Source organism: Paenarthrobacter sp. CAP02 (genome assembly GCF_040137855.1).
GTDB lineage: Bacteria > Actinomycetota > Actinomycetes > Actinomycetales > Micrococcaceae > Arthrobacter.
In genome coordinates this window covers 276,802-323,362 of record NZ_JBEEII010000006.1, presented here as the reverse complement: position 1 = coordinate 323,362, position 46,561 = coordinate 276,802, and the positions used below count along the sequence as shown (strand labels likewise).

40 protein-coding genes (1 of these 40 cut by a window edge) are annotated in these 46,561 nt (G+C 63.1%); 12 read left to right on the top strand and 28 right to left on the bottom strand.

Annotated features, from left to right (window positions below):
• Window positions 1–41: 41 nt before the first annotated feature.
• The 15 genes from chvE to ABHM97_RS13095 form a co-directional block, all read right to left on the bottom strand.
• Entirely contained in the window at window positions 42–1,190 is a 1,149-nt protein-coding gene (gene chvE, locus ABHM97_RS13165; RefSeq protein ID WP_502921284.1) for a multiple monosaccharide ABC transporter substrate-binding protein, read from the bottom strand.
• A 334-nt stretch (window positions 1,191–1,524) separates the two neighbouring features.
• A complete protein-coding gene (locus ABHM97_RS13160; RefSeq protein ID WP_349471072.1) occupies window positions 1,525–3,789 on the bottom strand; it encodes a gluconokinase, GntK/IdnK-type in 2,265 nt (754 codons plus the stop codon).
• The gene (manD, locus tag ABHM97_RS13155) at window positions 3,779–5,008 is read right to left on the bottom strand and encodes a D-mannonate dehydratase ManD (protein WP_235521359.1); all 1,230 of its coding nucleotides are present in this window, start codon (window positions 5,006–5,008) and stop codon (window positions 3,779–3,781) included. The genes ABHM97_RS13160 and manD overlap by 11 nt, the downstream gene beginning before the upstream one ends.
• Before the next feature lie 133 nt (window positions 5,009–5,141).
• Window positions 5,142–6,563: a glucuronide transporter gene (gene uidB / locus ABHM97_RS13150; protein ID WP_349471070.1), complete on the bottom strand. Its 1,422-nt coding sequence runs from the start codon at window positions 6,561–6,563 to the stop codon at window positions 5,142–5,144.
• 262 nt (window positions 6,564–6,825) lie between these two features.
• Window positions 6,826–8,196, bottom strand: coding sequence for a mannitol dehydrogenase family protein (locus tag ABHM97_RS13145; RefSeq protein ID WP_349471068.1), 1,371 nt, complete (start codon window positions 8,194–8,196; stop codon window positions 6,826–6,828).
• A complete protein-coding gene (gene uxaC, locus ABHM97_RS13140) occupies window positions 8,193–9,599 on the bottom strand; it encodes a glucuronate isomerase (protein WP_349471066.1) in 1,407 nt (468 codons plus the stop codon). The genes ABHM97_RS13145 and uxaC overlap by 4 nt, the downstream gene beginning before the upstream one ends.
• A gap of 92 nt (window positions 9,600–9,691) precedes the next feature.
• Window positions 9,692–10,738 (bottom strand): LacI family DNA-binding transcriptional regulator, encoded by a 1,047-nt coding sequence (locus ABHM97_RS13135; RefSeq protein WP_235521363.1) that lies wholly within the window; start codon window positions 10,736–10,738, stop codon window positions 9,692–9,694.
• A 78-nt stretch (window positions 10,739–10,816) separates the two neighbouring features.
• Window positions 10,817–11,983 (bottom strand): Gfo/Idh/MocA family protein, encoded by a 1,167-nt coding sequence (locus ABHM97_RS13130; protein ID WP_349471064.1) that lies wholly within the window; start codon window positions 11,981–11,983, stop codon window positions 10,817–10,819.
• Between the two features lie 25 nt (window positions 11,984–12,008).
• Entirely contained in the window at window positions 12,009–12,845 is an 837-nt protein-coding gene (locus ABHM97_RS13125) for a sugar phosphate isomerase/epimerase family protein (RefSeq protein WP_309996817.1), read from the bottom strand.
• An 88-nt stretch (window positions 12,846–12,933) separates the two neighbouring features.
• A complete protein-coding gene (locus ABHM97_RS13120; RefSeq protein WP_309996814.1) occupies window positions 12,934–13,821 on the bottom strand; it encodes an ATP-binding cassette domain-containing protein in 888 nt (295 codons plus the stop codon).
• The gene (locus ABHM97_RS13115) at window positions 13,818–15,689 is read right to left on the bottom strand and encodes a dipeptide/oligopeptide/nickel ABC transporter permease/ATP-binding protein (RefSeq protein ID WP_235521367.1); all 1,872 of its coding nucleotides are present in this window, start codon (window positions 15,687–15,689) and stop codon (window positions 13,818–13,820) included. The genes ABHM97_RS13120 and ABHM97_RS13115 overlap by 4 nt, the downstream gene beginning before the upstream one ends.
• Window positions 15,686–16,627, bottom strand: a complete 942-nt coding sequence (locus ABHM97_RS13110; protein WP_235521368.1) for an ABC transporter permease — start codon at window positions 16,625–16,627, stop codon at window positions 15,686–15,688. The genes ABHM97_RS13115 and ABHM97_RS13110 overlap by 4 nt, the downstream gene beginning before the upstream one ends.
• A gap of 5 nt (window positions 16,628–16,632) precedes the next feature.
• The gene (locus tag ABHM97_RS13105; RefSeq protein ID WP_349471060.1) at window positions 16,633–18,171 is read right to left on the bottom strand and encodes an ABC transporter substrate-binding protein; all 1,539 of its coding nucleotides are present in this window, start codon (window positions 18,169–18,171) and stop codon (window positions 16,633–16,635) included.
• A gap of 246 nt (window positions 18,172–18,417) precedes the next feature.
• Window positions 18,418–19,425 carry a Gfo/Idh/MocA family protein gene (locus ABHM97_RS13100; RefSeq protein WP_349471058.1) on the bottom strand — a complete coding sequence of 336 codons (1,008 nt, stop codon included), beginning with the start codon at window positions 19,423–19,425 and terminating at the stop codon, window positions 18,418–18,420.
• 33 nt (window positions 19,426–19,458) lie between these two features.
• Complete coding sequence (locus ABHM97_RS13095; RefSeq protein ID WP_349471056.1) at window positions 19,459–20,304, bottom strand: sugar phosphate isomerase/epimerase family protein; 846 nt, start codon at window positions 20,302–20,304, stop codon at window positions 19,459–19,461.
• Between the two features lie 200 nt (window positions 20,305–20,504).
• On the opposite strand from ABHM97_RS13095, the gene ABHM97_RS13090 reads away from it, so the two are divergent.
• The 5 genes from ABHM97_RS13090 (at window position 20,505) to ABHM97_RS13070 (ending at window position 24,780) form a co-directional block, all read left to right on the top strand.
• On the top strand, window positions 20,505–21,524 hold the full coding sequence (locus ABHM97_RS13090) for a LacI family DNA-binding transcriptional regulator (RefSeq protein WP_349471054.1): 1,020 nt from the start codon (window positions 20,505–20,507) through the stop codon (window positions 21,522–21,524).
• Between the two features lie 59 nt (window positions 21,525–21,583).
• Entirely contained in the window at window positions 21,584–22,405 is an 822-nt protein-coding gene (gene nadE / locus ABHM97_RS13085) for an NAD(+) synthase (protein ID WP_349471052.1), read from the top strand.
• A gap of 250 nt (window positions 22,406–22,655) precedes the next feature.
• Window positions 22,656–23,309, top strand: coding sequence for a PadR family transcriptional regulator (locus tag ABHM97_RS13080; RefSeq protein ID WP_257370086.1), 654 nt, complete (start codon window positions 22,656–22,658; stop codon window positions 23,307–23,309).
• A gap of 77 nt (window positions 23,310–23,386) precedes the next feature.
• Window positions 23,387–24,145 carry a MerR family transcriptional regulator gene (locus ABHM97_RS13075; protein WP_349471050.1) on the top strand — a complete coding sequence of 253 codons (759 nt, stop codon included), beginning with the start codon at window positions 23,387–23,389 and terminating at the stop codon, window positions 24,143–24,145.
• A gap of 44 nt (window positions 24,146–24,189) precedes the next feature.
• Window positions 24,190–24,780 carry a TetR/AcrR family transcriptional regulator gene (locus tag ABHM97_RS13070; protein WP_235521376.1) on the top strand — a complete coding sequence of 197 codons (591 nt, stop codon included), beginning with the start codon at window positions 24,190–24,192 and terminating at the stop codon, window positions 24,778–24,780.
• Window positions 24,781–24,786: 6 nt separating this feature from the next.
• Here the strand turns inward: ABHM97_RS13070 and ABHM97_RS13065 are convergent, their stop codons facing one another.
• The 3 genes from ABHM97_RS13065 to ABHM97_RS13055 all read right to left on the bottom strand — a co-directional run bounded on the left by ABHM97_RS13065 (window position 24,787) and on the right by ABHM97_RS13055 (window position 27,127).
• Entirely contained in the window at window positions 24,787–25,077 is a 291-nt protein-coding gene (locus tag ABHM97_RS13065; RefSeq protein ID WP_349471047.1) for a winged helix-turn-helix transcriptional regulator, read from the bottom strand.
• Window positions 25,074–25,478 (bottom strand): VOC family protein, encoded by a 405-nt coding sequence (locus ABHM97_RS13060; protein WP_349471045.1) that lies wholly within the window; start codon window positions 25,476–25,478, stop codon window positions 25,074–25,076. Before ABHM97_RS13060 ends, ABHM97_RS13065 begins: the two co-directional genes overlap by 4 nt.
• A 62-nt stretch (window positions 25,479–25,540) precedes the next feature.
• The gene (locus ABHM97_RS13055) at window positions 25,541–27,127 is read right to left on the bottom strand and encodes a molybdopterin-dependent oxidoreductase (protein ID WP_349471043.1); all 1,587 of its coding nucleotides are present in this window, start codon (window positions 27,125–27,127) and stop codon (window positions 25,541–25,543) included.
• 121 nt (window positions 27,128–27,248) lie between these two features.
• On the opposite strand from ABHM97_RS13055, the gene ABHM97_RS13050 reads away from it, so the two are divergent.
• The 4 genes from ABHM97_RS13050 to ABHM97_RS13035 all read left to right on the top strand — a co-directional run bounded on the left by ABHM97_RS13050 (window position 27,249) and on the right by ABHM97_RS13035 (window position 32,999).
• Entirely contained in the window at window positions 27,249–28,004 is a 756-nt protein-coding gene (locus ABHM97_RS13050) for a hypothetical protein (protein ID WP_349471041.1), read from the top strand.
• Window positions 28,005–28,072: 68 nt separating this feature from the next.
• Window positions 28,073–29,584: an aldehyde dehydrogenase family protein gene (locus ABHM97_RS13045; protein ID WP_349471039.1), complete on the top strand. Its 1,512-nt coding sequence runs from the start codon at window positions 28,073–28,075 to the stop codon at window positions 29,582–29,584.
• Window positions 29,585–31,240, top strand: a complete 1,656-nt coding sequence (locus tag ABHM97_RS13040; protein ID WP_349471038.1) for a GMC family oxidoreductase — start codon at window positions 29,585–29,587, stop codon at window positions 31,238–31,240.
• A 145-nt stretch (window positions 31,241–31,385) separates the two neighbouring features.
• The gene (locus tag ABHM97_RS13035) at window positions 31,386–32,999 is read left to right on the top strand and encodes an APC family permease (RefSeq protein WP_349471036.1); all 1,614 of its coding nucleotides are present in this window, start codon (window positions 31,386–31,388) and stop codon (window positions 32,997–32,999) included.
• A 9-nt stretch (window positions 33,000–33,008) separates the two neighbouring features.
• Here the strand turns inward: ABHM97_RS13035 and ABHM97_RS13030 are convergent, their stop codons facing one another.
• Window positions 33,009–34,226 (bottom strand): acyl-CoA dehydrogenase family protein, encoded by a 1,218-nt coding sequence (locus ABHM97_RS13030; protein ID WP_349471034.1) that lies wholly within the window; start codon window positions 34,224–34,226, stop codon window positions 33,009–33,011.
• A 133-nt stretch (window positions 34,227–34,359) separates the two neighbouring features.
• On the opposite strand from ABHM97_RS13030, the gene ABHM97_RS13025 reads away from it, so the two are divergent.
• Complete coding sequence (locus tag ABHM97_RS13025; protein WP_349471032.1) at window positions 34,360–36,078, top strand: AMP-binding protein; 1,719 nt, start codon at window positions 34,360–34,362, stop codon at window positions 36,076–36,078.
• 25 nt (window positions 36,079–36,103) lie between these two features.
• Window positions 36,104–36,613: a MarR family winged helix-turn-helix transcriptional regulator gene (locus ABHM97_RS13020; RefSeq protein ID WP_349471030.1), complete on the top strand. Its 510-nt coding sequence runs from the start codon at window positions 36,104–36,106 to the stop codon at window positions 36,611–36,613.
• A gap of 86 nt (window positions 36,614–36,699) precedes the next feature.
• On the opposite strand, the gene ABHM97_RS13015 is transcribed toward ABHM97_RS13020, so the two are convergent.
• The 9 genes from ABHM97_RS13015 to ABHM97_RS12975 all read right to left on the bottom strand — a co-directional run bounded on the left by ABHM97_RS13015 (window position 36,700) and on the right by ABHM97_RS12975 (window position 46,374).
• Window positions 36,700–36,996, bottom strand: a complete 297-nt coding sequence (locus tag ABHM97_RS13015) for a DUF4190 domain-containing protein (RefSeq protein ID WP_349471028.1) — start codon at window positions 36,994–36,996, stop codon at window positions 36,700–36,702.
• A 150-nt stretch (window positions 36,997–37,146) separates the two neighbouring features.
• Complete coding sequence (locus tag ABHM97_RS13010) at window positions 37,147–37,926, bottom strand: enoyl-CoA hydratase (RefSeq protein ID WP_349471087.1); 780 nt, start codon at window positions 37,924–37,926, stop codon at window positions 37,147–37,149.
• A gap of 36 nt (window positions 37,927–37,962) precedes the next feature.
• A complete protein-coding gene (gene mmsB / locus ABHM97_RS13005; protein ID WP_349471026.1) occupies window positions 37,963–38,886 on the bottom strand; it encodes a 3-hydroxyisobutyrate dehydrogenase in 924 nt (307 codons plus the stop codon).
• 47 nt (window positions 38,887–38,933) lie between these two features.
• A complete protein-coding gene (locus ABHM97_RS13000) occupies window positions 38,934–39,998 on the bottom strand; it encodes an enoyl-CoA hydratase/isomerase family protein (protein ID WP_349471024.1) in 1,065 nt (354 codons plus the stop codon).
• Window positions 39,998–41,497, bottom strand: a complete 1,500-nt coding sequence (locus tag ABHM97_RS12995; protein WP_257370104.1) for a CoA-acylating methylmalonate-semialdehyde dehydrogenase — start codon at window positions 41,495–41,497, stop codon at window positions 39,998–40,000. The genes ABHM97_RS13000 and ABHM97_RS12995 overlap by 1 nt, the downstream gene beginning before the upstream one ends.
• 160 nt (window positions 41,498–41,657) lie before the next feature.
• Window positions 41,658–43,049, bottom strand: coding sequence for a cryptochrome/photolyase family protein (locus ABHM97_RS12990; RefSeq protein ID WP_349471022.1), 1,392 nt, complete (start codon window positions 43,047–43,049; stop codon window positions 41,658–41,660).
• Between the two features lie 93 nt (window positions 43,050–43,142).
• On the bottom strand, window positions 43,143–43,484 hold the full coding sequence (locus ABHM97_RS12985) for a hypothetical protein (RefSeq protein ID WP_349471020.1): 342 nt from the start codon (window positions 43,482–43,484) through the stop codon (window positions 43,143–43,145).
• Between the two features lie 167 nt (window positions 43,485–43,651).
• Window positions 43,652–45,073: a ferredoxin reductase gene (locus ABHM97_RS12980; protein WP_349471018.1), complete on the bottom strand. Its 1,422-nt coding sequence runs from the start codon at window positions 45,071–45,073 to the stop codon at window positions 43,652–43,654.
• Window positions 45,070–46,374: an aromatic ring-hydroxylating oxygenase subunit alpha gene (locus ABHM97_RS12975; RefSeq protein WP_235521399.1), complete on the bottom strand. Its 1,305-nt coding sequence runs from the start codon at window positions 46,372–46,374 to the stop codon at window positions 45,070–45,072. Before ABHM97_RS12975 ends, ABHM97_RS12980 begins: the two co-directional genes overlap by 4 nt.
• A 168-nt stretch (window positions 46,375–46,542) precedes the next feature.
• On the opposite strand from ABHM97_RS12975, the gene ABHM97_RS12970 reads away from it, so the two are divergent.
• Window positions 46,543–46,561, top strand: the beginning of a protein-coding gene (locus ABHM97_RS12970) for a LysR family transcriptional regulator (RefSeq protein WP_349471016.1). The gene runs 914 nt beyond the window's last position; 19 of the gene's 933 nt are visible here — the first part of the coding sequence; its start codon is at window positions 46,543–46,545; its stop codon lies beyond the right edge, outside the window.

The window sequence follows — 46,561 nt, the reverse complement described above, 5'->3', positions numbered from 1 at the left end:
TGGCTCCGCCGTGCTGCTGGACGGCGGAGCCACGCAGGGTGCTACTTGACGTCAGATTCCTTGTAGTAACCCGAGTCGATGAGTTCCTTCTGGAAGTTGTCCTTGGTGATGATGACGGACTTCAGGAGGAAGGCCGGGACAACCTTGACCTTGTTGTTGTAGGTCTTGGTGTCGTTGGTTTCCGGCTCGGTTCCCTTGAGGACCGCGTCAACCATCTTCACGGCCTGCGCGCCGAGCTGGCGGGTGTCCTTGAAGATCGTGGAGTACTGCTCACCGGCGATGATGGACTTCACTGAGCCCTTCTCGGCGTCCTGGCCCGTCACTACCGGCAGGCTTCCGGTGGAGTAACCGCCGGTGCTGGTCAGTGCGGAGATGATGCCGATGGACAGACCGTCATACGGGGACAGAACACCGTTGAGCTTGGTGCCTGAGCTGTAGGCGGAGGTGAGGATGTCTTCCATGCGCTTCTGGGCTACGGGTGCCTGCCAGCGAAGGATGGCTGCCTGTTCGAACTTGGTCTGGCCACTGGGAACCTTCAGCGTGCCTGCGTCCAGGTAGGGCTTGAGGGTGTCCATGGCGCCGGTCCAGAAGAAGTTGGCGTTGTTGTCGTCAGGGCTGCCGGCGAAGAGCTCAACGTTGAACGGGCCCTTGCCGTCTACTTTCTTGCCGCTTGCGTCAAGAAGACCCAGGCCGGTCAGCAGGGAGGTAGCCTGCTGGACGCCAACGGTGTAGTTGTCGAAGGTGGTGTAGTAGTCGACGTTGGGCGTTCCGTTGATGAGGCGGTCATAAGCGATGACCTTGACGTTCTGCTCTTTGGCCTTGGCCAGGACATCGGTCAGGGTGGTGCCATCGATCGCGGCGATGATGAGGGCCTTGGCACCCTTCGTCAGCATGTTCTCGATCTGGGAAACCTGGGTGGGAATGTCATCGTTGGCGAACTGAAGGTCGGTCTTGTAGCCGAGGTCCTTCAAGGACTTCTCAACGTTGGCGCCGTCAGCAATCCAGCGTTCGGACGTCTGCGTCGGCATCGAAATACCCACCAGTGAATCGGCAGGTTTCGCGGCGCTGCTGGCCTCGGCACCGCCTCCACGGCTGCCGCAGCCCGTGGCTCCGACGGTCAAGGTAAGGACAACCGCTACGGCGCCCAGGAGTTTCTTCAATCTCACGTTGCTCTCCTTCCGCGGCAGCATTGCCGCGAACTCTGATGCAGCCGGAGCATCTGCGCGTCCGGCACGGTAACGCTTTGGTGGGCCTGTGGGCTTGGGGGCGGCACATGCCACTTCAAGGTGGTGCGACTGCCATTGTGAACGCTAACAATACCGTCGGTCAAGTGCTGTAGATCACGAAATGGTTGCGGACGGGCAGCACTCCCCAAAGTCTTGACTTGAAACGTTGTTAGCGCTCACAATTAGCGTCCGATTCTTCGCGGAACGCCAAAAACCCGGCACCCCCTTGTGGGCGGTACCGGGTTCAGGCGTTCCTCCGTGATGGCACGAGGAACTCTCCCCTGCTGGGAACAGGGAATCAGAGGCGGGTGTCGAACGAATCGCAGAAGACGTTCTGGTTGAACGTACCTTGGAAATCGGACTTTCCCTGGATCTTCTGGATGGTTGCCCGGATGGCTTCGAGCGAATCCGCGTGCGCATGGATTGCGGTCTTGACCATGGGAACGTCGATCAGATGGTTCGGCTGGTTCAAGGAGACGAACACCGTGGGGACCTCGGTGGCGTACCAAGGAATTTCAGCAGCCATGGGCGAAGACCACTGGATGCGGATAGCCGCCTCCTGGGCAAAGCCCTTGACGTTGGCGAACACGAAAGCGGCGTCGAACCGCTCCGCGTAGTCGCCTGTGGCTTCCTCGGAAAGGACCCGCATGAAGTTCATGCCGGATTCCCCCGCTGCTTCGCGCTGCTCAGCGGTCTTGAATACGCTGACCTCAAAGCCTGCAGCTTCAAGCTCTTCCCGGACCGTGTCCAGATAGCCCAACGGATCGGCGCGGGTAAAGTCCGCGCCACCCGAGACGCCGTAGAGCCGGATACGCTTGTGGGTTTCGGGAGTGAGGGGCAGGTTGCGGTCCGTGTCCTTCACCAGGGTGACGGTCTTGTCAGCCACCTCGGCGGCGACTGCACGATGAGCTTCACTGCCGATGACGGAGAGGGCATCCGCGGAAGGAACCAACGATTCCCGGGAAGCGAGGTGCAGTCCCAGGCTCGCCTTCAGGCCCAGAATCCGCCAAAGTGCATCCTGGAGGCGGGACTCGGAGATCACGCCGGACTTGTAGCCGTCCAGCATGTACTGGAAGTCTTCCTCGGGGTTGCGGAAGAACAGGAACATGTCACAGCCGGCTGCGATGGTTGCAGGCACTAAATCGCGCCGCTTCATGGCCTGCGTGAGGCCGACCATCAAGGAGGCGTCCGTAAGGACCAGCCCGTTGAATCCAAGCTCGCCGCGCAGCAGATCCTGCAGCAGCTCCGGAGCCAGCGTCGCGGGCAGAACCTCAGCGTCAGTCAACCCAGGCCGGAAATGCCTGGACACCTCAGGCGCGCCAATGTGGCCCACCATGATGGACTGCACGCCGTGGCCAATCATTTCGCGGTAGACGTGCCCGTACGTCTTGTTCCACTCGTCGTAGGCGAGCGTGTTGTAGGACGTGACCACGTGCTGGTCGCGCTCATCGATGCCGTCGCCCGGGAAGTGCTTCATGGCGCAGGCAGTGGGTGATTCGCTGATGCCGTCGAAGTACTCCTTGGCCCGCTCCACCACAATCTCCGGGGTGTTCCCGAAGGAACGCGTGGAGATCACGGTGTTTCGCCAGTTGTAGTGGATATCCACGATTGGCGCGAATGCCCAGTTGCAGCCCAAGGCAGCAGTTTCGACGCCGGCAACCTGGCCCATGCGGCGCGCGATCGACCTGTCCGGGTGGGACCCTGCTTGCAGGTGCGTGGACACGAAGGTGCCGTCGTCGCAGCTGCCCGCGCCACCCATTTCCGGGTTGGAGGCTATGAGCAGCGGGATCCGGGTCTTGGATTGCGCGTAGCGGATATGTTCCTGAACGGCTGAGGACGGACCTGGCCGGTACCGCATGCCGCCCACATGGAAGTTCTCCAGCACGCCGTCGAGGTACTCCGGGGAGTAATCGTTGTTGTGGTTGATGAACAGCTGGCCGATCTTCTCTTCCAGCGTCATGGAGCCGATAGTGCTCTCCACCCAGGCAACGGCGTCGTCGTCGAGATTGTAGGGGGCGGCCTTCAGGTCCACCAGGAACGGACCGGAACCTTCCTTCAGCCAGGTGCTGATCTGATCCACCATGTCCTCCACGGGTTGGGCGATGTCCACGACTATTCCAGCCTCGTCGGACTGCAGCGGCTCCAGGGCTGCCAGCTGCGAATCGAGCAGCGAGGCCGGCATGAAGTGTCCGGGTCGGGCGTTCATGCGCTGGTTCAGCAGGTCGCGCGTGCCTTGCAGGTGTACGAACACCACCGACGGGTCCGCACTGCGGATGATGTTCCGGTAAGAACGCTTGAGCGCGCTGCACGCGATGATCAGAGAAGAGTCCGACGCCGGGAATCGCCTGCCGATTTCCGCCAGCCAAGGTGCTCGGTCGTCGTCGTTCAGCGGAGTACCCGAAGCCATCTTGTCGATGTTCGCCTGGGGGTGCAGGGAATCGCCGTCGAGAAATTCAGCACCGATCCGCTCGGCGAGGGCGGCACCAATGGTGCTCTTGCCACAGCCGGCTACTCCCATCACCACAATGTGGTGGCGAGCGCCGGAGCCCGGTTTACCAATCATGAACCGTACCGTCCACGAGGCGGTTGTAGGGCAGGTAGGCCTGCTGGTACGGGAACGCTGCTGCTGCTTCCTCGTTGAATTCGACGCCGATGCCCGGCTCGTCGCCGGGGTGCAGGTAGCCGTCCTTGAAGGTCATGGACTGCTGGAAGACCTCGTTGGTCTTGTCCGAGTGCTGCATGTATTCCTGGATGCCGTAGTTGTGGATGGCCAGGCCGACGTGCAGCTGGGCAGCAAAGCCGACCGGCGAAATGTCGGTGGGCCCGTGGAACCCGGACTTGATCTGGTATTGGGCAGCGAAGTCCATGACCTTCTTCAGCGGGGAGATTCCGCCGAAGTGGGTGGAGGCGGCGCGGACGTAGTCGATCAGCTGTTCCTTGATGATGGTCTGGTAGTCATACACGGTGTTGAAGATTTCGCCGATAGCCAGTGGCGTGGTGGTGTGCTGGCGGACCAAGCGCAAGGCTTCCTGGTTTTCAGCCGGAGTGCAATCCTCCAGCCAGAAGAGGTCGTATGGTTCCAGCGCCTTGCCGAGCTTGGCCGCCTGGATGGGAGTCATGCGGTGGTGGCCGTCGTGCAGCAGCGGGATTTCAGGGCCGAACTCATTGCGTACGGCTTCGAACACGGTGGGCAGGTGGCGGAGGTAAGCGCGGGTGTCCCAGTCTTCTTCCTGCGGGAACGCGCCTCGTCCGGCGGGCTCGTAGTCGTAACGTTCGCCTGAGGCCTGGGCCTGCGCGGCAACACCGTACACGGCCTTGATGCCGGGAATGGCGGTCTGGATGCGGATGGACTTGTAGCCCAGTTCCAGGTGCTCACGAACGGAATCAAACAGCGACGGGATGTCCGCCCCGGAGGCGTGGCCGTAGGCACGGAGCCCGTTGCGCGATGCGCCGCCCAGCAGCTGGTAGACCGGCATCCCCGCCAACTTGCCCTTGATGTCCCACAACGCCATGTCGACGGCGGCAATGGCCGCCATTGTGACCGGGCCCCGGCGCCAGTAGGAGCTGCGGTAGAGGAACTGCCAGGTGTCCTCGATCCGGTGCGGATCCTTGCCGATGAGCAGCTGCGCTACGTGTTCTTTGAGGTACGCGGCGACGGCGAGTTCGCGGCCATTGAGGGTGGCGTCGCCGATGCCCGTCACTCCGTCCTCGGTGGTGATCCGGAGGGTAACGAAGTTTCGGGACGGGCTGGTCACGAAGACTTCAGCGGCAATGATTTTCACAGCTTTTCCTTTCGGGATTCTGCTGGGTGAAGCGTTGCACTCGCATCGACGCGATGTGCGCTTCAGAGATTAAGTAGGATTTTAGTTTGGATTGCAGGTAATGGCAACCGGTTGCCGTTGGTTTTTGATAGATTTAGAGCCTCGACGTTTTGCCCAGCGGGGCTGGGTCAGAAGTGCCGGCGCCGGGTTCATCCGAAGCATGGGCCGCCGGCTCCCCGTGCTGCTCCAGCGAGCGGCGCGCCCGGATCTCCCCCACGATCTGCGCGTGCAGAACATCCGTGAGCTTGTACCTGGACATCACTGCAATGGCCAGAATCGTCATGATGGCTGGGAGCGCACCGGCGGCAAACTGGATGCCCAAGACGGCTTCGGCACTCTGCGCCGCGCCGGACTTGTAGCCTCCGAAGGCGAGGCAATAAGCGGCGAGGGCGCCGCCAACAGCCTGGCCGGTTTTCCTGGTGAAGGAGAACAGCGCGTAGGTGATTCCTTCGGTGCGGACGCCCGTTTTCCACTCGCCATATTCAACGGTGTCCGCTTCCAGTGCCCACACCACAATGTTGACGGCCATGACACCCATCAGGCTGATGACCAGTCCCGAGAATCCCACCCAAGTCATGAATGCGGGCGCGAAGAAGACGATGATGCCGCCGACCATGGAGAGGATGCCCGCGGTGATGTACACGTTCTTCTTACCCAGTTTCCGGACTAACCTCGGCATCATCGGCGCCATTGCCAGCGTCATGACAAGTTGGACAATTGCCAGCACCGGGTACAGATCCAAGCGGCCCAGGACGTCGCGCAGATAGTAGAGCTGCACGGACGACAGGGCCATGTAACCGGTCAGGAAGAGGAACGAACTCATGCACAGCATGAGCAGCGGACGGTTGGTCTTCAGGGTGTCCATACTCTGCTTGAAGGAAACATTCGGCACCGGGCGGTGGACGCGCTCCTTGGCCGTGAGCACCGTGAAGAAGTACAGCGCAGCGCCGACCATCACGAAAATCAGGGTGATAGTGGTGAACATTGACTGAAGGTCGGCACCCGGCTTGATCAACGGAGCCACGAAGATTCCCAGCGCAGAACCCACCAACAGTGCGCCCACCGCACGGGCCGAGCCAAGCTTGGCGCGATCCCCCGGGTCCTGCGTCATGGCGCCGGCCAGGGAGCCGTACGGAATATTGACCAGCGAATACGCCAGGCCCAGCGCCGCGTAGGTTACGTACGCGTAGAGCAGCGTCCCCGTCTCGCCCAGTTGGGGCACGGAGAACGTGGCCACGCTGAGGAGCAGGAGTGGGATGGACCCAAACATGATGAAGGGCCGGAACTTGCCGAACTTCTTACTGTAACTGCGGTCAACCAGGCGTCCGGCGAAAACGTCGGCGAAGGCGTCGAAGACCCTGACCACCAGGAGCAGCGTGCCTGCTGCGGCAGCCGAAATTCCTGCGACGTCAGTGTAGTAAACGAGGAGGAACATGGTGGCGGTAGTGAAGGCCAGGTTGTTGGCGGCGTCGCCTGCACCATAGCCGGCGATGCTGAGTTTGCTGAGCTCTTTCAATGCGGGCTCCTTTACCCTTCGCGTCATTGCGGTCCGAGTCGACTCGACATGGGCAAGGGCCAACGGAATCGGGGGTTCGGCTTATGCAGCTGTTGTAATTCTAATCACTTTGGCAAGCCCTTGGCAATCGGTTGCCGCAAATTTCCTTGAAAGTTTTACCAAGGGCTTGCAGCTGGCCAACGCTTGCAGAGGGTAAAACAACCAGCGGCCCAGACCCCGTGAAATACCAGGGCTGAGCCGCTTCGTCATGTGTAGCCAGAGCTTAGGCCGCCGTCTCCGAGACCCCGGCGTTGGAGGCGGGAACAAAGGCAACGCTGAGCCTATGGACAAGCTCAACGACGGCGGGATCACCGGCAAGTTCCGGGTCCAGCAGCGCCAACAACGCGGAAGTCCGGGCTTCACCGGAGAGCTGGTTCGCGTCAGCCACGGACTCGGACTGCGGGTCCTGCAAACCGGGGCTGGTTGCCACGAACGCCGCCCAGACGGCAATCATCCTCGCAGCCGCAGCCCCTTCCCGCCCTGCAGTTCTCTCCGCGCGCAGCACAGGAATCGCGCGCATCCGCAGCTTAGTGGTTGCGTCCATGGCGATCTGCGCCAAATGGTGCGCGATCCGCGAGTTACCAAAGCGCTCCAGCAACGCGGCCCGGTAGCCGGGTACCCCCAGCTCATCACCGGGAAGGTGGCGGGACGCCTCGTCCCAGAACTCCTCCACCGCCTTGCGGCACACTGAGTCGTTCAACGCCTCGGCCACTGTCGTGTGACCCCGCAACTGCCCGGCATACGCCAGGATCGAATGCGCGCCGTTCAGGAGCCACAGCTTGCGGTTCTCGTACGGTTCGATGTCATCCACGAAGACCGCGCCAGCGTCCTCCCACCGCGGTCGGCCAGCAGGAAAGTCACCGCTGAGAACCCAGTTATGGAACGGCTCGGTGACCACAGGGGCTTCGTCCCGGTACCCGCACGAGGCCGCTACGGCGTCGAGGTCCGCCTCGGTGGTGCGCGGCGTAATCCGGTCCACGGAGGTGCTGACGAAACTGGCGTTTTCCTCAATCCAGGCGGCAAGTCCGGCGTCGAAGGCCCCGGCGATGCCCAGCACCCCATTCCGGGCGACGTTGCCGTTGTCGGAGAGGTTGTCGCAAGAGACCACGGCGAGCGGTCCGGCGTCGGCGTCCCTGCGTGCGGCGAGGCCAAGGACCAAGCGGCCCAACGGCGTCGTGGGCTTTTCACCGGCAAGCAGCAGCGGAACGTCGTCGTCACCGAGCCCGTAGGCTGCCTCCGTGATGGTCAGCGTGACCACCGCAGTCCGCGGCGCGGCGAGCAGTTCCACAAGGCGGTCCATGTTGGCGCCATCGGCGGCTTCTACGATGCTGCCAACAACCTCAAAGGCATCACCGGAATCTGCGCGTTCAACAAGGGTGAACAACCCTTCCTGCGCAGCCAGGACCCGGGCGGCGTCGGGGCGGCGTCCGGTGAAGGAAGCGATGCCCCACTCCCCCGAATCGCCGGCGTGCTGCGTGTACCAGGCCTGGTGGGAGCGGTGGAACGCACCCAGGCCGAGGTGCACTATACGAACGGGTGCTTTGTCGGCAGGCGAAACGCCCCGGCTAAGGCGGGGCAGGTTACCGGCGGTCACAGCTTGAACACCCTGCGCGGCGAGGAATCGACGACGTCGAGGATCAGCTCGTGCGCGCGGTCTTCCGTCACGCGGTGCTCGGCGACAAGGCGTGCCAGGAACGATGCTTCAATCCTGCGGGAAGCGTCGTGCCGGGCAGGGATGGAGCAAAACGCGCGGGTGTCATCGATGAAGCCTGATGACCGCGAGAATCCGGCGGTTTCCGTGACTGCTGAGCGGAACCGCAGCATGGCGTCCGGTGCGTCAAGGAACCACCACGGCGCCCCGATGTACACGGAGGGGTAGAAACCGGCCAGCGGCGCCAGTTCGCGGGAAAAAACGGTCTCGTCCAGCGTGAAGAGCACCAGGTGGAAGTCCTTGGCCGTGCCGAAGTCCTGCAGCAGCGGACGGATGGCCTCGGTGTAGTTCACCGCGAACGGAATGTCATGGCCAGTGTCGGCCCCGAATTCATTGAAGGTGGGCTGATGGTGGTTGCGGTAAGACCCCGGGTGGATGGTCATGACCAGCCCGTCCTGCACGGACATCCGGGCCATCTGGTACATCATGTGCGCCTCGAACGCATCCCGGTCCTGTGCCGTGGCCTGACCTGCACGCGCCTTCTCGAAGAGCGCCCCGGCCTCAGCTGCGTCCAGTTTGAGCGTGGCAGGAGTGCGGACGCCGTGGTCCGCGGACACCGCGCCATGCTCCACGAAATAACGACGGCGGTTTTCCAGGGCTGCGATGTAGCCGGCGTAGCCGCTTGCGCCCTCACCGGCGGTTTCGATCAACGCGTCAACGTTGGCGCTCCAGCTGGGGTGGGCCACGTTGAGGTAGGCATCCGGGCGGAAAGTGGGCAGAACGCGGCCGTTGAAACTGGGGTCCTCGGTGAGGGCCCGGTGGCTCGCCAGGTTATCCAAGGGATCGTCCGTGGTGGCCAGGACCTCAATGTTGAAGTCCTTGAAGAGCTGCCGCGGACGGAAGTCCGGCTCCACCAGCTTTGCCGCGATCGCGTCGTAGCTCGCATCGGCCGTCATGTCGCTGAGGTCGGCTCCGAGCTTGAATACGTCGTCGAATTGGGTGCGCAGCCAATAGCCGGAGGCGGTGCCCTCAAAGAGCGGCCAGGCGTCTACGAACTGCCGCCAGATTTCGCGTGATTCCGGCGCGGAGGCAGTGCCAGTCAGCAACTGGCCCATCGGAACACCATTGGCGTGGATCAGGCGGGTGACGTAGTGGTCGGGGCTGACCAGCAGGGCGGCGGGATCGGGGAACGGCGTGTTCTGCTCGATGACAGCGGCGTCAACGTGGCCGTGCGGGGAGATGATGGGCAGGTCCTGAACGCGCTCCAGCAAGGAGCGCGCAATGCTGCGGGTCCCGGGATCTGCGGGCAGGAGCCTGTCAGGGTGTGCGGCAATGGACTGTGACATAGGTCAATCTTGCGACTCGCTTGCCATCCTTGTCAACCGGTTGCCAAAAATTGCCAACTAGTTGTTACGAGGTACTTCCTGAGCGGGGTTGCCTAGGTGAGCAGCCTGCCGCTGGAGCCGCGCACCACGAGTTCGGTTTCCACGCTCACTGCCTCTTCTGGAGCATCGTGGCCCTGGAGGACGTCCAGCAGGATAGTCACGGCGCGGGTGCCGCACTCCCCCAATGGTGAACGCACCGTGGTCAGTGCAGGGGTGGTGAAGTCCGCGCCAAAGATGTCATCGAAGCCAACAATGCTGATCTGGTCGGGAACGCGCATGCCTCCGGCCTGCAGCTCCTGCATCAAACCGATGGCAAGGAGATCGTTGTAGGTGATGACCGCCGTCGCCCCGCTTTCCAGGACTTCGCGCGCAACCTGCCTGCCGCCGTCGACCGTTGGCTTGGACGATTCAAGGCGCGCGGCGCTGAGCTTGGACCATTCCGCAGCGGCTTTGACACCTTCCCAACGGCGCCCCGTCATCCACGATTGCGCCGGACCGGCAACATACGCGAGCTTCTGGTGGCCATTGGCTGCAAGGCTCCGGACGGCCTCGCTGATGCCCTTGTTGACGTCCGGAACCACGCACGGCACGCCTTCGATTTCGCGGTTGATGACCACCACCGGCTTGTCCGCTGACAATGCGCGGATATGGTCGTCGTCCATGCGTGGACTCGCCAGGATGAGGCCGTCTACCGTGCTCAGGAGGCGTCGGGCAGCGGTAACTTCGGTCTCCGGTGACTCTGCGGATTCAGCCAGGACCAGCGTGTAATCGCGGGCTGATCCGGTGGTTTCCGCGCCACGGATGATGTCAAAGAAGGTGGGATTGGTGATGTCCGCGACGATCAGCCCGATGGTCTGGGTGCGCCCCGTCGGCAACGCGCGGGCGAACGGGTTCACCTGGTAGTTCAATTGCTCAGCCGCGTCCTCGATGATTTTCTGTGTCTTCGCGCTGACCCTGCCCGGCTTGCTCAAGGCGCGCGACACCGTCGATGGGTTCACCCCTGCGAGCTTTGCGATGTCATAGATGGTGGCCGAGGACTTTTCCCCTCGGCCACGCTTGGTGGGGGCGGTTGCTGCTCCGGGGCTCGTCAGGTCGGTCACCGCTCCATCGTAGACCTCGTGGCAACAAAACAGGCCGGTTGCCAAAAGAATGTTGACAACCAGCCCGCTTCGAATGGGCTAGGAACGCTCGGGGAACTTGCCTTCTTCAGCGATGCGCTTGTTCAGCTCCTGCAGGAACTCGTCCTCGTCGAAGTCCAGGGCGACTTCCTTGCCGGTCCAGCTGGAGAGGTGGATGGCGTTGGCCAGGCGGACACCGTTGATGCCGTCGGAACCCGGGGCAAGCAACGGCGTGCCGTCGAGGATGTTGGCAGCGAAGTTCTCCAAAACACCTGCGTGTTGACCGCCCCAGACCGACTCAAACTCAATCACTTCAGTGCTGTACAACTCTTCGCGGTTCAACTGGCCCATGAAGAGCTTCCGAACATCGTCCATGCCCATGGAGTCGCTGATCTCACGTTCAGGTTTTACCAGGCGGGTGACAGTGGCAACCTTGCTGTCCTCCACGACGATCTTGCCCTGGTCGCCAAGGATTTCGAACCTGTCGGTTCCCACAATGTCGTGGGTCGCCGTGACGAAAACGCCAGTGGCGCCGTCGCCATAATCCACTACCGCGGTAACTTCATCCTCGACGGCGATGTCCCGCCGGAAGCCGAACGCCACCTTGGAATACACGGACTTGGGGACCCCGCAGATCCACTGCCACAGGTCCAGCTGGTGCGGGGCCTGGTTGACCAGGACGCCGCCGCCTTCGCCGCCCCACGTGGCGCGCCATTCGCTGGAGTTGTAGTAACCCTGCGGACGCCACCAGTTGGTGATGATCCAGTTGGTGCGGCGAATGCTGCCGATCTCGCCGTTGTCGACGATTTCCTTGAGCTTCTTGTAGAGGGGGTTGTTGCGCTGGTTGAACATGATCCCGAAGGACAGCTCTGGTTTGGAAGCAGCGAACTCATTCAGTTCCTTGACCTGCTTGGTGTAAACGCCGGCGGGCTTCTCGACAAGGGCGTGAACGTTGCGCTTGAGGGTTTCAATGCCCATCTCGGGGTGCAGGAAATGCGGCACGCAGGTGACGATAGCGTCTACGGAACCACTGTCCAGCATCGCGATGTAGTCGTCGTAGAACGGAACCTCAGGGTACTGGGACTCGGCGAGTTCCTTCTTGGCAGGGTCAACGTCGCAGATGGCACCGATCTCCATGTTCGGTACGAGTCCGTCTTTGATGAACCTGGCGTACGCGCCACCCTGCTGGCCCAGGCCGATAATGCCAAGGCGTACTTTCTTGCTCATGAGTGTTTCTCCTGTGTTGGAAGGTCTAGAAAAGGTCGCCGTGGCCCATGGCCACCAGGTTGTCGTACGAGGTTTGGAGCGCGTCCCAAACGGTGCGGCCGTACAGCTCGTCCTGTTCCACGAGCAGGTACTGGGCGCCTGCAGCCACAGCGGCGGGCACGATCGATGGGAAGTCCAGGTTGCCCTCGCCCACTTCGGCGAACTGGACAACATTCTTGAACTCGGCCATGAAGGCCGGGAAGTCGCCCTTCTCCAGGAGCCCGAACGCGGCCTCCGGCATTTGTCCGATCCGGTAGTCCTTAAGGTGCACCATGGCCGTGTTGCCCGCGTACTTTTCCAGTGTGCGGACCGGATCCAGGCCTCCCCGTTGGACCCAGTGGACATCGATTTCCATCCCCATCGCCGGGGAGTTGTCCGCGATGATGTCCAGCATGTATTTACCGTCAAACTTCGCGAACTCGATGTGGTGGTTGTGGTAGTAAAGACCGATCCCGTGTTCCTGCAACCGCTCGGCGTACCCGTTGGCCTGCTTGGCGAACTCCACCACGGCGTCCAGGGACTTCATGGCCGGGAACGGCAGCATACCGATACGCAGCAGCGAGGTGTCCAGCCGCTTCGCATCGTCCACAATCTTGTCGAAATTCTCTGCCAGGGATTCCACCGGCATTCCCTTGCGGCCTTCCACGTTGACCGAGAGCGCGGCGATGTCCATGCCCAGCTCCGAGCGTGAGCGGCCGAGTTCTTCAACGTTTTCCGGGGTCATGGGGATCTGGGAGATCTCCACTGCGTTGTATCCGATTGCGTTGACTTTCCGCAGGGTTTCGAAAGCTCCGACTTCGGCGAAGCTATCCTTCAACATCATCGCCTGTACGCCTATTTTTGCCACTGTGTTCCTCCGTGGTGTTGTGGGCCCGCGAGGACCCTTTGGTATCCGCTGGCTGTCGTTGCCCTCAGGCCACGGCACCCGCTTGTTCGTTTTGACGTTGTTGGTTGGCCAGAAGCCTGTGCCTGTCTGCCCGGCGTTGTTCCTGCCGGTCGGGGTCGGGCACGGGTGAGGCGAGCAGGAGCCGCTGCGTATAGGGGTGTTCGGGATCCCGGGTGACAACCTCCGCCGGGCCCTGCTCCACGATTTCGCCGTGGTACATGACGGCAACCCGGTGGCTGATGTGCCGTACGACGTCGAGGTCGTGGGACACGAACAGGTAGGAAACGCCGGTGTCCCTCTGGATCTGCAGGAACAGGTCCAGGACACGGGCCTGGGTGGAAAGGTCCAGTGCGCTGACGGGTTCGTCGCACACGATCAGCTTGGGAGAGAGCGCCAACGCCCGGGCAATGGCGACGCGCTGCCGCTGACCGCCGCTGAATTCACGGGGGAGGCGGTGGATCGCGTCCGATGGCAACCCCACCTGGTCCAGCAGCTCCCTGACCCGCTTCTTGGCTGCCGCCGGCTCCATGCCCTGAACGGCCAGCGGTTCGGCGAGGATGTCGCCGATTTCCAGCGCCGGGTTCAGCGAGGTGTAGGGGTCCTGGAAGACCACCTGCAGGTCGCGGCTGAGGGTACGGCGTTCTTTGCGCGAAGCGTTGCTGATGTCGTTGCCTTCGAAGACGACCTTACCGGCGGTCACCGGTGCAAGGCCCAGGACAGCGCGGCCAAGGGTGGTCTTCCCGGAACCTGACTCCCCCACCAGCCCCAGGGTCTCTCCTTGGCCAATAGTGATGTTGATGTCGGTCAGCGCGCGGAATGGCTTGGCCCGGAATCGCTTGCTTGGGTACTCGACCACCAGGTTTTCCACTGACAACAGTGGCGCATTTTTCGGTGCTTCAACAGAGGTACTCATGCCACCGGCTCCTTCTGTGGGGTGACAAGCATGGTCATGGGGGTCTTTCCTTCAAGCATGGATCCCAGGAGTGTCTGCGTGTACTGCTCTTTCGGGTTGCGGAGAATGTCCCGGACTGTGCCTTCTTCCACCAACCTGCCGTTCTGCATCACGGCCACGCGGTCGCAGAGGTCGGCGACTACACCGAAGTTGTGGGTCACCAGGATGACGCCGATGTTGAGCCGCTGCTGCAGCTCGCGAAGGAGGTCCAACACATCCGCCTGGACAGTGACGTCCAGCGCGGTGGTCGGTTCGTCCGCTATCACCAGGTCCGGTTCGCAGCTGATGGCGCCGGCAATGAGCACACGCTGTGCCATACCGCCGGAGACCTCGTGCGGGTAGGCATCGAAGGTGCGTTCCGGGTTGGCGATTCCGACGTCGGTGAGCAGCTTGAGTGCCCGGGTCCGGGCCTCGGCTTTGGTGATCCCAAGGACGCGCACCATCGGGGTGACCAGTTGATAGCCGATGGTGAAAGCGGGATCCAGGTTGCTCATGGGTTCCTGCGGAATATAGGAGATCCGCTTACCGCGCAGCTTGGACAGCCGCTCCTGGTTGACGCGGTCATCGCCGGGAGCCACCGTGTAGTTGCCGTCGAACTGGATGGAGCCACCCACAATCCGGGCGTTGTCCGGCAGCAGGCCAAGGATGGAGAACGCGGTTTGGGACTTGCCCGAGCCCGACTCGCCAACGATGCCCAGGATCTCGCCACGGTCCACGTGGAACGAGACATCGTCCACAACCTTCTTGACCGAACCGTCCGCCTGCGGATAGCCGACGCCGAGGTTGGTCACCTTGATCAGGTGGTGCTCGGTTCCAAGCTCGACGGCGGCCACGGACTTCCGTGACTGGCGTGCCTTGGCGGGTTCCGCTGTCGTGCCTTCAGCTGTTGCAACCGACCGCTTCTTGCGGTGCTTGATCTTTTCGCCGTCTTCCAGTGCGTCACGGATGGCGTTGCCTAAGAGGACGAGTCCACCGATGGTGAGTGCCATGGCCAGGGCCGGCCAAAGCAGCAAGGTGGGAGTGAGGTAGACGTTCTTGAAGCCTTCGGAGAGCATGACGCCCCACGTGGCCTTGGTGGGATCGCCCAGGCCAAGGAACTCAAGGCCGGACTGGATGGCGATGGCCACACCGGCGATCGCCGCGGTCTGGATGATGATGGGGGCGCGGACCACGGAGAAGATGTGCCGGGCGATGATGCTCAGGTCCGAGAGCCCGGAGACCCTGGCTGCGTCGACGTAGAGCTCGTTGCGGACCGACTGGACCGCGGTACGGGTCAGGCGGAAGTACGACGGACTGATCAGGACACCGAAGGCGATCATCGAAATCCATACCGAGGGCCCGAAGGCAGCACGAATGGTGAGCAGGACAATCAGGCCGGGCAGGCTCATGAGGATGCTGACCACCCAGTTGGAGACGGCCTCGAACTTTCCGGCGTAGTAGCCGGCGATCAGGCCGGCCGGCAGGCCGATGGCGATAGCGACACCGGCACAAAGCAGCGCGGACAGCAGCGTGAGTTGGGCACCGAAGAGCAGGCGGCTCCAGGTGTCCCGGCCGGCGCTGTCTGTGCCCAGGATGTTTACGGAGTCTGCAGGGGCAAGGGTTTTGGAGATGTTCGCGAAGTTCTCCTCGAACGGCGCAAGGACCGGAGCGAAGATGGCCAGGATGGCGATGGTCCCCAGGATGACCAGCGAGGCTATACCCAGCGGGTTCCTGATCAGGCGGCGCATCACGGTGGAGCGGACCACTGTGCCGCTCTGGCCGGTTCCTGGCTTCGCCGCAAGGCCTGCGGCGTCCGCGGTTACTGCTGATGAATCTATGGAGTCGCTCATGAGACACGTACTTTCGGGTTGAGCCAACCATTGAGGATGTCCACCAGGAGATTGACGACGATGACCACCACCACGGTGTACATCACCACCCCCATGACGACGGGAAGGTCGGACTGGCCGGTCGCTGCTACCGCGAGGGGGCCCATTCCGGGGAGGGCGAAGATCTGTTCGATGATCACCACGCCGCCCAGCATGCCGATCAACTGCAGGCTCAACACCGTCAGGCCTGCCGGAGCAGCGCTGCGCAGCACGTGCTTGAAGAGGATTTCCCGCTCGCCGATACCGCGGCTGCGCAGCGTCCGGACGTAGTCACGTTCGAGCTGCTTGATCACGGCGCTGCGGATTTGCTGCGCTCCGCCGGTGACCCCGTTGATGAGCAAGGCAATGACGGGAAGCGTCATGGACACCACCCACGCTTCGGGTCCCACTTCCGGAGAGATGGTGCTGGTGGCCGGGAAGAGGCCCAGCTGGATGGCCAGGATGGTCACCAGGAAGACGCCGATGACATACCCCGGGATGGAGTCGCCAACGATTGCGCCGATCTGGACCACCCTGTCCACCCAGCCGCGCTTCACGGCTGCGGCAACGCCGATAAGCGCTGCGCAAAGGGCGATCAGGATCATTGCGGTGAAGACCATGGTCATGGTCACGGGGATCCGGGTGGCCAGGGAGTTGGCCACAGGCTCGGACGTGAACCACGAGGCTCCAAGGTTTCCTGTCAGGGCATCACCCAACCAGGCGAAGTAACGGGTCACAAGCGGCTGGTCGAGCCCCAGTTCCTGTTCCTTCAGGGCAACTTGTTCCGGGGTGGCTTGGTCGCCAAGGATGTTCTGGGCGATGCTACCGCTGGAGATGTAGAGCAGCGTGAAGGTGAGCGCCGAGACGACGAACAGCACCACCAGACCGCTTCCCAGCCTTTTCGCAATGAACTTGATCATGGGTCCTACTTGGCAGGCGAGTAGTTGTAGATGGAGGGAACGGCTTGCTGGGCCTGCGGCGTGACGTTCACTTTGTCGTTGTGGTAGTACATCTGGTTCACGCGGAACAGAGGAGCGAACCATGCCTGTTCAACCACGTACTTGTTGACTTCCTGCGCCAGCTTGCCGGCATCTGCCCCACCGGTGCGCACAGCCTGGATCTTGGCCTCGAGCTCGGGGCTGGTGGTCTTGAACGGGTTGTAGAGGGCCTTGGTGGAGACGATCTGGTCGATCGCTACCGTGGGCTCGCCCTGGAAGAGGTTGAAGTACATCGCGTTGTACTTCTGCGCTGCGACATCTGCGGTGAACGTGTTGGTAATGGCGGCGCCGGGGTTCAGGGTGATTCCGACATCCGCCAGCTGCTGCTTGAGCACGGAGATCAAGGTTTCGGCGCCGGGCAGGGTGGGAACATCGATGCTGACCTTGCCCTCAAAGCCGGATTCCTTCAGGAGCTCCTTGGCCTTGGCGGGATCGTAGGTGTAGTAGTTCTCCAGTTCCTCGGTCCAGGCGCCGCTGTCCTTGCCAAAGGGCTGGGACGTGGGGGTACCTTGGCCCAGCATGACCTGGTCGAGGATGGTTTTGCGGTCGAAAGCGTAGTTGATGGCCTGGCGGACCTTCACGTTGCCCAGGGCCGGGTTCTTGGTGCCATCGCGGTCCAGGAGAAGCAAGCCTGCCCAGTCAACCTGGTTGGCTTCGAGCTTCATCTTGGCGCCCTCAGCCTGCTTGCCGTTCTTCGGGTCCAGCAGCGTGGCGTCGATCTGGCCGGATACCAGCGCGTTGGTGCGGGCTGTGGGATCCAGGAGGACCTTGAGGGTGAGCTTCTTGTATTTCTGGAGGTCCTTGTTCCAGTAGCCTTCCCGGGCGGTGAAGACAGTCTGGGAATCCTTCACAGAAGCTGCCTTGTCCATGACGTAGGGGCCGGAACCCACGGGCACGGTCTTGATGGCGTCGGTACCCAGTGCGGCGGGGCTTCCCATGAGGCCGGCCGCCTGGCTGAGGAAGAATTCCAGTGCCGGCTCGGGAGCGCTGAGGTTGATGTCGATCGTGTCGGCGTCCACCACGGCGACGTCGGAGACTGAGCTCAACTGTGCCATCTGCGGGCCGTTGGCCTTCTTGAAGTGATCCAGGTTGGCTTTGGCCGCGGTGGCGTCGAACTTGGCGCCGTCGCTGAAGGTGACATCCGCGCGGAGGTCCACTGTGAGCTTGGTGTTGGTGTCGTTGTACTTCCACGCGGTTGCCAGCATGGGGCTGAGCTTGCCGTCCGGTTCGCGCAGGATCAGGGAGTCGTAGGCAGCCTGGTACGGCTGAAGTGCGTGGCCGACGTGGGCCTGGGCCGGATCCCACGAAGTGAGGTCTCGGAGGGTGCCCAGCGTCAGCGCGGTGATGGTTTTTCCGCCGCCGGCGTTCGAACCAGCTCCGGCCGCGCCGCCGCCACCGCATGCGGTGAGCGCCAGGGAGGCACTGAGTACGATGGCGGCTGCTGCCGCCTTGGGACCTAACTTCATTGTCGGCTCCTACTATGTTCTTGCCTGATGCGAGTCAGAGCATTTGGGTGTGGTCTGCACCACATATTTCCGGGTGTGGGATTTACAGTACGGACTTATTGGGGGCTTGGCAACCGATTGTCAAAAGTTTCTTAACTTGTTGCCAAGCCGCTGATGAAAGTGAGACAAGATCGCGCAGGTGGGCACGAAAATGGCCGGAACCCCCAACGGTTTCCGGCCCCAATCGCCAAACGGTTGCACTGGATCTCAGGCCACACGCCCGGGCATGTCCGGGTAGCTTTGCGCGTAGATGTCCTTAATGATCGCCAGTGATTTTCCGGCCTCAGCCGGGTTGATCCAGAAGGGTCCAGGCTCTCCAAGGCGTGCATAGAAATCGGTAATGAGTAGCTCATGCGAGACACCCCAGTAGGCGCGGCCGCCTGATTCTGCCACCCGCTCACGAACAACCTCCACGGTCCCGTCAGCGTAAGTAATGGTCAGGTCGCCGCGCAGGCTGAGCGCCGCCTTCTCCGTCACGATGTCCAGCGTCACCGGAGCGTTAACCGCGTTGGCCAGCGTCGCGTAGAAGACGCTCCGGGCCCCGCCAACGTGCTCGGCCACGAATTCGGCAGTGTCCTCCACCTCAATGACACCACTCAACGACCGGGTCGATGCACGACCCTCCACCTTGGCAACATCGCCCACCAACCACTGCAGCAGGTCCACGGTATGGATCGCCTGGTTCATCATCAGGCCACCCCCACCCTCGGCCCAGGTTCCACGCCACGGCCGGCTCCGGTAATAGTCGCCGTTCCGGTGCCACATGACGGTGGCGGACGCGCCGATCACTTGACCCAACCCGCCGTCGTCGAGCATTTTACGCATAGCCTGCGACGTCGCGTTGTAGCGGTTCTGGAAGCAAACGGCGATTTTCGCCGGACTGCGCTCGGCCACCTCGATTAGCCGCTTGCCCTCAGCCAGCGTGTGCGCGAGCGGCTTCTCGACGATCACATTGACGCCGCGCTCAAGGCAGTCGGCGGCCACTGAAGCGTGAAGATAGTGCGGCGTACAGATATGCACGACGTCGGGCCGCACCTTTTCGAGCATCTCCAGGTAGGCCGCGTACCCAGGTACGTCGTGGGCGGCTGCCGCCGCCTCCAGCCGCGCCGGGTCCGTGTCGCACACCGCCACGAGTTGGACGTCGTCCATTGTGGCGATCGCTGCAAAGTGGACGGTTGAGATGTCACCGCAACCAATGATTGCCGCTGTAGTCATTCCTGCTCCTTCGAAGGATGATGCTTGAGTGGGTCAGGCGAGGGTGACGCCGTTCGTTGCTGCGAGTCCAGCGAAAGCCCGGGCCGCGACGCCAAAGGCGACCGGGCCGGAGTAGCCGCCCAGCTCGTGGGCACTGGCAAGGTGCGGTTCCAGCGAAGCGAAGCCCGCGTACCCGTCAGCTGCGAGTGCGGCAATGGTTGCATCCAGTTCCCCGTCGCCCTCACCGGACGGAACCACTTCACCGGTGGCAGCGATCGCATCCTTGACCTGGAGGTATTCAAGGTACGGGCGCAGCATGGCGTAGCCCTCGGTGTACGGCTTGACTCCCACCTGGACAAAGTTCGCGTTGTCCCAGGCAACCCGAAGCGCCGGCGAGTTGACCGTTTCCATGATGTCCAGGACGCGGTCCGGCGTATCACCGAAGATGCCCTTTTCATTCTCGTGAAGAAGGACGACGCCGGCCGTCGCTGCTACCTCTGCCAGCGCAGACATCCGCTCCATGACTGCATCGCGGATGTCTTCCTGGCTCTGGCCCTCAGCGCGATAGAAGGAGAAAATCCGAATGTACTTGGTCTCCAGCGCTTGGGCGACCGAAATGATCTGCCGGAGCCGGGCCACCTCGTGTTCCACCGGCAGGGTGACATCCACCTTGCCGATCGGACTGGCGACGGCGGAGACTTTGAGGCCCTTTTCATCGAGGATGGCCTTGAGCCGTTCGACGTCGGCCGGCGCAAGTTCGGAGACGTTGGTGCCCCAGGCGCTACGAACCTCGATGTGGCTGGCACCGAGGGCCAGCAGCACGGCGGCCTGGATTGTGGGATCGGGATCTACTTCGTCGCCGAAACCGGACAGGTTCCACACGGCATGGGCTTGAGTCACGAAATCTCCTAAATAGTCCTGTGGCAGCTCCGGCGGGGCCCGGTGACGCAGTTCACAGGCAAGTCATGTTCCCCACGAGTTTAGCCACCTTGGCACGGCCTTGACAACCGATTGCCATTCGCTGCCAAGTTGTGGCACTCTTGATCAACGGTGTGGCACTTGTCACAGCCGCATGATCTGACGTTCAGAGAGGAACGCCCATGGCGACGCAGCCCGTGGCTGCAGGCAGGCCTGCAACCATCCATGACATTGCCGCCCTATGCGGCGTGGCGGCATCCACAGTGTCCAGGGCCCTCGCCAATCCGGACCGCGTCAACATCCGCACCCGTGAGCGTATCCAGGCAGCCGCAGCCGAGCTCAATTACACCCCCAACTCCCAAGCGAAAGCGCTGAGCTCAGGCCGGACCGGAGCCGTGGGGGTCCTTGTACCGGACATCACCAACCCGTTCTACTTCGACCTCATCCGGGGAACGCAGCTCCAACTCAAGGCAGCCGGGTACACGCAGCTGCTGGTGGATACCGAAGAATCTGACGAAGTCGAGGCAAGCACGCTGGAGCAGCTGCGCAAGAGCGCTGATGGCGTGATCGTTGCTGCGTCACGCCTCGACGACGAAGCCCTCGCCGACGCGGCGGCCCGGATGCCCATGGTCACCGTCAACCGCGACGTCGACGGCGTTCCGGCAGTCCTCATCGACACTCCCTCGGCCATGCCCCAGGCCCTGGACCATCTCATTTCACTCGGCCACACGTCCGTTGCCTACGTGGGCGGGCCGGCTGTCTCGCAGTCCAGTGCCCGACGCTGGAGTGCCCTGTCCGCGGCCGCGGAAAGCCGCGGCGTCGAGGTCCGCAGCCTCGGTCCTTTCGCCCCCAAAACCCAGTCCGGCGCCGCCGCCGCTGACGCCGCCGTACACAGCGGCGTCACGGCGTGCATCGTGTTCAACGACCTCATTGCCATTGGCATGCTGCAGAGACTCCGCGAACGGGGGCTGCGGGTGCCGGAGGACATGAGCATCGTGGGATGCGATGACATCTTCGGCGCGGACTTCTGCAATCCACCTCTAACCACCATGAGCTCGCCCATCGAACAGGCGGGGCGTGTGGCGGTCTCCATGCTCCTGGCCCAGCTGAACCCGCTGGCGGGTGGCGGAAACCGCAGCCGGTCCGTCATGCCCACCCACCTCACCGTCCGCGGCTCCACCGGCCCGGCGCCCGCCAAATAAGCCGAATCACGGCGCAATATGGTTGAGCCTTTGTGACCGGGCTGACTAGTGTGGAACACATGCGCGAACTCCAGGCCAAGATCATTGAGGAAATGGGCGTCCAGCCCCGGATCGATCCTGCGGAGGAGATCCGCAAGAGGGTCGCCTTCCTGAAGGATTACCTGAAAGCCACCGGCACCAAAGGGTTCGTGTTGGGCATCTCCGGGGGCATCGACTCTTCGCTTGCCGGCCGCCTCGCCCAGTTGGCCGTTGAGGAACTGGAAGCAGAGGGCATAGAGGCGAACTTCGTCGCGGTCCGTCTCCCCTACGGCATCCAGCACGATGAAGACGACGCCCAGGCGGCTTTGGATTTCATCAAGGCAAAGACCGAGTGGACCTACAACATCTCCCAAGCCGTGGATGGTTTCGAGGAAGAGTTCGAAAAGACCACCGGTGCGCCCATCTCGGACTTCCACAAGGGCAACACCAAGGCCCGCGCCCGCATGATCGCCCAGTATGCGCTGGCCGGCGAGCACAACTACCTGGTCATCGGCACGGACCACGGCGCTGAGTCCGTGACGGGCTTTTTCACCAAATTCGGCGACGGCGGTGCGGACATCCTGCCGCTGTTCGGCCTCAACAAGCGCCAAAACCGTGCACTCCTGGCCGAACTCGGGGCCCCTTCCCGAGTGTGGGAAAAGGTGCCCACGGCGGACCTCCTGGACGACAAGCCCGGCCGGACCGATGAGGACGAGCTCGGCATCACCTATGACCAGATCGACGATTACCTCGAGGGCCGGGACATTCCGGAGGACGTCGCTGCGAACCTGGAGCAGAAGTACCTGCGCACGCGCCACAAGCGCACGGTTCCGGTGACCATCTTCGACACCTGGTGGAAGTAACCACCACCCCAACCAGAACTGCCTAAACCACGACGGCGGGTGCGGACTTTGCGACAAGTCCGCATCCGCCGTCGTGCTTTAACAACCCTCGCTCACATCCCACCCGCTTCCCCCAAACGCTCGCTCACATCCCACCCCCTTCCCCCAAACGCTCACTCACAAACCCTTGACGTCGCGATAGATACCGATATATCGTTAACTATCGCCGATACTCCTTCGGCGAAACAACAACCGAAAGGACGATGCTGCTATGAAAGGCATCAACGAACACGACAACAATTTCCCGGATCACGGACATGGCCACCCTGAGCACGAACACGGCCGAGGCCGCTTCAATCGCGGCAAGGGTCGTCGCGGCCCCGGCGGCCACGGCGGAGGTGGATTTGGTCCCGGCGGTTTCGGCCCAGGGTTCGGCCCTGGCGGTTTCGGACCAGGCTTCGGCCCAAGGGGTTTCGGCCCCGGCGGCTCCCGGCGAGCCAACCGCGGCGATGTTCGCGCGGCTATCCTCTCCCTGCTGGCCGAGGCGCCGTCCAACGGATATGGGCTGATCAAGACCATCGCCGAGAAGACGTCCGGAGCCTGGCGCCCCAGCCCGGGCTCGGTCTACCCGACACTGCAGCAGCTGGTCGATGAAGAACTGATCGTCGCTGTCGGCGAGGGACGCCGCACCGAATTCACACTTACTGAAGACGGCAAGGCCTACATCGCCGAGCACGAAGAAGAGCTTGCCAACGCCTGGAACACCGAGGCAGACGGCACCGGCGCCGCATTCCACCAGAGCGTCGGAAAGCTCATGGGCGTCATCCACCAGTTCCGGGCGGCGGCCACTGACGAACAGCGCCAGGCTGCCATTGAAAAGCTGGACGAGACCCGTCGGGCGCTCTACCTGATCCTGGCCGACTAATGCCTGCTGACGCCCCCTTGACCTTGACGTAACGTCAACCTCTACTGTCGAAAGTACAAGCACAGGACGGGGGACGGATGGACTGGTCAATCCAGGAAATCGCGAAAATGGCAGGAACCACCAGCCGCACGCTGCGTCATTACGACGACATCGGGTTGCTGAAACCAAGCCGGACCGGGCATAACGGCTACCGCTACTATGACGGTCCGGCGCTGGTTCAGCTGCAGCGCATCCTCCTGCTCAGGGAACTCGGTCTCGGCCTGCCGGCCATCGCCGAGGTACTCAACCGCGAGACAGACACTGTCAAAGCATTGAGCGGCCACCTGGAATGGCTCGCCCGCGAGCAGGACCGGCTGACCCGGCAGATCGCCTCCGTCCGGCAAACCATCGACACATTGAAAGGGGATGGAAAGTACATGGCACAGGACATGTTCGACGGCTTCGACCACACTCAGTACAAGGATGAGGTGGAGGAGCGTTGGGGTAAGGACGCCTACGCCACCAGTGATTCGTGGTGGCGCAGCATGAGCCCCGACGAGAAGCAGCAGTGGAAGGATCGCCTGCAGAAGTTGAGCGCCGACTGGATTGCTGCTGCCGAATCCGGCGTTTCTCCCGGGAGCGCCGAGGCGCAGGACCTCGCCCGACGCCACGTTGAGTGGCTGCGCGGCATACCGGGAACCCCGACGGCGGCACCCGGCGGAGACGTCAAAGGTTACGTCACGGGACTCGGCGAAATGTACGTGGCGGATCCTCGCTTCGGCGCCAACTATGGCGGGGAGGCAGGGGCGACGTTTGTCAGGGATGCCCTGCGGGTTTACGGGGAAGAGAACCTGTAGACGATCGGGATGCGCCGACATGAGTTAGGCAATAGTCTGGCCGAATGGGTACAAGCACCGCTAAAACCGGCGAACAAGCTGACAGACAGACGCGCATCCTGGAAGCGGCCTTGGAACTGCTGTCCCGCCACGGCATTTCCGGCATCAATATGAGGGCGGTCGCGCGTGAAGCCGGCGTGGCTCTGGGACTGGTGAATTACTACTACGAAGACAAGTCGAGCCTGATCAGGGCGGTGCTGCACCAGATCGAAGAGCACGACCTCCTGCTGGTGGAGCCGGCCCCCACGTCAACCCCGGATGAGCAACTCCGGGAATCACTCCGGCGGGTCGCAGACCCCGGGCTCCTCACCACGCCATATTTGTCACTCCGCCTCCACCTGTGGGCCCTGGCCCAGGCGCACGAGGACTTCGCGCAGATCAACGCCGCGGCCTTTGACAGGTATCTCCAAGGGCTTGCGGCATTGATCGGCAACGCCGTTCCCGGGCTTTCCGTGGATGAATGCAAGGACCGGGCGTCCGACATCGTCGTCGTGCAAAACGGCATGTGGCTCACCTCCCTGCTGGGCATAGACAAGGCAGCCATCGAGCGGGGAATCGCGCGCACGGAAGAGATTGCATTCGCCCCTGGCAGCTAAAGACCCTTAACGGTCCTGGCTACTTTCGTCGCCCCAGCGAGCCAAGGCGTCGATCGCTTCACTAAGGGCGCGTCCGCGATCGGTCAATGCGTAAGCGCGGGTGTTGTGCCGAAGCGGCAGCCGGACCAGGACCCGGGCGGCCTCGAGCTCCCGCAAGCGGGTAGCCAGCATGTTGGTTGGCACCCCCAGGTCGCGTTGCAGGTCACCGTAGCGCTGTGGCCCCTCGAGGAGGCGTTCGACAATGAGCAGCGCCCACCGTGCTCCGACAATGTCGAGGGCAGCGGCGAGGTTGCTCACGCCGTGGGATCTGCATCCGGCTTCATCCAAAACGGCGAGTAGTGGTAGCCGTCGGGGTCGTCGAATTGGCGTTGGTACATGAAGGGGTAGTCGTCGGTGTCACCGATCCGCCCACCGGCAGCTGCGGCGCGCTCAATGATCTGGTCCACCGCCTCCCGGCTGTCCATGTCGAAGGAAACGGTGACTTTGGAGGGGGTTTCGGGTCCACCGATGATGTCCTCGGTTCCCCCAACGCTCGCGTACATCTCGCGGCTACCAAGCATGACGTACTGCTCCGGCGCGATCTCGAAGCAGGACACATTGTGGTCGGACATCTTGGTGTTGAGGGTCCAACCGAGAGCGGTGTAGAAGGCGGTGGTGCGTTCGACGTTGTCGACGGGGCAGGTGATGAAAAGGCTCATGCGGCCCATACTTGCAAAATGCAAGTAACCCGTCAACCCCCACCGGGAACCGGATGCCCGGACTACTCCACCGTCACCATCACCGACGGCCAGCCCGAGGCTCCATCGGGCACCGGATCGGCGCGCTTTTCCGTCTGGGTTTCACCGGTTCCGTCGGTGGCACGTGCTTTGACGTAGTGGATGCCGGGTGTGGCATCCCATTCGTAGGACCACTGACGCCAAGTTACCGTGGAGGCTTCGGTGGAGAGGGTTGCCTCCACCCATTCGCCGTCGTCGATCTGCACTTCCACCTTGGTGATGCCGCGCGTCTGGGCCCAAGCGGTGCCACCCACAGCTACCTTCCCTGGCGGGAACTTCGCGAAGGACTTCGGTACGTCCACACGTGCCATGGTTTTGATGGGCCCACGTTCCGACCATCCGCGCTCAGTCCAGTAAGCCTTGCTGTCCGCGAAGCGGGTGACTTCCAGATCCACCACCCATTTGGTCGCGGAAACGAAGCCATACAGCCCCGGAACCACCATGCGCACGGGGTATCCATGTTCCACCGGCAAGGGCTCACCGTTCATTCCGATGGCCAGCATGGCGTCACGGTCGTCCTGCAGGACATCCAGCGGAGTGGAGGCGCTAAAGCCGTCAATGGACTTTGAGAGCACCATGTCCGCGCCCTCCTTCGGCTTGGCCCTCTTCAGGACTTCGCGAATGGGGAAGCCCAACCACTTGGCGTTGCCGGCCAACTTGCCACCCACAGGGTTGGAGACGCAGGTCAGGGTGACGTGGGATTCAATCAGGTCCGCGTCCAGCAGGTCCTGGAAAGTCAGGGTGACCTCCTGTTCCACCATTCCGTGCACCCGGAGTGACCAATCTTTGACGTTGATCTCCGGGACACTCAGGGCCGTGTCAATGCGGTAGAACTCGTTGTTCGGCGTCAGCCAGGGAAAGACTCCCGGAACCGGGGACTGGACCCCGGCGGGCACGGGGGCGGCGGCCTTGACCGGCGCCGGGAGGCGGAGGGCGTCCCGGGCCTGCGCAACGTTGTTGCGCGCGGCGCTCAGAAGCCTGCCACCGGTTGCCGCTATTCCTGCCGCGACTGCGGCAACCCCCGCCGTCGCGAAGAAACGACGGCGGCTGGTGCCGGCGCCCCCAACCCGGCTATCGGCGTCGGAAGCTATGTCAGAAGGAGCTTCCGGCCACGCCTTCAGTCCCCACAGCGGCACCATGAGCCGACGCAGGACGAAGAGGCCGGCGATCGTTCCCAGGACGGAAGGGATGGCATCGACGGGACCCACACCTGCGCGGGTCACGACGCAAGCCACTATTACCGTCCCCATGAACAGCACACCCAGGACCCCGAGGGCCCACTTCCGGTAGGCCACTATGCCCAGGACGCAGGCCAGCAGGGCGATGGTCAGGCCCATGCCGACGAACAGGGCGGCCTTGTCGTTGGTGCCGAACGTAGCGATCGCGAAGTCCTTCATCCACGGGGGCGTGAAGTCGATGAACGTGGACCCAAGGGCGAACACCGGCGTTGCCCTGGCGGTGAAGAAGGCGCCGATCAGTTCCGCAACAGCGAGTACGACGGCGGCCGACACCACGCCTGCCAGCGCGGCCATGGTTTGGGGGCCTTTGGTCCGGAGTCCGAGCTTTTTCATGACAGTGGTTCGTAGCGGGCGGGAGCGGGGATGGGTGACCCGAATGGTCAGTTAATCCAATTGATAGATATATACTTTCGAAGACCAACGCTTGGCCCGGCACCTTCAGTAGTAAAGGATCATGATGAAGACCAGAAGTTCATCCCGAAAGACATTAGTTGCGGTAGCCGCAGCCATTCTTGTCACCACAGCCCTGGGTAGCTGTGCGTCCGCCGCACCCACCCCCACCGAGGCAGCCGCCACGAGCTCTATGCCATCACAGAGCCCCGACCGCAGCGACACAGCAGCCTCCCCTCAGGCGGAGGCGACTGCCGGCGACTCAGGCTCCGGCCTCGGCTCGGGCTCCGGGGGAAAGCTCGACCCGGCCACTGAAAATCTCACCTGGGACAACGGCAACAGAATCCTGGGGGATGAAAACGGTGGACACACTCCCGACATTGCCAGCTCCCTGACGGATCCCAGCGCCGGTTGGCAGGCCGACTACAGCCGCATGGCTACGGACGGGATGATGACCTTCACCTCCGATAACACGCGATGCAAAGTGCGAACGCTCCAGGTGCGCAACCAACCCTCCGATCTGGTGCCCGGTGACGACAGGGCATCAACCCTGAAGGTTCTCGCCATCCTCATCCCCGGCAAGAAGGACCTGGCCGCAAACGTCAAGGATGCGAGCCTGGGCTACGGCATGGCGGGCAATCATGGAGTGGACATGCTGTCGCTGACCTACACATCGGGCGACTCCTACGGCTATACCGCAGTACGAACCTTCAGCAAGCCGGCGGTCACTGTCAAGGTCGAAGCACTTTGCCCCACACTCGAGACCCTCAAATCCACCCTTCCCGAAATCAGCAACAACATCAGCATCAACGCATACTGAAGTGTCACTTTGAACAGATGTTCATATTTTCCTTGAACAGGTGTTCAAGATGCATTAGCCTGCTCCGTATGACCCAAGCCACATTTTCCGATTCCGCCTCCACCCTCTTCATCAACGGCCGGTGGGAGCCGGCAGCGTCCGGCACGGTGCGCGAGATCCACAATCCGGCCGACGGCGAACTGGTCGCCACGGTGTCCGAAGCCGGCCGCGAAGATGCCGAGCGCGCCATCGCCGCAGCCCGGGCTGCCTTCGACTCCGGCGTCTGGTCCTCCGTCCCGGCTCCCGAACGGGGAGCGTTCCTGCTCAAGGTCGCCGCAGAACTGCGCGAACGCCGCGAGAAGTTCGCCCGTGCCGAATCGCTGGACACCGGCAAGCGCATCGTCGAAAGCCGCATCGACATGGATGACATCGCCGCGTGCTTCGAATATTTCGGGCGCCTGGCGGGGCAGTCGGCGGGCCGGGTGGTCGATGCCGGGGACCCCGCCGTCGTCAGCAGAATCGTCTACGAACCTGTTGGAGTGTGCGGCCTGATCACGCCGTGGAACTACCCGCTGCTGCAGGCCGCCTGGAAGATCGCTCCTGCGCTGGCCGCCGGCTGCACTTTCGTCCTGAAGCCCGCCGAGCTGACCCCGTCCACCGCAATCCTCACCATGCAGTTGCTGAAGGACCTGGGCCTGCCGGACGGCGTCGCCAACCTGCTGACCGGTCCGGGAGTAAAAGCGGGCGCACCCCTTTCCGAGCACCCCGACATTGATCTGGTCTCCTTCACCGGTGGCCTGGAAACCGGCAAGCGCATTGCCGCGGCCGCAGCCGGCACCGTGAAGAAGGTGGCGCTGGAACTCGGCGGCAAGAACCCCAACGTCGTCTTCGCTGACGCTGACTTCGACGCCGCCGTCGACAATGCGCTGAACGGTGCCTTTGTGCACTCAGGCCAGGTCTGCTCCGCCGGGGCGCGGCTGGTGGTGGAGGAATCCATCGCCGAGCGCTTCGTCGATGAGCTGGTCCGGAAGGCCAATGCCATCCGCCTTGGCGGACCGTTCGACGAGTCCGCCGAAACCGGACCCCTGATCTCTGCGGCCCACCGCGAGAAAGTGGACGCTTACGTCAAGCGCGGCGTGGCCGAAGGTGCGCGGCTGCGGTGCGGCGGCGCGGCCCCTGAAGGCGAACAGTTCGACGCCGGTTTCTACTACCAGCCCACCGTCCTGGACCGCGTGACCAGGGGAATGTCCGTTGTGATCGACGAAGCTTTTGGACCGGTAGTGACAGTGGAAACCTTCCGCACCGAGGACGAAGCCGTGGCCACCGCCAACGACACCATCTACGGGTTGGCGGGCGCAGTCTGGACCCAGGATGCCGGCAAGGCCCAGCGCGTAGCGGGCCGCCTGCGGCACGGCACGATCTGGATCAACGACTACCACCCTTACCTTCCGCAGGCCGAATGGGGCGGCTTCGGCCAGTCCGGCGTCGGCCGTGAACTCGGCCCCACCGGTCTGGGCGAGTACCAGGAAGCCAAGCACATCTACCAGAACACCAGCCCCCAGGTGACCGGCTGGTTCGCAGACCACGGCAAGGAGAACTAGATGCACGTCGACAACATAGAGAGCCTGGGCAACCGCGGGTTCGATTACGTCGTCATTGGCGGAGGATCTGCCGGGGCTGCCGTCGCCGCCCGGTTGAGCGAGGACCCCGCGGTCACCGTGGCCCTGGTGGAAGCCGGCCCGGATGACCGCAACATCCCCGAGATCCTGCAGCTGGACCGCTGGATGGAACTGCTGGAATCCGGCTACGACTGGGACTACCCGATCGAACCCCAGGAGAACGGCAACTCCTTCATGCGCCATGCCCGCGCCAAGGTCATGGGGGGCTGCTCCAGCCACAACTCCTGCATCGCTTTCTGGGCTCCCCGCGAGGACCTGGACGAATGGGAGTCAAAGTACGGAGCAACCGGCTGGAATGCTGCTGCCGCCTGGCCTTTGTACCAGCGCCTGGAAAGCAACGAAGACGCCGGACCGGAAGCACCACACCACGGCAACAACGGCCCGGTCCACTTGATGAACGTTCCTCCGAGCGATCCCGCCGGGGTGGCGCTTCTGGATGCCTGCGAGCAGGCGGGCATTCCCCGCGCAAAGTTCAATGACGGCAACACCGTGATCAACGGCGCCAACTTCTTCCAGATCAACCGCCGCTCTGACGGGACCCGCTCCTCCAGCTCGGTCTCCTACATCCACCCCATCGTCGATCGTGAAAACTTCACGCTGCTGACCGGCCTGCGGGCCCGCCAGCTGGTGTTCGACGCGGACAAGCGCTGCACCGGCGTCGATGTGGTCGACTCCGCTTTCGGCCGGACGCACAGGCTGGACGCGCGACGCGAGGTCATCCTGTCCACCGGTGCCATTGATTCCCCCAAGCTGCTCATGCTCTCCGGCATCGGCCCGGCAGAACACCTGGCCGCGCATGGCATCGAGGTCCTGGTGGATTCCCCCGGCGTGGGCGAGCACCTGCAGGACCATCCGGAAGGCGTGGTGCAGTATGAGGCCAAGCAGCCCATGGTGCAGACCTCCACGCAGTGGTGGGAGATCGGCATTTTCACACCCACGGAGGAGGGCCTGGACCGCCCCGATCTGATGATGCACTACGGTTCCGTGCCCTTCGACATGAACACCCTGCGCTATGGCTACCCCACCACGGAGAACGGCTTCAGCCTCACCCCTAACGTCACGCACGCCCGTTCCCGCGGGACAGTCCGACTGCGTAGCCGGGACTTCCGCGACAAGCCCATGGTGGACCCCCGCTACTTCACCGATCCGGAGGGCCACGACATGCGCGTCATGGTGGCCGGCATCCGCAAGGCCCGGGAAATCGCGGCGCAGCCGGCCATGGCTGAGTGGACCGGACGTGAGCTCTCCCCCGGCATCGAGGCGCAGACGGACGAGGAACTCCAGGACTACATCCGCAAAACCCACAACACCGTCTACCACCCTGTCGGTACCGTCCGGATGGGACCGGTGGAGGACAAGATGTCGCCCCTGGATCCCGAACTGCGGGTCAAGGGCGTTATCGGGCTGCGCGTGGCCGACGCCTCCGTCATGCCCGAACACGTCACCGTCAACCCGAACATCACTGTCATGATGATCGGCGAGCGCTGTGCCGATCTCATCAAGTCAGACCTCATCAACGACAACCGGACGGAGGAACCCACGACGGCGGAAGCCGACTTCAGCTTTTCTGTCGCCTGAACAGGCGCCCTGCTTTAAGACCCACGCAACAAACAATGGGGGAAACAGCCGGAGGCACAAAGTGGTGCCCGGTTTTTGATTTCGACTGCGGCCAACGGCGGACGCAGGTAATCACCATTAATGCACGTCTGAACTAGGAGTTCGCATGTCAGAACCCAGCAAATCAGGACCCTGCAAGAGCGATGCAAGCGGTATGGACGAGTTTGGCTATGCCCAAACCCTTGACCGCAGCATCGGTAAGTTTGCCAGCTTCGCGGCCGGCGTCAGTTATGTCTCCATCCTCACCGGCGTTTTCCAACTGTTCTACTTCGGATTTTCGACGGCGGGACCTGCCTACGCCTGGTCGTGGCCCATCGTCTTCGTCGGCCAGCTAATGGTCGCCTTGTGTTTTGCCGAACTGGCCGGACGTTATCCGGTGGCTGGATCGGTCTACAACTGGGCCAAGAGGCTTTCAACCGGAACGTGGGCCTGGTTGGCGGGCTGGTTGTTGCTGCTCTCCTCCATCATGGCCCTGGGCTCCGTTGCTTTGGCCCTCCAAATCACCTTGCCGCAGATCTGGAGTGGCTTCCAGATGGTGGGCGATGGAACCGGCCCTTACGACTTCGCGGTGAACGGGGTGATCCTGGCAAGCATCATGATCGGCATCTCCACGCTCATCAACGCGTTCGGGGTGAAGCTCATGACCATGATCAACAGCGTGGGCGTGTTCGTGGAACTGGTCGCGGCGGTCCTGCTGATCGTGGCCCTTTTGTGGCATGCCGTGCGGGGCCCGGAAGTCCTCCTGGACACGGCCGGGTTCGGCGAAGGGCAACCCCTGGGCTTCTTCGGAGTGTTCCTGATCGCCGCCATGGCCTCCGGTTATGTCATGTACGGATTCGACACGGCGAGCTCACTGGGCGAAGAAACTAAGGACCCCAAGAAGACGGCGCCCAAGGCCATCCTGCGCGCTGTCACGGCGTCCTTCCTTCTGGGCGGGCTGCTCCTGCTGGGCGGGATACTGGCCGCGCCGGACCTCTCCGACCCGAAGATTGGGGCTGCTGACGGCGGGCTGCAATACATTGTGCTGTCGGTGCTCGGCGGACCCTTCGGCAAGGCGTTCCTGGCGTGCATCGTCGTGGCTGTAGTGGTGTGCACGCTGGCCGTCCACGCGGCTGCCATCCGGATGATGTTTGCCATGGCCAGGGACAACAACCTTCCCTTCAGCCGCCAGCTCAGCAAGGTTCACCCCACCCGGAAGACGCCTACCGTGGCGGCTATCGTCATCGGCGTGGTGGCAGTGATTCCCCTGCTGGTCAACATCTCCCAGCCAGCCATCTTCACCATCCTCTCCAGCATCAGCATCGTGCTGATCTACCTCTCCTACCTGCTGGTTACCGTGCCTATGCTGCGGCGCCGGTTCCTCAAGAAGTGGCCCCTGAAGGACGACGGATCGGAACCCGGATTCAGCCTCGGCAAATGGGGACTGCCCGTGAACATCCTCGCGGTGCTCTGGGGCGGCGCCATGACACTGAACCTGGTGTGGCCACGGCCGGAGATCTACAACTCGGTGCCGCCCTTTGAGTGGTACCTGCAATGGGGCGGTGTCATGTTCGTCGCGGCAGTCGTCATCGGCGGAACACTGCTTTACCGCCTCCGCATCAGGCACCGGACTGGCGTGCTGGCCGAACACGCTGCCGCCGCGCCATCGCCGTCCACATCCGCATCGTCGTCCACATCCCCGGACCCGGACCCCGGGTTGGTGGCCGCCCAAAATTCCTAGCAGTCAACCTCAGACGAACGCCGATTTTCCTGTCACGGCCCGGGCAACAATGAGGGAGTTGATCTCGTAGCTGCCCTCGTACGTGTAGAGGATCTCGGCGTCTCCGAAGAGCTTGCCCATCTCGTAATCCGTGGTGATTCCGTTCCCGCCCAGCAAGGACCGGCCCATGGCTACGGAGGAGCGTGCCAGCCGGGTGGTGGTGGCTTTGCACATGGCGGCCTGGACCATTTCGAGCTTGCCGGCCTGCTGGATCCGGGCCAGTTCCACCATCATGGACAGTGAAGCGTTGGCGTTGCCCAGGATGTCCGCGAGCTGCTGTTGCACCAACTGAAAACGTGCCAGTTCCTTGCCGAACTGCTGGCGTTCCAGCGCGTAGGCGCGGGCAATGTCGAAGGCAGCCAGCTGGATTCCCGCGGCCTGCCAGCCAACCCAGGCCCGGGAATCACGCAAGAGGTCATTGGCCCGGGAAAATTCGGAGGCCCCGGGAAGGAGATTCGATTCAGGAATGCGGACATCATCCAGCACGATGTCCGCATTCTGCATGATGCGAAGGCCGATCTTGTTCGAAATCTTGGAGGCTGTGAAGCCGGCCCGGTCACTTTCCACGATGAAACCCTTGATGTGCCCGTCGTCCTCGTCACGGGCCCAGACCAGCGCGAAGTCCGCAATGGTGCCTGCCCCGATCCAGCGCTTGGCACCGTTGATGACCCATTCGCCGCCCTCGCGCCGCGCCGTCGTCGAGAGTCCTCCGGCAATGTCCGATCCGTGGTCCGGTTCGGTGAGCGCGAAGGCACCCAACTGGGTGAAGGCTTCGAGGCCCGGCAGCCACTTCTGCTTTTGCTCGTCAGAGCCGAGCTCGTTGATCATGCCCACGATGAGTTCGTTGTGGATTCCCACCAGGGCCGAGAGGGATACGTCGGCCCGGGCGATTTCGGTGTACATAAGGCCCTTGAAGAGCTTGGTGGAACCGTCGGTCTGAAGCCCGCCGAGCCCGAACTTGGCCATATCTGCGAGTAACCCGAAGGGGAATTCCTCGCGGTTCCAGTAGTCGATGCTGGCCGAGCGGATGCACGCCTGCAGGAATTCCCGGATTTCGAGGTACCGCGTGCGCTCCTCCTCGGGCAGGAGATCGATGACGTGCATCAGGTCCGCCTCCGGATAGGGAGGGAGGACGTGTTGTGGTGCCGTGCCATTCGTGGTGGTGCCGGCAGCTTTTTCGTCGAGCATTGGACCCCTTCGTCATGTCCCGTGCAGGCTCTTCCAAACCCTTGGATGTCCTAGTATATTGCAAGGTGATGTGGATCACTAGGCGGGGGCTGTGGCGAGGACGCCAGGCCAACCCCAAGGCGAAAGGCGGACTATGACAGTCACAGAAGACTTCCGTGCGGCCCGCGACCGGCTGCTGGAGCTGCGCGAGGACTACAAGCTGGCGCACGCAGAATTCCAGTGGCCACGCTTTGAATACTTCAACTTCGCCCTCGACTGGTTCGACCACATCGCTGCAGATGAGGCCAGGGGCTCCAAGCCGGCATTGGTGATCGTGGAACAGGACGGCAGTTCAACACGGCGCACCTACCGCGATCTGTCGGAGCGGTCCTCCCAGGTCGCCAACTGGCTTCGGAGCCAGGGGGTCAAGCGCGGCGACCATATGATCATCATGCTCGGCAACCAGGTGGAACTCTGGGAACTCATGTTGGCCGGCATCAAGCTGGGCATCGTCATGATCCCCACCACCACCCTCATGGGCGCCCGCGACCTCCAGGACCGGGTGGAGCGCGGCGGGGCGGCCTGGGTCGCCGTCGGAAGCGCAAACATCGGCAAGTTCGAATCCGTACAGGGTGATTACACCCTGATCGAGGTCGGCGCGGAAGGCAGCAACGGGCAGGCCAAACAGTACGCTGACTCGTACGACGCCGACACCGGCTTCACGCCCGACGCCCCCACCCGCGCCGATGAAACGCTGCTCCTCTACTTCACCTCCGGCACCACCTCGCGGGCCAAGCTGGTGGAGCACACGCACACCTCTTACCCGGTGGGCCATCTGTCCACCATGTACTGGATCGGCCTTGAACCCGGCGATGTCCACCTCAACGTCGCATCCCCAGGCTGGGCCAAGCACGCCTGGTCCAATGTCTTCACGCCATGGATTGCCGAGGCCTGCGTCTTCATCTACAACTACGACCGCTTCGACGCTGCGGCCCTCATGAACCAGATGGGCCGCGAGGGCGTCACGAGTTTCTGCGCTCCCCCAACGGTGTGGCGGATGCTCATCCAAGCCGACCTCACGCAGCTCACCAACCCGCCCAGCAAGGTGGTTTCGGCTGGCGAGCCCCTGAACGCCGAAGTGATTGGCCAGGTGGAAAAGGCCTGGGGCGTGACCATCCGCGACGGTTTCGGCCAAACGGAGTCCACGGTCCAAATCGCCAATACGCCTGCCCAGGCAGTCAAGATCGGTTCCATGGGACGGCCGCTGCCCGGCTACGACGTGGTGCTGGTTGACCCGGTCACCGGGCAGGAAGCCGACGACGGCGAACTCTGCCTGCGTTTGGACCCCCGGCCCGTGGGGCTCATGAAAAGCTACTTCGGGGACGAAGCGAAAACCGCCGAAGCCTTCCGTGACGGCTACTATCACACCGGCGACATGGCCAGCCGGGACGCGGACGGCGTCATCACCTACGTCGGCCGGGACGATGATGTCTTCAAGTCTTCGGACTACCGTCTGTCGCCTTTCGAACTCGAAAGCGTCCTGATCGAGCACCCCGCAGTGGCGGAGGCCGCCGTCGTGCCTTCACCTGACGCGGTAAAGCTATCGGTTCCGAAGGCTTTTGTGGTCCTGGCGGCCGGCTACGAACCCGGCCCCGGCGTCGCAGAGGACATCCTCCGCTACTGCCGCGAGCATCTGGCCCCGTTCAAGCGCATCCGACGACTCGAATTCGGTGAGCTGCCCAAAACAATCTCGGGCAAGATCCGCCGTGTGGAGCTGCGCGGGACGGAAGTGGCCCGGCATGGCGACGGTCCGCTGCCGGCAGGTTTGGGCGTGGAGTACACCGAGGAAGAGTTCCCGAATCTGAAAGACTAGCCAACCAAGCAACCGAAGGAGGCCTATGGGCACCCCACTCCCCCGCGATCCCATTGCCGATGCCCAGCGCAACTGGGAACGGCATGGTTGGGGCGATGTCGCCGCGCCCATGGCAGCCATCACCGCGATCATGCGGACCCAGCAAATCCTGCTGGCACGCATCGAGACGGTCCTCAAGCCCTTCGGGCTGACCTTCGCGCGCTACGAGCTGCTGGCGCTGCTCAGTTTCGCCCGGAGCGGCGCGCTGCCCATGAACAAAGCCAGCGAACTCCTGCAGGTCCACCCGACGTCGGTGACCAACGCCGTCGACCGTCTCGAAAAGGCCGCCCTGGTGGCCCGTTCACCGCACCCGACCGACGGCCGCACCACACTGATCGAGCTCACCGCTGATGGCCGCAGTCTGGCGAAGAAGGCGACGGCGGCGCTCAACGCCGAGGTTTTCGGCAAGTCCGGTTTCGGGGACGACGACGTCGATCACCTCATCCGCGTCCTGGGCACCTTCCGCAGGGATGCCGGGGATTTCACCGAGGACTAGCGTCAGGTCAGCGCCCAGTGAGGGGCGACATCCCACCCCAAAGCCCCCAACGAGAGTGCCGAAAGGTCGCCCCTCGGCGGCCGGCGCTAGGACGCTGCGGAGGTGACGGCGAAGATCAGCGCGGAGCCGAGGGAAAGGATTCCGATGCCGTAGCCGACAACCAGGGCTGCAATGGCGAACCCACGTCCCCGTTCGCCACGCTCCTGTATCTGGTTCAGGGCTACGTGGCCTGCACCCACGACAAAGATCGCGATGACAGCCATGCCGGCGAAGAACAGGCCGACGATCGCGAGCACGGCCATGGCTGCGGCCACGATGGCCTGGCGGTTGACCGGCTGCAAGGACGTATCAGCTGGCACGGTGTGAACGATCTCCGTTGACATGTTCTCTCCCCATTCGTAAGTGCCCCGAGTCTATCCACGCTGCACCCAAATACCGGGCAGCCCCGCCTGTGGCGTCCGAGGACGTTGCCGGCCCGCTACTCCGTGGTTGGCCAACGACGGAGTAGCGGGCCGGCGACGGGGAGTCACTGGTTACCGGTGCTTGAATTCCGGCTGGCGCTTCTCGCTGAACGCGGCCATGCCTTCCTTCTGGTCCTCGGTGGCGAACAGCGAGTGGAACACCCTGCGTTCGAACACGACTCCCTGGGCCAGGCCCATCTCGAAGGCCGCATTGACCGCTTCCTTGGCAACCATCGCAGCTGGCTTCGATTTGGATGCGATGGCCTCGGCTGCCTTCAGGGCTTCGTCCACCACCTCGGCTGCGGGCACGACACGCGAGACCAGCCCGGAACGTTCGGCTTCCTCCGCATCCATGAAACGGCCGGTCAGGACCATATCCATGGCCTTGGCTTTGCCCACGGCGCGTGTCAGCCGCTGCGAGCCACCCATGCCGGGGATTACTCCCAGGTTGATTTCCGGCTGGCCGAACTTGGCATTGTCTCCGGCGATGATGAAGTCGGCCATCATGGCCAGCTCGCATCCCCCGCCCAGGGCAAACCCGGATACAGCGGCGATGACCGGGATCCGCAGCCGTGTGAGGTCCTCCCAGTGCCGGAACCAGTCTGCGGCATACATCTCCATGTAGCTCTTGGAGGACATTTCCTTGATGTCGGCGCCGGCAGCGAAGGCCTTGATGGAGCCGGCAATCACCACGGCGCCGATATCGGGATCGCTGTCCATGTCCCGCACCGCGGAAACGAGTTCGTTCATGAGTGCCGTGTTCAGCGCATTCAATGCCGAGGGCCGGTTCAAGGTCACCAACCCGACCCGTCCCTGCCGTTCCACCACGATGTTCTGGTACTGCTCCGTCATGCGCTCCCTCTCGCTAATGCTCATCAGGCCAGACTCTCACACAGACTTTTCGCGGATATCGGTGATGATGCCCGAGAAATCCCTGCCGGCACCCTCCCCGGCCGCGAAGGCGTCGTAGATCCGGGAAGCCAGTGGCCCCATTTCCGCGGCAACGCCCGTGCTTTCCAGCGCGTTCAGAGCGAGCCGCAGGTCCTTGGCCATCAAGGCTCCAGCGAAACCGGGTTGGTAGTCACGGTTGGCGGGGCTCGTGGGGACAGGTCCGGGAACGGGACAGTTGGTGGTCAGCGCCCAGCATTGCCCGGACGCGTTGGAAGCAACATCGAACAACGCCTGATGCGTCAGGCCCAGCTTCTCCCCCAGGACGAACGCCTCGGCAACAGCAATCATGGACACCCCCAGGATCATGTTGTTGCAGACTTTCGCAGCCTGCCCGGCACCATGATCGCCACAGTGGACAATCCTCTTTCCCATCAACTCCAGAATGGGCTTCACGGTCTCGAAATCCTCGGCAAGCGCACCCACCATGAAGGTCAGCGTCCCCGCTTCGGCGCCCACCACACCGCCGGAGACCGGGGCATCCACGGAACGGTGGCCGGCTTCCACCGCGATCGCCGCAGCTTCGCGGGCCTCATCGACGTTGATGGTTGAACAGTCCAGGAACAGGGTGTCCGGGCGTGCGACGGCCAACAAGCCGGGCCCTCCGACACCCCGGTAAGCGTCCAGGACGTGCTTCCCGCTGGGCAGCATGGTCAACACCACGGAGGCCTCCGCCACGGCCTCCGCCGGGGTGGCCGCCATGGGTATGCCGTGTGCTGCAGCTGCCTCGACGGCCGCCGGAACCGGGTCGTAACCGATGACGTCATGCCCGGCCTTGATCAGGTTGGCAGCCATCGGCCCACCCATATGGCCGAGTCCCAGGAAAGCGATGCGTCCCGTTGCCGATTCTGCGTTATCTGTCATGTCGTCTCCTTCAAAATGGCTGCTGGACACTGTCTGCTCACTGCTGCCTACTTCGCTTGGGCCGCCACGCTGGCGAGCCCCAGTTCGCGTTCGCCAAGCGGCGCGAAGTAGCTTTCGACGTCGGACCGCTGGACTTCTGCGAGAGTCGGCGGTTTCCACTGCGGGTTGCGGTCCTTGTCCACCACCTGCGCACGGATGCCTTCGCGGAAGTCGGGGCCAGCCAGGCAGCGAAGCCCCACCCGGTACTCCTGGTCCAGCGCTTCCTCGAGGGACAACCCCCGGACCCGCCGCAGCGACTCGAGCGCCACCTTCACCGACGTCGGCGACTTCGCCTCGATGGTGTCCGCCGCGGCAGCAGCTTCAGCACCCGCAGAGCGCAGGCTCCGGACGATCTCTTCGGCGTCGTCATGGGCGTAGGCTGCGTCGATCCACCCCTGCTGGGCCGCCAGTGGCGAGTCCGGAGCGGCTTGGGCGAAGCGTTCGACGGCGGCCGCCGCCGTCGAGCTTTCGAGCGCTTCCGCCAGCGCGGGGAGACTGTCGGACGGGACGAAGTGGTCCGCGAGCCCAAGGAACAGGGCGTCCGCACCGGACAGGTGCGCGCCTGTCAGCGCCGCGTGGGTCCCGGTCTCCCCCGGCGATCGTGACAGCAACAGGGTGCCGCCGACGTCGGGCACGAACCCAATGGTGGTTTCCGGCATACCGGTGCGGGTCCGTTCGGTCACCACACGCACCGAACCGTGCGCCGAAACACCCACCCCGCCGCCCAGTACCAGCCCGTCCATGAAGGCGACATACGGCTTGGGATACTGCGAGATCAGCGCGTTCAGGCGGTATTCGTCGGCCCAGAACGCTGCTGTTTCCGTCCCGCCGTGGAGCATGTCCTTGTAGATGGCCACGATGTCGCCGCCGGCGCACAACCCGCGGTCGCCGGCTCCGCGCACCAAAACTGTGGCGACGGCGTCGTCGTCAGCCCAGTCGGTGAGCTGCTGGAGCATGGCCTTCACCATCCCGGCATTCAACGCGTTGACTGCCTTGGGGCGGTTGAGCGTGACGATGCCGAGGTGCCCACGGCGCTCAAACAGGACGTCTTCTTCCGTCTCCGCCAACCCCATCAGCTGCCTGCCGGCATCACGAAGCTGGCGCCCTGGCGGATGCCGGAGGGCCACCGCGACGTCACGGTCTTGGTCTTGGTGTAGAAACGGAAAGCGTCGGCGCCGTGCTGGTTCAGGTCACCGAAGCCGGAGGCCTTCCAGCCGCCGAAGGTGTAGTAGGCAATGGGCACGGGAATGGGGACGTTGATGCCCACCATGCCCACCTCGACGCGGCTGGCGAAGTCGCGCGCGGAGTCGCCGTCGCGGGTGAAGATTGCGACGCCGTTACCGAACTCGTGCTCGCTGCAGAGCCTGAGCGCTTCGTCGTAGTCAGCCGCCCGCAGCACGCTGAGAACGGGCCCGAAGATCTCTTCCTTGTAGATTTTCATGTCCTTGGTGACGTTGTCGAAGAGTGTGGGGCCAACCCAGAAGCCGCCGTCGTACCCGTCCACCGTGAGGCCGCGACCATCGGTGACCAAGGTGGCGCCCTCGTCCACGCCGGACTGGATGTAACCTTCGATCCTCTCCTTCGCGGACGCAGCCACCACGGGCCCGAAGTCCGAGTCCTTGTCCAGGCTGTGGCCAACCTTCAGGTCCTTGACGCGCTCAGTCAGTTTGGCCACCAACGCATCGGCGGTTTCCTGCCCAACCGGCACCGCCACGGAGATCGCCATGCAGCGTTCCCCTGCGGAACCGTACCCGGCACCAATGAGGGCGTCGGCTGCCATGTCCAGGTCGGCGTCGGGCATGATCACCATGTGGTTCTTGGCCCCGCCGAAGCACTGTGCCCGCTTGCCGTGCGCCGCGGCCGTGGCGTAGATGTACTGGGCGATCGGCGTGGAGCCCACGAAGCCGATAGCCTTCACGCGGGGATCCTCGAGCAGCGCGTCCACGGCTTCTTTGTCGCCGTTGATCACGTTGAACACGCCGTTGGGAACGCCTGCTTCGCTGTACAGCTCTGCCAGGCGCAGCGGCACGGAAGGATCGCGCTCGGACGGCTTAAGGATGAACGCATTACCGGCTGCGAGCGCCGGGCCGGACTTCCAGAGTGGAATCATTGCCGGGAAGTTGAAGGGGGTGATGCCCGCAACCACACCCAATGGCTGGCGCAGCGAATGGACATCGATCCCTTGGCCGGCGTTGTCCGAGAACTCGCCCTTGAGCAGATGCGGAGCACCTGCCGAGAACTCCACTACCTCGATGCCGCGCTGGATATCGCCCTTGGCGTCCGCGAACGTCTTGCCGTGCTCGGAGGACAGGAGCTTGGCCAGCTCATCCATGTTTTCGTTGACCAGGTCCACGAACTTGAGCAGGATGCGTCCCCGGCGTTGCGGGTTCATGGCCGCCCATTCGAGCTGGCCCTTCTCGGCATTTGCGACGGCGTCGCGGACCTCGCCAGCGCTGGCCAGCGGGAGCCGGGCCTGGACTTCGCCCGTGCAGGGATCGTAGACATCGCTGAACCGGCCGGACGTCCCGTCGATCCTCTGGCCGTCTACGTAGTGTGAAAGCTCGCGCACCATGGTGGAATGCTCCTTTGCATCGTGAATGACTGCCGTGCCTCCGGGTCTGGGACCCAGGCGGGGAACACGTGACCAACTGTGATCCAGGTCATCTCTGAACCCGAATATACTCGGACTTCCTACTAATTTCCAGAGGGCCGTTTTCCGGGTGTGGCCGCCCCTAGTGGACTTCCTTCATCCCCTTGTAGGCCTCCAGCGCTTCCGCCCGGGTGGTCTTGAGATCCACGATCCCGTCCGGGTAGTCCGGCGTGCCGAACTCGGGAATCCAGTGGGCAATGTACTTCCCCTGGGGATCGAACTTGACGCGTTGGGCCTCCGGGTTGAAGATCCGGAAGAACGGGGAAGCGTCCGCTCCGGAGCCGGCCACCCACTGCCAGTTGGCGGGGTTCGACGCCGGGTCGGCATCCACCAGGGTGTCCCAGAACCACTGCTCCCCCAGTTGCCAATGGATTCCAAGGTTCTTCACCAGGAAGCTGGCAGCAACCATGCGGACCCTGTTGTGCATCCAGCCGGTGTGCCACAGTTGCCTCTGCCCGGCGTCAACCATGGGGAAACCGGTGCGGCCCTTCTGCCAGGCGCGGAACTCCTCAGGGGCGGACTCGTGGCCCGGGTGCTTGCCGCCGCTGCCGTTGGAGCCGGGCCAGGCCCAAGGGAAGCGGTCAAATTCGGTGCGCAGGTTGGCCGTGGCCAGGTGTGGATTGTGGAAGTACTGGTGCCAGCAGAACTCCCGCCACCCCAACTCAGACGCGTAGATCGAAGCACTTTCGGAGCGCCGGGAGCCCAGTGCGTGCCACACCTGGAAGGGGCTCAGCTCACCCCAGCGCAGATACGGTGACAGGCAGCTGCTGCCATCGGTATCGGGACGGTTGCGGCCCTCGCTGTAGTTGGAAAGTCCCTTGTCCACGAATGCCGCCAAGCGCTTGTGCCCGGCGGCGGCCCCGGGCGTCCACATCTCCGCCAGCCCTCCGGCCCAGTCGGGCTTTTTGGGCAGCAAGGACCACGATTCGAGGTCATCGTAGGCCGGCAGCTCGCCGCCGAAGCCATGGCCCTTCTGGGGAACAGCCAGGGGCTCACGGAATTCCTGCGCGGAAATCGTCCGCCAAAACGGTGTGAAGACCTTGTACTGGCCACCGGTCTTAGTGGTGACCTCCCACGGCTCGTGGAGCAGCGAGGCCTGAAAACTTGAGACGTGCAGTCCGGCCTCGCCCGCCCACGACTTGATGCCGGCGTCGACTGTTCGCTCGGCGGAACCGTAACGGCGGTTCCAGTACAACGCGCCGGCACCGATCGCCGTCGTCGTTTTCCGGACAACCTCAGCGGCCGATCCGCGGCGCAGCAGCAGAGGAATGCCAAGGTTGGCAAGGTCTTCCCGGAGCGCCGTGAGCGAGTGGTGCAGCCACCACCTCGCGGCACCACCGTGGGGGCGGATGCCGGGCGATTCTTCGTCGAGGACGTACAGCGCAACGGCTTCACCGTCGTCGACGGCGGCACGTAACGCCGGGTTGTCGGCCACACGGAGATCGTCACGGAACCAAACGACGGAAGGCTTCACATCTTTCCTCTCAGTGGGCGACCGGAAAATGGGAACAGCCCATGCCCCTATCAAATCCTAGGGGCATGGGCTGTTCGAGCTGTTAAGCCGGGGTCAGGCGATGGAAGCGACGTCTTCCTGCTCCATGACTTCCTGCACGGCAATGTCGGTGGCGGTTTCGGTCCACATCGGTACGGAGTTGACCACGTAGTCACGTGCTGCTGCGCCAACCATGCTCATACCCGGGTAGACCCGCTGGCCGTTTTCCTTGACCTGCTTCAATCCTTCAAGGGCAACGGCTGTCTTGAATGCGGAGTCGGGAATGGGGACTTTGCGGCCGAGAACGCACCAACTGATGTACAGGCCGTAGAGTGTGTCAAAGTCCAGGCCCTTCTCAGTGTCGTCCTCGAACACCACGGAGTCGCGCAAGAATTGGCTAATTTGGGTGTCGGTCATTTCTTGGGGCCTCTTCTTAGAGAAGTAAGGGCCGCCGGGCTGCATCAGCGAATGTCCTATTTGCCTACTATAGCCCTCTTCCGGCTGCCCGGAAGAGGAAAGCAGATTAACTCTTGGCGTCGGGCATCCTCTGAGGGGTCATCATCGGAGCCACGAACTTGGAACGGTCAGGCATCAATCACCAAGTCCGATTGTGCAGTGGAGCAGCAGGGCAGGAACTTGCCGGCATCGATTTCCCTTTTCCGGATACCGCCCTGGTGGTTCATCTCGATGTCGCCCGAGAGCTTGACCACCTTGCAGGAACCACACATGCCTTCCTTGCAATTCGCGCCGATCCTGACACCTGCGCGCTGGGCCACCTCAAGGATGTGCTCGGTCGGGTCGATCCGCACGTTGATGCCCGTGCGCATGAAGGACAACGTGAGGCTTCCCGTTCCAACCGTGTCAAAGCTCGAAGCATCAGGTGTTGCAGCCTCGGGCGCGGCACCTGCGGCGGAACCGCCGTCGTCCGCTTCGGAAGCCGCGTCCCCGGCGTCGAGGGTTTCCAGGGTGAGCCCGGACGCTTCCATCGTGCCGTCGGCATCGTATCCGGGCTCGTAGAGACCGAAGGCAGCCGGCTGGCTCTCAAAGTAGTCCTCGGCCGAATCGGCGATCTCATCCGCGATTTCCTCGGCAATGTCAGCCGCAATCGCCAGCTCTGCCTGGTACTCCAGGAGTGTCTGGCGGTCGCCGGTAAAGAATTCCATGTAAATGGACGTGTCATCGACGCCCACCTTGTTCAGGAGCTCCGTGGCTGTATTCAGGTAACCCTCCGGACCGCAGGCGTACACCTGCCTGCCGTTGGCATCAGGGGCCACCTGGTCCAGCATGGCCGCCGTCAGCCTCCCGGTGAAGCCTTCCCAGCCGTCGGGCTTGCTGCGGTCGCCCAGGGAGTAGAAAACCCGGATCCGCGAGTCCACGGAGGCGATATAGGCCAGCTCCCGGTGGAAGGCGAAGCCGCCAGCTTCCGCCCCGTGGTAAAGGACAACGACGTCGGCATGGCCGGGCAGCGAATGGATGGTCCGCACCATGGACATGATCGGCGTGATGCCTGCGCCGGCGGCCAGCAGCAGGTAACGGGCGCGTCGGTCGGCGTCGGGCAGGTGGAAGGCTCCCACGGGACCGAGCATCTCCAGCACTGTGCCGGGCTTGACGTTTTCATGCACCCACGGCGAAACCAGCCCACCGGCGTCGCGCTTGACGCTGATGCTGAACGTCCAGGGCTCGGTGGGGGAACTGGACAGCGAGTAACTGCGGTCCACCGGATCCTGGTCTTCGCCATTCACCGGGAACGCGACGTTGACGTACTGCCCGGCGCGGAATGCCAAGGGCGCACCATCGCAGCGTCGGAATACGAAGGTCATGAGTCCGCCCGCTTCAGGAACGGTCTCCACGCATTCAGCCATGAACTCCTGCGGATGCCACGGACCCAGCGCACGGGCGGCACGGGCTGGCGCCTCAGCACTTCCCATCACCCTGTTCCACGGCATCTCGAGGCCGCGGATGCGCTGGGGCTCCTGGATGGCCGTCTCAGTGAGGAGTTCCATCACGCCAGGTGCTCCTGGACGCGCTGTACGTACCAGTTGATGAAGGCCTCAACCTGGTACTCGCTCTTCATGTACGGGCCGGGTTCGTAGGCGGGGCTGCCGGCGCCTGTCTGGCAGAGCTCCACGAATGCCTTGTCCTGCAGGTTGGTCTGCTTCCAGGTGTAGGTCAGCTTGTCCAGGTCATAGTCCACGCCTTCTACGGCATCATCCGCTACCAGCCAGGTGGTGCGGACCAGGGACTGGTGTTCGTTGATCGGGAAGACGCCGAACGTGATCACGTGGTCGCCCAGGAAGTGGAACCAGCTGTTGGGCTGCAGGTGCATCGAGCAGCGGCCCAGACGGAAGTCCGGCAGGTCGCCGAGCAGCTTCTTGGAGAGCCGGCGGCCGTCGGCCGAGAACGATTCGCCCTCCCCGTCCAGGGATTCACGCGAGATGCGGATACCGGCGATACGGGTGTCGAGCTCCTCGACCACCTCGTAGGGCAGGCCGTAACGGCGGCAGCGCTCCTCGAGGGAGGACTGTGCTTCCTTGTTGCGGTCCCACACTTCCTCGAGGTGCGCCGGGATCAGGCCCTCAGTGAGGCCCCAGGTGGGGAACAGTGAGCACGCGAGTTCCGGGTGGCCGTCGCAGTGGTAGCACTCACGGTTGTTCTCCATGACCAGCTTCCAGTTGCCCTCTTCGATGATGTTCTGCTGGTAGGCAATCTTCGTCTTGGACAGATCGTGGGGCGCCAGGTAGGGCTCGAAGATCTTGGCGGTCTCGTCAAAGTCGGTGGGCGGTTCGTCGGCGATGCAAACAAAGATGAGTCCGGCCACTTCGCGGCTGTGGGCGCGCTTGAGGGCGAAACAGTTCTTGTCGAACTTGGCCTCGCCGGGTGCCGATGCGTGGATCAGGTTGCCCTCGGGCGAGTAGGTCCAGGAGTGGTAGCCGCACACCAGGTTTCCCGTGGACCCGGTGGACTCGGTCAGGACGCGGGCACCGCGGTGGCGGCACACGTTGTGCAGGACGTTGACGCCGCCGTCGTCGTTGCGCAGGACGATCAGGGAGTAGGGGCCGTAATCCACCGTGATGTAGTCGCCGGGCTCCGGCAACTCGGCAACGCTACCGGCAAAGATCCAGTGCTGCCCGAAGATGGCTTCCATGTCGATCTTGAAGATCGTGGAGTCCGTGTAGAAGGGGGCGTCCAGGGAGTACCCCGGGCGGCGGAACTCGAACAGCTCCGAAATTTCAGCGAGCTGCTCGGCGGGCAAGGTGGAAACGAGTTTCCCGCGTGATTTGAGGGGTGAGTTCACTGGAGCAGTCATGGGGTTCCTCCCGGGAGGCTAAATAAGTACGTGTTTGGGGATGCCGCCGGTGCTTCTTTGCGCCGGGCGTTGTCGAAGTCTTCGTAGTACGAGATTAGGGACCATCGACCTGCAACAAAAGCGCAATATTTAGGAGATAACTCTGCACATTCGGTGCATGATGGGTGCATGATCGATCCACGGCTGA

Coding starts and splice junctions, on each gene's coding strand:
- ABHM97_RS13045 (WP_349471039.1), top strand. CDS start 28,073: ATGACCCAAGCCACATTTTCCGATTCCGCCTCCACCCTCTTCATCAAC.
- ABHM97_RS13090 (WP_349471054.1), top strand. CDS start 20,505: ATGGCGACGCAGCCCGTGGCTGCAGGCAGGCCTGCAACCATCCATGAC.
- ABHM97_RS13015 (WP_349471028.1), bottom strand. CDS start 36,996: ATGTCAACGGAGATCGTTCACACCGTGCCAGCTGATACGTCCTTGCAG.
- ABHM97_RS12995 (WP_257370104.1), bottom strand. CDS start 41,497: ATGGTGCGCGAGCTTTCACACTACGTAGACGGCCAGAGGATCGACGGG.
- ABHM97_RS13060 (WP_349471045.1), bottom strand. CDS start 25,478: ATGAGCCTTTTCATCACCTGCCCCGTCGACAACGTCGAACGCACCACC.
- ABHM97_RS13110 (WP_235521368.1), bottom strand. CDS start 16,627: ATGATCAAGTTCATTGCGAAAAGGCTGGGAAGCGGTCTGGTGGTGCTG.
- ABHM97_RS13115 (WP_235521367.1), bottom strand. CDS start 15,689: ATGAGCGACTCCATAGATTCATCAGCAGTAACCGCGGACGCCGCAGGC.
- ABHM97_RS13105 (WP_349471060.1), bottom strand. CDS start 18,171: ATGAAGTTAGGTCCCAAGGCGGCAGCAGCCGCCATCGTACTCAGTGCC.
- ABHM97_RS13030 (WP_349471034.1), bottom strand. CDS start 34,226: ATGCTCGACGAAAAAGCTGCCGGCACCACCACGAATGGCACGGCACCA.
- ABHM97_RS13040 (WP_349471038.1), top strand. CDS start 29,585: ATGCACGTCGACAACATAGAGAGCCTGGGCAACCGCGGGTTCGATTAC.
- ABHM97_RS13050 (WP_349471041.1), top strand. CDS start 27,249: ATGATGAAGACCAGAAGTTCATCCCGAAAGACATTAGTTGCGGTAGCC.
- ABHM97_RS13010 (WP_349471087.1), bottom strand. CDS start 37,926: ATGACGGAGCAGTACCAGAACATCGTGGTGGAACGGCAGGGACGGGTC.
- ABHM97_RS13120 (WP_309996814.1), bottom strand. CDS start 13,821: ATGAGTACCTCTGTTGAAGCACCGAAAAATGCGCCACTGTTGTCAGTG.
- ABHM97_RS13130 (WP_349471064.1), bottom strand. CDS start 11,983: ATGAGCAAGAAAGTACGCCTTGGCATTATCGGCCTGGGCCAGCAGGGT.
- uxaC (WP_349471066.1), bottom strand. CDS start 9,599: ATGTCACAGTCCATTGCCGCACACCCTGACAGGCTCCTGCCCGCAGAT.
- chvE (WP_502921284.1), bottom strand. CDS start 1,190: ATGCTGCCGCGGAAGGAGAGCAACGTGAGATTGAAGAAACTCCTGGGC.
- ABHM97_RS12985 (WP_349471020.1), bottom strand. CDS start 43,484: ATGACCGACACCCAAATTAGCCAATTCTTGCGCGACTCCGTGGTGTTC.
- nadE (WP_349471052.1), top strand. CDS start 21,584: ATGCGCGAACTCCAGGCCAAGATCATTGAGGAAATGGGCGTCCAGCCC.
- ABHM97_RS13100 (WP_349471058.1), bottom strand. CDS start 19,425: ATGACTACAGCGGCAATCATTGGTTGCGGTGACATCTCAACCGTCCAC.
- ABHM97_RS13055 (WP_349471043.1), bottom strand. CDS start 27,127: ATGAAAAAGCTCGGACTCCGGACCAAAGGCCCCCAAACCATGGCCGCG.
- ABHM97_RS13020 (WP_349471030.1), top strand. CDS start 36,104: ATGGGCACCCCACTCCCCCGCGATCCCATTGCCGATGCCCAGCGCAAC.
- ABHM97_RS12975 (WP_235521399.1), bottom strand. CDS start 46,374: ATGACTGCTCCAGTGAACTCACCCCTCAAATCACGCGGGAAACTCGTT.
- ABHM97_RS13000 (WP_349471024.1), bottom strand. CDS start 39,998: ATGGGGTTGGCGGAGACGGAAGAAGACGTCCTGTTTGAGCGCCGTGGG.
- mmsB (WP_349471026.1), bottom strand. CDS start 38,886: ATGACAGATAACGCAGAATCGGCAACGGGACGCATCGCTTTCCTGGGA.
- ABHM97_RS13080 (WP_257370086.1), top strand. CDS start 22,656: ATGAAAGGCATCAACGAACACGACAACAATTTCCCGGATCACGGACAT.
- ABHM97_RS13160 (WP_349471072.1), bottom strand. CDS start 3,789: ATGATTGGTAAACCGGGCTCCGGCGCTCGCCACCACATTGTGGTGATG.
- ABHM97_RS13070 (WP_235521376.1), top strand. CDS start 24,190: ATGGGTACAAGCACCGCTAAAACCGGCGAACAAGCTGACAGACAGACG.
- ABHM97_RS13025 (WP_349471032.1), top strand. CDS start 34,360: ATGACAGTCACAGAAGACTTCCGTGCGGCCCGCGACCGGCTGCTGGAG.
- ABHM97_RS13035 (WP_349471036.1), top strand. CDS start 31,386: ATGTCAGAACCCAGCAAATCAGGACCCTGCAAGAGCGATGCAAGCGGT.
- ABHM97_RS13125 (WP_309996817.1), bottom strand. CDS start 12,845: ATGATGTTGAAGGATAGCTTCGCCGAAGTCGGAGCTTTCGAAACCCTG.
- ABHM97_RS13075 (WP_349471050.1), top strand. CDS start 23,387: ATGGACTGGTCAATCCAGGAAATCGCGAAAATGGCAGGAACCACCAGC.